This window comes from Micropepsis pineolensis, from assembly GCF_055392125.1.
In genome coordinates, this window is record NZ_AP042408.1 from 3,281,117 (window position 1) to 3,337,507 (window position 56,391).

Here is a 56,391-nt window from a genome sequence, read left to right on the forward strand (position 1 = left end):
CACAACCAAATGCGAAGACCAGAGCAAACCGCTTCATCGCGCCATCGCCATGCTTATTGTTTTGCATTTACGTTATCCTGCAAAATCTCGACCGCAGCCGTCCGGCCCAGAACCAGATCAATATCGGCGGGGCGTTCATCAATCGCGATACGCACCGGAATCCGCTGGGCCAATCGCACCCAGCTGAACGTCGGATTGACATCGGCCAGCAGATTGCCACCGGTACCGCGATCCCGATCCTCGATACCACCTGCAATGCTGGCGACATGCCCCTGCAAAATCCGGCTATCGCCCATCAATCGAATACGCACTTTATCACCAACATGAATGCGCTGCAGCTTGGTTTCCTCAAAATAGCCATCGACGTGAATGGAGCGCAGATCAATCAGGGCGAACACGGCTTTACCCGCAGTGGTATAAGCCCCCGGCACCAAATTCAAATTCGAAATTTTGCCATCAACCGTTGCCCGCACCGTCGAACGGTCGAGATTGAGTTTCGCAGTATCCACATCCGCTTCGGCCTGACGCAGCTCGGCACTCAGCACATCGGCAGTTTCCTGGCCCTTTTCCCGCTCCTCGGTAGGAACCAATGGCCCCAATGCGGTATTGCGGCGAACCACCCGCGTGGCCTGTGTCAGGGCAGCCTGTTTTTCGGCCAATAACGCCTGAGCATGTTTAAGCTCCAAGGCAAAGCGCAGTTTATCAATCTCGAACAGCACGTCGCCTGTTTTTACGCGCTGGTTATCATGGACGTAAACATGACTGACCAGCCCGGAAACATCCGGCGCAACCAGAACGATATCAGCCCGTACTTTACCATCAGGCGTACGGGGGTAGACCTCGTAATACCGCCATAGCGTGATAACAAAAAATATCGCAATCAACAGCGCACAGCTGGTGATGGCAACACTGCGTATTAGCGACCATTTCATGAGCCATCTCCTCGAGCGTGAATTACTGAAATAAACTGGTCAGCACATCCGGGACCAGCAGACATACCACCACGCCATATATGACAAGGAATAACGCAGTATCAAACAAACCGTAATGCCAGACCAGACGATACAGATTGAAACGATTAAGCAACAAAGCCACCGGCCTGATGACGGCAAAGCTTAGTATTAGAGCCAGCATGTAGGGGTGCAGATAGATACCCCAGAAATCATATTGTCTAATCATGCCAGTTGATCCCGTACATATATTCCCACGCGTCCGGAAACAGATTACAGCGTAACCCGGTCAGCGAATTGAGAATGGTTTCTTTAAGTTTGTTCGATGGCAGTCCTGATAACGTGGCAATCTGCGCATCTATTTTTTTCAGGATGACTTCAGAAGGCGGCATATAAGCCCCTTCTTTGACGAGATCGGCAAAATACACACCGATTAGGCGCAACAAGTCACGCACATCCGAAAACTGCTCTGGTGCCAACCGTTCTGCCGCACGGGACAGGCGAATAATATTCAGCCCTACCCGCAATTCCTGCATTGCGTTGACAGACTTATACTGTTTCGAGCCACGAATTGCCCCGACATACGGGGCCATCAGACCAATGCGATCGACCATCAGGCTGGTCCACACCGCAGTACTGACCCGCCTGGTACCCAATGCCAGTCGGCTGATATCCGTCCAGGTGGTCTGCAACGACTTGCCGATATAGCGTTGGGCATCGTAATGGTGCAAAATACTGGTCACGGCAATAACGGATGCGATACCAACGAACTGCGCGATACTGCGGTTGATATAACTTTGAATGTCAGGGGCGAAATGCTCGGTCAGTGTCAGGCTCACACAAAAATTGGCCAGAAACGCCATATACTGAATACCGACCACTGGCCGGGCCAGCAAAATTCCACCAACCAGCAGTACCGGACTGAACGCCAGAGCCAGCGTCGCAAAGCTGTGGGTTTGTGGTAAAATGGCAAAAAGATAAATTCCGGCCACAATACTGGCAAGCAATGCCTGATACAAAAAAGATTTCTGTGCCATAACCGGATTGGCCCGACTGACAAAAAAACAATACACAACCGCTGACATCATGACCGCGACGGAGCCATCTGGCCAGCCAGTCGCGATCCAGATCATGCAGCCCAAAAAAACAATTGCGACGGCACTGATCGCAGCACGCCAGGCGGCCCCATAATCGCGGTGCAGAACCCGATTGCGATTGACCGGCCTTAAAGGCCGCGACGTATTAGCGTTTTCCGTATACGTCGCAAACTCATGCACTTTGAGCCGACAGGACGCATACACATCAATCAGGTCAGACAGACGAACCATGATGTTGTACAAAATCAGATCATGCCAGGATGGCACCCCCTTTAGGTGCTTTAATTCAAGGCATTTTTTTTGCAATGCAATTTTTCCGCTGTGAACATCCACAACCGGCGCATCGAGCCAATCCGCAATATCCTTGAGTAACGTTTCCAGATGTTCGGGAATAGCCGATTTGTCTTCGAGCCGCTTAAAGCGGTCCGATACCCCAGTAATCAACGGAAAAAGCTGAATAAGTTTTTTTTGTATTGCAACAATGCTGTCCTGCACCTGCTGTGGTTCATGCACATCGAACGGAATATGGGTTGAAAGCAGATACAGATCGGTGATCCCGGCGGCCAGACGAATGCGACCGCGCCGGTGTACAGCATCTTTTTTGCGGTTCAGTGTGTCGGCAAGCCATATCCGCAGATCGGTCAGAATATCCTTAAACTGAAATGTCAGGGATTTGCGTAAACTGCGCGGGAAAAAAATCGTATGAATAAGCGTTGAACATAATACACCGACGCCAATTTCCTCAAACCGGGCAATCGCCACATCAAAGGATGTCAGCGGCGCACTGACTATCGGAAAGCCAATCACCGCAGTGGTAAATCCTGCCAGAACAAACAGATATGATCGTGGTGTACGATCCAGCATAGCAAAGAACAGACACAGCCCCACCCACAATGCGATGGCTAAGGACAGAATAATGGGGGAATTAGACAGTGGCGGAACAAGCAAAACCATCGCAGCGGCACCGGCCAGTGTACCAAAAAGCCGATATACCGCCCGCGAGCGTACAGCACCGCTAAATGGCTGACTGGTGACATATGCCGTCATCATCGCCCAATAGGGACGCTCGAGATCGCAGAAAAATGATATATAGAGCGCCAGCATGGCCGCTACGAAGCAGTTCAGCGAAAAAGTAATCTCGCTAAACCCGAAAGGCAGAGTGAATTTCAGTTTTCTCAGCATGCCCCCTCCGCATGCAGATTAAAACCGTCACACCGATCTATCGCGCAGGTAAATGCCACCCGACGCGCAGATGAGAAATTTTGCAGTGACGAATTACACCCCATGGCAGGCATGCACATTCTGGTCCCAAACAGGCAGATTCCACCGGCGAGGCTCTCACATCAAAGAAGAGTGAGAAAAATCGCATGGTGATGCTTAAATTCTTATTTCCTGGGGCTACCTCTTTAGGACTTGGTAAATGCCCACTTAAGATACGTCAAGTGGTCGCAGGCCGGTAACACTGACAACATTGTGACAGGACTGCATTCTTATTTTTCCTATACAATATGGCATCCCCTCCCCAGCGATCCGTTCTGACGCAGACGGAGCCTCACGCCCCGCGATTTCCACTCTATAGGGCAACATGCAGCACCTGCTATTATTGCACGAACACCCATACTAACTTTATATGGCAAGATGGATTTACGTCAGCTCAATACATTTCTGGCCGTTGCAGAACTGGGCAGCTTAAGCCGGGCCGCAGACCAGTTACGCATTGCGCAACCGGCGCTCAGCCGCCACATCCATCGGTTAGAGGAGGAACTTAAAACCGCACTGTTCCTCCGCCATGGCCGTGGCATGGTGCTGACAGAAAGCGGAAAAAAACTCCGTATACGGGCTTCCGGCATCTTACGACAGGTTGAGGAAACCAAAAAAGATCTACTCGACGAAGTCGGTATTGTGCGCGGTCAGGTCGCCATTGGCATCCCACCAACGGTCAGTTGCCTAATCGCCTCACGGCTTGTTGAACGCTATCTGTCGCAATATCCCGAAGTGACCTTGCGGGTGATTCAGGCATTTAGTGGTCATTTGCTCGAATGGCTGCAGCATGGCGAAATTGATATTGCGGTGGTCTATAGCGGTCACGAAAGCACCGGCATTCGCTTTACACCGCTGCTGATCGAGCAATTATACTTTGTCCCACCGGCATCCGGGGCCCGGCTGGGGCAGCAGAGCGTCACCCTTGCTGAAATTACCGATCAACCTCTGGTCTTACCCGGGCCGCAACAAGGCCTGCGCCAGCTGATCGAAACCGCAGCACATGATCAGAACGTCAGCCTGACCATCGCGGTGGAAGCCGATGATTTTCAGCTGACCAAGGATCTGGCGCTTAAGGGCTTATACGGAACAATTCTGCCCCTGGCCGCAATTCAGACCGAAGTTGCCGCCAAGCGCTTAACGGCCATACCAATCGGCACCCCGCCATTATCGCGCCAGCTTGCCATTGCCCGCCTACGCGGACGGCGTAGCAGCCACGCGGTGCGGCTATTCTGTGATCTGATGCATCGCGAGGTGCAAGACATGGTTGTAAGCGGTTTGTGGAATGGCGCCCGGCCAAGCTGAGCAGCACAAGCTATAACAATCTGCTATAGCTGCCATGACAACATTCTATTTCCCCCAGTCCCGTACAGATGACAGGTTGTGCCAGTATGTATCTTTGTTTGTAGTGTGGAGTTGTAAGCCCTTGGATCTGCTTTCCCAACACAGCCTATCGGGAAAGGTCGCGGCATACCCCACCCAATCGCCCCCCCAAATTGGCGTCCGCTTGGTTGATGAGGTGGAATGCGTACTGTCGGTACTGCTGGCCATTGTCATTGCCAGGGTTTCCGGGGCGCATAACATTTCCTGGGCAGCATTTTCCGGCTACATGGTGATGCGCGGACATGTGGCCGACAGCTTTCGTCGCGGCAGCCTGCGCGTACTGGGCACCGCCATCGGTGCCGGGCTTGCGCTGGCGCTGGTACCATTGGTGCGCGAAACCCTGTTGTTGTGTGCCTTGGCGGGGGGGCTGATCGGTGGCGTAACGCTGTATGGCGCACTAACCCGACGCCATTCCTATGCCTGGCTTTTCACCGGTTTCACCTTTGAAATGGTGATGCTGGATATATTACAACACCCGCATGATGCGCTGATGGCATTTGCCGTGACCCGGCTTATCGAAGTTGCTTCCGGTGTTGGCGCGTGTATCGTCATCAGTTGCATAAGCACCGCGACATTGCGGCAGCGCTGGCCTGGAACCCGCATGGCCTTACCTAATCCGGTGGGCTGGCACCCGAATGCCCTGCGCCATGCCGCACAGGGGGCGGTTGTCCTTAGCCTGCTGCCGCTATTGCAATCGCATTTTGGCATAGCCGATTTATCACAGGGTGCCATCAGCATACTGGCGGTCATGATGGTGCCGATCAGCAGTGTGGGCTTAAGCGGCCTGATCCCGGTAAGCCGAAAATTGTTCTGCCGCATTACCGGTTGCCTGGGTGGCACCGTGTTGGCATTTCTCGGGCTATTTCTGGCACATGGCAATCCGCATCTCTTAATGCTGGCCACTGTTATTGGCGTTATCATAGGCCGTCACATTGAAAATGGCGGCCACAGCTTTGCCTATGTCGGCACACAGTTTACGCTGGCGGTGCTGGTTGCGCTGGTCCCCGATAATTACACCTATGTCGCGGTAGAGCCCGCCGTCAGCCGCCTGTGCAGTATTCTGATCGGCATGCTGCTGCTTGAACCCGTACTGATCGCCTGGCACTTCATCACGCCATGGCTGCTTGCCTTCACCCATCAGGCGTCGATCAAGTCTGTCCGCATTCTTGATGCGCGGCTGAAACGGCAATCACGCCGCTAGTGGTTGCGCGCTCTCACCACGGCACTATCCGGACTGGGTATTGCAGGGGGGGGATATGGTGATGGCGGCTGCCACACCATCAGGTAATGGCTGACTTCCAGCTTGCTGTCGATAAAGCCATAGCGCAGATATAACAGGCGGGCGCGATTGTGCCTTTCAACATGTAGCGAGCAGCTTCGGCCCAACCCTACCGCAATTTTCTGCACCTGCATCAAAAAACGTGTGCCCAAACCATGGCCTGTGCAGTGCGGCAAAAAACTGATTTCAACAATGCGCACATCGTCCGGTACCTGATACGACAGATACAATCTGCCGATCCGCTCGCCTTTGGATTCGATAATCAGAAACTGCGCGTCAGCGTAATATTTGCTGTAATGCAACCATTGCAGCCGTGCCTGATCGCACAAAAAGGCACGGCGCATAGCATCGGTCCATCCGGGGGCAGCCGCCACCTCGGCCCAGCGATTGGCAACATAAAGATCGCGGATAAAATCCATGTCCGCTTCATTCTGCTGACGAACCGCAATGCCATCGCGGGCCAGTTCGTTGGGCAGAAGATCAGCCAGCGCCGCGCGGTGGCACGGTGCGGCCGTTGACGTCGCCATTATGTCCTGGTGGGAAATACGCCGTAAGGCGCAATGCAGTATAGGAAGGTCTGAAATGGCTGGCGGTTTTCATGCGCGGCCCCATCACCAGTGCTGCTGATCACATTCGGCATAGAGATGTCCGGGCTGGGCGTGGCGGTACCCGGCGAATAAAAATCACGCTGATTGAGCGTACGCGATAAATTGGTTACCGCACTGGGCGTGCAAACCAAGTCGGTGGCAGGGCCTGAGATGTAGGTTGTAACGCTGTGATTATGCGCGGGCATCTGGCTGGTGCCCAGCGTGGCGCTAACCGAACCATAGGCCGAGCCGATAATATAATCCACCCCTGACGGGGTACCACTGCCGGGCCCGATAGCGATTTTATTATCCGCATACTGATTTTGCACAGATCCGTTCAGATTGGGCACCTTAAAGGTCTGGACACCATCGCCCCCATAGATTGTACTGATAACAGAAAACAAGGCATTATATTGACTGATCTGATACGTCCCGCCATTGCAGGGCAGCCAAGTATAAGGGACATAATCAAAGGCAAAGGCACGCACCTCACCAATAAATGGTTCTGACATAATAAGAATCCTTCTATTTTAGAGCTATGACCTTTGCGGATAGAGACCATTGAGGCAAATAATGTAATTCATTCCCAGCGACGGCATGATGTTGCTATGCGCATCAGCGCCCCCTGAATTGGCGACAACCACATTGTTCATGACCTTGGCCGTGAGGTCTGCCACAGTGGCCCCAACATACAGGCCAACAACAGCCTGATTATTGGTCACAGATGCATAATAGGAATTGGCGCTGAGTGTTGTATCTGTTGCCGGCGATGTCGTTACCATCACGGCATGCGTATGGGTGGGCATGGTGCTGGCGCTAACAGCCACCATATCGGCCCCGCCACTTTGGCCAATGGTGTAATTGGGCTGGCCGGTTCCCTGACCGATACCAACAGGCACCCTGGCGCGCAAATCAGGCAGTGCAAAATCTGTTACGCCATCACCGCCATAGGTCGTACCAATTACAGCGAATAAAACCTGACGATCGTTTATTTTTAAATGGGTGCCATTGCACAGCGCCCAATCCACCGGAGCATAGTTTCCGGCAAACAGACGGATTTCACCGACAAAGGGTTCTGACATAACATGCTCTCCGAACTTAAGTACGGGGTGGATAAACACCCATGGTCGCGATGCAGTAATTCAAAGCCAGATAGGGCTGCATGTTGTTGTGCGCCCCACTGTCGCCAGCACTGCTGACGCTGTTCGCGGCAAGCGGAACAAGGTTCGCGCTATTGGTTTCGGTGCTGTAAATGGGAATGACGTACCCTGTCGCAGGCACCGTGCCTACCGAAGCTGGCAAACAACCCACCGCCGATGTGCCGGTACCAACATTCGCGTTGACAACATTGCCAGCGCCGCTGGTGCCGCAAAAAGCGTGGTTGTGGGGCGGCAGGTTGGCCACGGTCAGCGTGACCGACGCCAGCCCCCCTGTTGCCCCCATTGCCGTTCCCCGCCCCATAGCGGCTCGCCCGCGTAAATCAGGCAGTGCAAAGTTGACTTTACCATCACCGCCATATCTGGTGCCCAGCAAAGAAAACAGAGCCACATATGGCTGAACCGGCAGCAGCGTACCATCGCAAATGTGCCAGCCCACTGGCGCCCAGTCCCACGGCAAAAGCTTTATTTCACCAATAAACGGATCCATCTGCCACCTCCCGCCATCGCAATACGCTTGTATAAGTACGGCTTTTAATAACACAGGCCGCGACAGTTGTAACGTAAAAGTTGCTTCATATAAAACTCACGTTTTTAGAGTGCAACTAAACAGCACCACAAAAATCAAATCTCTGCCAGGTTGCTATTTGGCACGTAAGATGTCAGAATGCGGGATTATTAAAAGGCACATTTTGTGCCGCACTCATTGACCGTCAGGGGAACCGATTTTTATGCGTGAAGATCAACGTGACACAGACGAGCATAGCGCACGACCAGACCGCAAACCCTGGCATGCGCCGAAATTCGTCGATCTGATGGTCGACGAAACGGAGAATTCCACCCCTAATTCTACCGACGGCAGTGGATTTCCCCACTCATAATAACAATTTTCGCTCGCACCGCCGGGATGTACCATTAAAGGCATCAGATTGGTGAGCCGTTACCGCCGCTTGCTTTGTGGACGAAGTGGGCCACCGGGATACCTTTTAACAATTTATTGCGGTAACGCATTCGGTTTTCGGGTGTAGCCAGATCCTCCGGCAGTGGAGATTGAAGCAGGGAACGAAGAAATTTGGCATCGACAAGGTCAGCGACTACCGGTTCGGCCAGATAGTGTGTTGTTTCCTTGGCCAGCGTGTCGAAGCTACGCCGGAACCGTTCGGGCCAGTCGGCAGATTGTAGTCCGCTCCCCACTTGGTTCATCACCATTGCAGGGACGCGGCCGCTAAAGGTTTGGCGGTATATCCATTTGGTTGCCCCGTCGCGCAACCACATATGTTCCGGCAGCGACAGCGAAAATTCGATCAATCGACGATCCCCCGTCGGATCCCGGCGATCAATGCCATATCTGGCCAACCCTCCTTTATAAAAATTGCAGGAAATATCACTGCGACAGAGGAGGTACTGGTTAAAATCCCGGACTGTGGCATAGGTTTTAACGGTCAGATCGCCACCCAAACTTGCAAGGTGGCCGCGAAAGGTCCGGTCGGCAACGATGTCTGGGTTAAGCGCAGAAAGCAGCCAAAGTTCTGGGGGGGTATTACCCGTAAACCGTTTGAGGGCACGCAGCAGCCCCCCCGGCAGCCATGGTGCAAAACTGCTTTCCAGAATTTGCATTCGCCCCATCTGACGGCACCGATACAGCGCACGCACCTCACGCGCCCAACCTAGCCAAGCCCCCTTTCGCACCAACCCATGCAGCCTCTGCCTGCCAACGGCACTGATGGTCTGATTCCCCTTGGAAGCATTCAAAATCAGACTGTTACCTTTCGCCTGCCGGATAATTTCTTCCACCCAGACTTGGTTGGTGGGGCCAAATAGCGGAATTTCATAATAGTAAAATGCGGCATCCAAATCTGCGCCGATCATCCGCGCGCCGGAATCGACCAGCACATGATCAATGTTAGGAAACTGTGTGGTGGTTGCCACCGCCACCGGCCCCTCATCACAACGTTGTCCTTTTTTTTCGTCTTGCTGCCACCCCGGCGTCGGCACATGGGTGAAGGCAGTCAGACGTTTGCCCCTGGCCGCCAGCATCTGGGCGGCGGTTACGGTCACGGCGGTGGAATCAAAACCACTGCTCAATTGGCTCGCAATTGCCCCAGTGGTACGCAAGCGATCTGCCACCGCGCGGTCAAAGATGGCGCGGAACTCGGCAATGCACTTCGCATCGTCGGTCACTTCGCGTTCCGTGATCTTGGCCCAATCATACCAGTGCCCGGCATCCACCCGGCCATCGGCGTAGAGCACAACTTTGCCACCTTGCTCGACACGTGCCACATCTTTAAAGAATGATCCCGCCCCCCGCTGTGGGGCCAGCGCCATGTAATCACGCAAGGTGTCGAGATCGGGCGCAATGGGGACGTCAGCCAGGGCATGTAAACCTTTGGCCATGCTGGCAAAGGCGAAAAAGCCGTTGCCAGCATGATAGAACAGCGGTCGCATTCCCATCATATCGCGGGCCAGCGTGATGGTATGAGCTTGCCCATCCCACACCGCAATGGCCCAATCACCGATCAGTTTATCAAAACTGGCATCCTGCCATTTTTCCCACGCCGCCAGCACGTAATCGGCATCGGATGCCTCGCGTACCCGCTCGTTAGACCAGCCCAGTTCCGCCGCCAGTTCGGGCCGGTTGTCCAGCCGCACATCGGCCAGCAGCACAAAGCGCCCGCCCCCGCCGACCAGCGGCTGACGGTCGAAGCGATCCTCCGGCAGCATGCGGAACAGCTGGATGCCAAGCGCAATTTCGCCGCCATCCCACTGCCCGGCGCAATGCGGCCCGTAGATCTGCAAGGCGCGGCGCATACGGGCGCAACCTTCTGCTGCCGGGCGGCCATCGCGATACCACAACCCACAAATACCCGTCATATCTTATCCCCAATATCCGCAAGGGCGGTAAACCCCAGTGCGGCATCACCGCCCAGCACAGTCTGCCCGCCGACCATCAGCCAGGCATGGGCCGACAAGGCGCCATCGCCTTTCTTCACCCCCAGCCGGATGGTGGCGGCAATGCCGCGGCGCCGAAGCAGCAAACAACCGGCCACCGCCTGCACCAGACAGCTTGTTCGCCACGGCACGCGGGGCGCAAACCGCGCCACCCGGCGGCAAACAGAACGCGCGCGCAGCATTTGAGCAGGCGTGGCGGCGACAGCGATGGTTCCCGGTACACCCGCCCGCCCCAGCCACGCGGCGGTTCGGCGAAACGGTATGGCGAACACCAGCACCCAGGCCAATGCCAGTGCCAACAAGGTTTCCGCCGCCGCCAATGAGTGTCTAAGCCTCATGCCCCGGACACCAGATCATATCCCAGCTGCCGCATCATCGCGCCATGATCAGCCTCGATACGTGCCACCTGCGCGGTGGTCAGGGTATCGCGCCAGCCGCCCGCCACACCACGGCGAAAGAACCGCGTGGCGTGCGTAGAGCGTTCGCGAAAACCGTTTTTGTCTTCTTCAGCTTTAAGCCGGTCAAAGTGTGTCGCGGTGACGGCACGCGCCACCGCACCCGAATCCGCAGCGATACCGACGAAACCCGCCACACGGGTCAGCACCAGCGCCATATCGGCGATCATATCCTCGTACTGCACCAGAAGTTTGGGGATCGGCGCATCAAGCCAGCCAGCAACATGGCCGCCCCAGGTCGGCAAGCGCTGACGGAATTGGCCCGACAGACCATTTTTTTTACCGGCCAGCATACCATTGGGATCGACCATCTTGGCAATCGCCTGATCGATTGTAATGCCAGAATGATTGGCAAAAGAAATTGCCACATCCCGCGGGTCACGCACAATGACGACAGCGCCCTGCGTACCTGCGGGTGGAAACAGCGGTGTCCCCTCAGCCGAAAGATAGGCGTCGTGCGTTTTGACGATCGGTGCACGCACCCCCTCGGCCCAGGCGGTAATGGCAGCTGGGCGTAGCGCCTCAACCTCCGCCACCGTCAGATCCGAGCTTTCAACAGCCAGATAATTCTCAAAGAACGCCCGGGAAGAAACAATGCCGCCGACACGCCGGTCCGCCTCGCGTTGCCACCACGCATCATCGGCTTCGTCAAACCGCACCGGTGCACCGCCCAGTTCCAGACTGTGCAGGGCCAGCCGCATCCAAGTGTTACCCGATTTCGGGTAGGAGGCGAGCCAGTATATCCCGCTCATGATACAGGCTCGCACTTCCCGATTTCCGTGGTGATTTCGGTCACAATCTCCGCCGCCCGGGGCAGGGTTTTCAGCCGCGCCAGCCGTGCCGACGCCACCGCCCCGGCAATTTTGCCCGCCTGACGGAAAAGTTGTTCACGCCCCAGCAGACGGCCCCCCAAAGCCCGACGATAAACCGCACGTTCGAGCGACAAAAAAGCATCGACACCGGTAAGGGACCGCATCTCCTCATGCCGGGGATCATGCACCTCGACCAAATGATAGATTGCGGTCAACTGCAGCGGCGTGGAGGCAAAATCGTCAAGCGGAATATGATATTTTTCAAGCTGGCTGCGTGCCCGCTCCTTATCATCCGGCGTAATGCCAAGCCCGTCCATCATGTCACGCCAGAGCTTCAGCCGCGCCACCACCGGGCGCACCACCGGCGTGCCATTGACCCAATCCATTACCGCCACATCATCAGACAGAACAGAATAGCCCCGCTGATGAAAGCAGGCGGCCAGTGTCGATTTACCTGCCCCCGAAATGCCGGAAAATGCCACCGCTGTATCACCGATGCGCACCACCGCAGCATGCAGCGGCATAAGCCCGCGCCGGAAACACACAATGGCAAAGACCGTGCTGAACAGAAAAACCCGGATATCGGCCGCGTCCGCAGCCATATGCGGTTCAATAACGATCTCGCGCCCCGCCGGATCAATTCGATAGGATGCTGCCGCCTTGATCTCAAACCGGCAGGTGCCATCGGCAGCAATTTGCAACAAGGGTGTCTGATGCACCGGATTGTGTATCGGCGAGACTACGCCCAGACGGATGGTCAGATCGGGCACCGTGCCAACAGCACCATCCCGGGGGGGCGACAATTCAGGCAACATCAGTTCGCTCGCCACCCGCCAGCCGCACATCACATAGTCGGTCACGCTGCCACCGGATCCGACGCGAGCACAACCAACCCCTCCGCTGACAACCGCCCGAGCAGGTCGATAACGTCCTGCGAGATTTCATTGATCGGCGCATCATAGGCATCCGACAGCCCGGCGCATAACGCCGCAACCGAAATCGGCGACTGCATCCGCAGCCAGATATCCGCCCCGATGGGATCAAGCCCATAATATTTGCCGGTTTGCACACTCATCAGCACAATTTCATTGCCGATGGCCGAAAACAGAATATCTGGGTCCGAGGTCACCTGACATTCCGCCCGCACCAGTTCCGTCATAACTGAAACCATGACCACCCCATTAGCAATCTTAGCGTTAGCAGAACGAAGGTAGAGAGACCAAATACTGCAACCAAAAATATAGTGCAAGTGAATCTGCGGGCAGAAAACACTGCATTTTTTATCAAACTGGACTTATTGGAAGAACCATCATTACTCCCCCCCCTCCTTGATAGCCTGGCTGCCAGTTACGGCAGTGACAATTATGCCACCTTGTCCGGCTGGACCTGCACAATGTGGCGGGGCATAAAGCCCTGAGCAAACGCCTTGACGTTTTGGGGGACTTTATGTCGATGAAAATGTTCGCCGCGATCGGTTTCGCGGCCATGTCTGTCTTTGCCGGATTGAGCACGCCTGCGGCAGCCGAAGATAAGTTGTTTATGCTGACGATTTCGAATGCTCTGGCATCCCCCGATGCAGAGGGAAAACTCGACGGCAGCGTTCATTTTTATTTTGGTGATGCAAAACATCCGGCCGTGGCGCAGGATTTCGGGCAGTTTATCACCAACAAGAAGACCAACGGCGTCGGCAAGTCGGACGAGACATCCTGCACCCGTGCCTTTGTGTCGACCATGATCGAGTTGCAGGATCGCGCCCATCAGCTTGGCGCCAACGCCGTGATTAATATTCACAGCTATTACAAGAAAAAAGACGTTTCAAACCAAACCCAGGCCGAATGCTATACTGGCTTTCTAATGACTGGGGTGGCCCTGAAAGGTGATTTCGTTAAAGTACCCGGTAAATGAGGACCTGCATGGCCGCCAGTACAGCTTTAACATACGTAAATATGCCTAGCTTTGGCCGCCAGAACCGCCGCACAACGCGGCCATACGCCCGTGCCACCGGGTGTTTTTTCATGACAGTTCATGGTTCGTGGGATACAGTCATCATTATTGACGCGCGGACTTGGGAAGAATGCACGCTTATTTATTATGCAGCGTAACATTATCGACCTTGCCCTTGCGGCAACCACCAACCAAGACGGCCATAGCATATGATGCGTTTTTCCATTCCGGCCTGGGCAGGTTGGTCATGCGGCCCGGATACCGAAGGGGTCAAACGCTTACCCGCCCTGACGCGCCGTCGCCTGTCTCCATTGGGGCGCAATGCACTGGGGGCCGCCAGCACACTGCCAGCACTGGACACCGCACGCTATATTTTTTCATCACGCCACGGCGAGTTTAGCCGTACACAGACGATACTGCACACCATCGCGGCGGCAGAAGCACTTTCTCCAACAGATTTCTCTATGTCGGTCCACCATGCGCTGACAGGGATCCTGTCAATCATCCATCATAATCACGCCGGGCATACGGCGATTGCAGCGGGGGCGGAAAGCCTGTGCTTCGCCATGATCGAGGCAGCCGCCTGTATGGCCGAAAACCCAGCGCAGCCGGTATTACTGCTGCACTATGATGATGCACTGGCAGATGAATATGCCGCCTTCGACAGCGGGGCCCCAGCCGCCATACTCGCCCTGTTGCTGCAGGCCAATGGGGAAAACAGTCTGACCTTCATGATGGCGGAAAAGCCCGCTGCCCCGGCCAGCACCACGCCCGCCGCCCTGGCCCTCTGGCAATTTCTGGATGGCGATGCCGCACAAAGCGTTTTTAACGGGCCAACCCATAGCTGGCAGTGGTCGCGCCATGCGATGGCGTAAATACCCCTGGCTGGCCGGAAAACTTTTTGCCCTGGCTTTTATTTTCGTCGGCGGTGGCGCACTGGCCGTCGTAATGCGCCTGCTATTACCACTGGCACCCGGCGATCAGCAGGAACGCACCCAGCGCATCATCCGCACCATTTTCCGCGGCTACCTCTGGATGTTGCAATGCCTTGGCATGGTAACATTTTCTGTCAGCGGTGCAGAAAAACTGCGGACCTGTGCCGGCAAAATCGTTATCGCCAATCACCCCAGCCTGCTGGATGTTGTGGCGCTGATGGCGCTTATTCCGCGGGCGCAATGCATCGTCAAACATCAGTTGTGGGACCACTGGTTTCTTGGTCGACTGATGCGTACGGCGGGATATGTCAGCAACACGCTTGAACCCGAAGCCCTGATCGAAGCCTGCCGTAAGGCGCTGGACGATGGCCGCACGCTGATCATTTTTCCCGAAGGCACCCGCACCCCCGCTGGTGGCAAACCGCATTTTCACCGCGGCGTTGCCAATATTGCTATCCTGACCGGGGCCCACATCCAGACCGTTATCATTAACTGTACGCCTACCATTCTCTACAAAGGCGAACCCTGGTGGCAGGTGCCATCACAGCGCCCCCACCTGCAGCTTACGGTTGGTGAATGCCTCGATAAAAATTTCTATTCGCAGTTTGGCCACCGCAGTATTGCCACCCGTAAACTTATGGATTATCTGGGAAACTACTACCGCGCGCATTGTGAGAAATAGCAAATGGCTACCCTGGAATTAGAGCTGAAACAGCTCATCATCGAAACCCTGCACCTTGAAGATGTCACCCCCGACCAGATTGATGATGGTGAACCGCTGTTTGGCGACGGCGTCGGGCTCGATTCCATCGATGCACTGGAACTGGGCGTTGCACTCCGGAAAAAATACGACATCAAAATCGCTACCGTAACCGAGGATGTAAAGGCGCATTTTGCCTGCATCCGCAGCCTGGCCGACTTCATCCGTGCTGAGCGGGGCCCGGTGTAATGACACGTCAGGAAGCTTTAGAAAAACTCACCGACATTCTTGACGAGCTGTTCGAAACACCACGCGGCAAGGTCCGCCCCGAAGCGACCCTGTTCGAGGATCTCGACCTCGACAGTATCGATGCCATCGATCTGGTGCTGAAGATTCAGGCCCTGACCGGTCGGCCAATCGTGCCGCAGGATTTCAAGCATGTCCGCACGATAAACGACGTGCTCGACTGTATCGAGAAACTGCAGGCTGTCGATGCACCGGCCGCATAAAGGCCGCTACACGATCACTGCCGGGCGCCTTGTTTTGCAGGTGGCCGCGATTGCCTATCCGTTTGTGGTTTACGTCTGCATAGGCCGCCTTCCGCTCTGGTGCTTTCTGGCGCTTGGGCTGGCAATTGGCGGTGCGCAATGTTACCGCCAGCGCCACAACCCCGCCATCAAAGGCTGGCTGCCTGTAGCGGGCGGAGTTGCGGTGCTGTTTATCGCGCTCTATTTTGTTAACGCCCGTTGTGCGGTGCAGGCCTATCCCATCATCATCAGCTTAGGCTTTGCCGCGCTTTTCGGCCTGTCGTTATGCTTTCCGCCCACGGTGGCTGAACGTATCGCCCGGCTGTCACAACCCGATTTGCCACCCGAAGGGGTACGCTATACCCGGCACGTCACCTGGGTGTGGTTTGCCTTTCTGCTGATCAACGCCGCCACCGCGCTGGCCCTCACACTGTGGGGCACCCTGACGCAGTGGACCTTGTGGTGCGGCCTTCTATCCTATCTGGCGATGGGGCTGTTATTCGCCGGGGAATATGTCGTGCGCAGGATCGTGCAGCCATGAAATTGCGGATACTCTCGCGCTTACTGAGCGATGCCTATCCTGCTTCGGCGGCCATCTCCTGGCGCGGGGCGGTGCAAATACCGCTGGCCCGGTTTCGCGCCGATGTCGTCGCCGTGGCTGCGTACTTTACCGGAACATCCGCCGCCGCGCTGCTGTGTCAGGACAGTTACCATTTCGCTGTCGGCTTTTACGGGCTGCTCCACGCCAAAGCCCAGATCATTCTGCCGCCGTCGGGGCAACCCGGTGCGCTGGAAGGGCTGCGCGGCACATTTACGACACTGGCCGATGATGCAGCCATTACCGCCGCTATGGCTGCACCTGCCAGTATAACCGCGACACCACTTACCCCACTGGATCCCACTTGTGGGAACATCAACTTCTTCACCTCGGGATCAACTGGCGCACCAAAGCGCATTGTCAAAAGCCTTGGCATGTTCGAACAGGAAACTGCCATGTTCGAGCAGCGCTTTGGCCAGGGGCTTAAGCGTGATGCCCGCGTTTTTGCCACCGTACCGCATCAACACCTCTATGGCCTGTCGTTCAAACTGCTGTGGCCGCTGGCGTATGGCCGCCCGTTTTGCGCCGACACCCATAGCTTCTGGGAAACCCTGCTGGCAGAACTATCGCCCGATGCGGTTATCGTCAGCAGCCCGGCGCATTTAAGCCGCCTGAGCGGTATTACACCGCTTGCCCGGGCGTTACGCCCCGCCTGCGTGCTGTCATCCGGCGCCCCGCTTGCGCAGGCCGCCAGCGACGAGGCCGCCACGATACTGGGCTGCCGCCCGACCGAGATTTTCGGCAGCACCGAAACCGGTGCCATTGCCACCCGCTGCGACCGCCGTGACGAAAATGATCCCTGGCATCTGTTACCCGGTGTCGCCATGCGCGGGGCAGACGGACATCTGTCGATCCGGTCCCCCGCTGCCGGACCGGACTGGACCGAAATGTCCGATCTGATCACGCCGACTGCGGATGGTTTTATCTATCATGGGCGGGCCGACCGGATCGTCAAAATCGAAGGCAAACGGATCAATCTGATTGCGGTGGAAGAAGTCTTACTGCATCAACCGCTTATCGATGCGGTGGCGGTTATCACCCTGCCCGATCCGTTACGACTGGCGGCCGCGGTGGTGTTGACACCGGCAGGCAAAGGGCAGCTTGCAATCCAGGGGGCGTTTCGTTTTGCCCGAACCTTACGCAAAGCGCTGCAGGAAGCCATCGAACCGGCGGGGCTGCCGCGACAGTGGCGCTTTGTCGATGCCCTGCCCAGCCATCCGATGGGTAAACGACGGCAGGCGGACATTGCCGCGCTGTTCGGGGGACCAACATGAAACTGCCCGACGCACGCATAGAGGCCCGTAGTGTAAACACCGTTACCCTGACATTGACGGTTCCCGGTACACACGAAGCCTTTGCCGGCCATTTTCCCGGTCACCCGATATTGCCCGGTGTGGTTCAGCTTGATTGGGCGGCGCGTTTTGCCGCACACTATTTCACACTGCCCGACCGTAGCGCTCAGGACATACGGATCAAATTCCGCAGCATTATTACGCCAGACAAACTATTGGCATTGGATCTGCACTTTGACCCGGCCAAAAATCGCTTAAGCTTTTCCTATCGTGATGGCGCAGTGGAAATGTCTTCGGGCCAGATCAGGCTGGAGAAGCAGGCATGAAACTGTGCGCCGTTATCCCCAGCCGCAATCACTATACCGCCCTGCCCGCCATCATAGCCCGGCTGAAGGCGGAGCATCTGGCAGTCTACATCATCGATGACGGCAGCGACGCGGTAGCGCGCACGTCTATCGCGGCTCTCAATGATCCGCCCAATGGTATCCGGGTTCAGCGCTTTGAAACGGGCCGGGGCAAGGGCGCTGCGGTCGTCGCCGCCATGCAGGCCGCCATGGCCGATGGCTTTACCCACGCCTTACAAATTGATGCCGATGGTCAGCATGATCTGGCCGCCTTGCCACGCTTTATCGAACTGGCGAAACGCTATCCCAATGCACTGATCTGTGGCCGCCCGATTTATGACGACAGCGTACCGCTGGGCCGCCGCATCGGGCGCTGGATCACCCATTTCTGGGTCTGGATTGAAACGCTGTCGCTTCGCATTCCCGACAGTATGTGCGGGTTCCGGCTTTACCCCCTGCGCCCTTGCGCGGAACTGTTCGCCCACACCATGCCCCGCCCCGGGATGGAGTTTGATACCGACATCATCGTGCGGCTGTTCTGGCGCGGCGTTGCACCAGTGTGGTTGGGTGTGCGGGTACACTATCCGCCAGGCAACATATCAAACTTCGACATGTGGCATGACAATGTGCGCATCAGCCTGATGCACACAAGGCTGTTTCTGACCATGCTGGTCCGACTGCCCTGGATCCTCGCCCATCGCCCGCCACATCTGCGCAGAAATGGCCACTGGGCCAAACTGCCCGAACGTGGCATCTATCTCGGCCTCAAATTCTGCGCCACCGCCTGCCGGCTGCTCGGCCGCAGCGGACGGCGGCTGTTCATCACCCCGGTGGTGCTGTATTTTTTTGTCACCGGGCGGATTCAGCGTCAGGCATCGCGCGAGTTTCTCACCCGCGCCCTGGGCCGCGCCCCAACGTGGTGCGAACAGTGGCAGCATTTTATGAATTTCGCCCTACGTGCACTTGACGTGTTTCAGGGCTGGACCGGCAAACTGCCACACACCATTGTGCAGCCGATAGATCAGGCCGAGCTTGATCAGCTGGCCACTGAAAAACACGGTTGCCTGATGGTGGTGGCGCATCTGGGCAATGTCGAGGTGGTGCGCGCGCTGGTCGACCGCGCCACACGTGACAAGGTAACGGTGCTGGTCCACACCCGCAATGCAGTACATTTCAACCGTATCATCAGTGAAAACACTGGCGATTATACCAGCAACCTGTTTCAGGTCACCGAGATCGGACCCGAGACCGTAATCGCCCTCAAAGAACGCCTCGACGCGGGCGGTATCATCGTTATCGCTGGCGACCGCATCCCGGTCTTAAGCCGTGGCCGCAGCATAACCGCCCCCTTCTTCGGCACCGATGCCCCATTCCCTGAGGGCCCCTGGCTGCTGGCATCCTTATTTGAATGTCCGGTCTATCTGATGCACTGCCCACTGATCGATGGTCGCTATCAGCTCAGCATCGAGCCCTTTGCCAATCGTATTGTGCTGCCACGATCCCGGCGCGAAGAAGCGTTACGTGAAACCGTAGCACGCTATGCCGCCCGGCTCGAAAAACAGGCGGCAGCAACGCCGCTACAGTGGTATAATTTCTTTGATTTCTGGAGCGAGGCATGATTTCCGCCACCATCACGCTTGAGGCGCAGTTCTACGACCTCGACCCCATGGCCGTAGTCTGGCATGGCAATTATGTCCGCTTTCTGGAGCAGGCCCGCTCTGCGCTGTTCCAGCAAATCGGCTATAACTACATGGAAATGGCCGTAACCGGTCTGGCCTGGCCGATTGTCGATATGCGGATCAAATATGTCGCCTCGCTACGGCTGCTGCAGCGTTTCACTGTCACCGCAACGCTGGTCGAATATGAAAACCGGATCCGCATCGACTATGTCCTTCGGGATGAAGCCGGCAAAGTGCTGACCAAGGCGAGCACCACACAGGTGGCCGTTACCATCGCCACCGGCGAGATGCAGTTTGTGTCACCGCCGCAACTGATCGAAAAGGTACAGCAATGTCTGTCACGACAAGACTGACCATACTGGCCGCGATATTCAGCGGCTTTATCACGGCAGTCGCCCCGTTGGTCGCCGTTGCGGCGCCCAGTGGGGCATCGGCGGTAACGGTGCATGCAGGTGAAGTGCTGCGTGGTCATTTTGTCCAGACCCGCCATATGAGCGGCTTTGCCAAACCGCTGATATCTGAAGGCAGTTTCACCATCGCCCCGCAATACGGTTTGATCTGGACGGTGACCAAACCCTTACGCAGTGCCACAGTAATTACAGAGGGTGGGCTGGTACAAAGCAATAACGGGGTTGAAACCTTAAACCTTTCCGCCCGTAAAATGCCCTTCATTGCACAGCTGCACGATATGATCGCCGGTATGCTGACCGGCGATGTCGCCGCCATGCAGCAGAAATTCACCCTGACACAACAAGGCACCTCGCAAAGCTGGCGTATTCGTCTGGTCCCGCGTAAGGCCAACGATGCCATGATGCCATTCAAGGAAATTCGCGCCCGCGGTGACCGTTTTGTTGAAGAAGTCACCATGGTACGCAGCGATGGCGACAGTGATGTGCTGAACTTTGATGCCGTCACGCTGTCCACCACCACCCTGACGGCGGCAGAGCGGGCCAGCTTTCATCTTTCGGCGCCATGACAAAACCGGGGCGCCATAAGGTAAGGCGACTATTGGCCGTGTGCTGGCTGGCGCTGGTTATGGTGGCACTGGCCCATCTTGGCTGGCGTGCGCTGGAAGGAATAACCTTTCGCGCCGATCTGATGGCCCTGGTGCCGCGGGAGGAAAGCGATCCCGCTGCCGCCCGCGCCAGCAACACCGCAATCACGTTTCTGTCCCGCCGTGTTGTGCTGCTGGTCGGGTACAGCGACCGCGTACAGGCCCGTCGGGCTGCCACGGCCCTGACCGATGCTCTGGAAAAATCCGGTCAGTTTTATGCCGCCACCGGTGGGCTTGACAGCACCAGGATAAAAGCCATCGGCACGGCTTATTATCCCTATCGCGCCGGACTTTTAAGCCGAAATGACCGCAGCCTGTTACAAGCGAACAAGGGGCAGGTGCTGGCCGAACAGACGTTGGCACAAGTCTATGGTGTCGGCGGCATGGCCAGTGCGGCCCTGTTAAAGAACGATCCGTTTTTGCTGCTGCCGCATTTTCTCACCAATTTACCGGTGCCGCAATCTCAGCTCACGCTCGATAACGGGCTGCTCAGCGTCCATAATAATGGCAAGAACTGGGTCCTGATCTCAGGCGTGATGGTGGGCGAGCCCTATGCCATCGACACGCAAAAACGCTTCACCAGTCTGGTCGATCAGACCGTGATGAAGGCGCGACAGGCGGTGCCCGGCCTTAGTGTATTGCGCACCGGTGCGGTATTCTACGCCAAGGCCGGGGCGGCAACCGCCATGACGGAAACCTCCGCTATCGGTGTTTTCTCGATCGTGCTGACCATCCTTCTGCTTATCGCAGCGTTCCGCAGCGCGACCCCCTTACTGCTCAGTCTGGCGGTCATCGCGGTGGGATTGCTGACGGCATTTTCCTTCAGCCTGTGGCTTTGGGGTCAAATCCATGTGCTGGCTTTGCTGTTCGGCGTCAGCCTGATCGGGGTGACGGTCGATTACAGTCTGCAATATTTCAGCGAGATCTACGCCCCCGATGCAGGCGACGCTTTCAACCGCATGAAAAATGTACTGCCCGGCATTACGTTGGGCGGCATCACAACAGCGGCGGGCTATCTGTTGCTGCTGCTGGCACCGTTTCCCGGCCTGCGCCAGATTGCGGTTTTCTCGGTGGTCGGGTTGGTCGCCGCTTGGCTGACGGTGGCGCTGTGGCTGCCATTCCTGGATCATTCGCAACCCGCGCACCGCGCTATGCCGCTGCAGCGTCCACTTACTGCCCTGCGGGACTTCTGGCACAAACCGGCACTGCGCCCTAAACGGATTGCTGCACTATCCTTGCTTGCACTGACGTGCCTGATCGGGCTGTGGCGTTTTCACGCCGACGATGACGTGCACAATATGCAAAGCCTGTCGCCACCGCTGGTCGCCGAGCAAAAAGCCATCCAGCAGCATATCGGCATCCGGGACGAAAGCCGCTTTTTCGTTGTTTATACCAACCGGGAAGAAGACGCGCTGCAACGCGAAGAAGCGCTCGGCGTACGGCTTGACCGGCTTGTCATCAGCAAGGAGTTAAGCAGCTATCAAAGCGTTGCGGGGTATGTACCTTCGCTCAAAACCCAGACCGAAAACCGCCATCTTGTCCGCGAGCGACTGTACAAGCCTTATCTTTCTGGCATACTGGCAACCCTGGGCCTTAGCGCCGCCCCGCCCTGGCCTGCAGAAAAAGCCCCGGGCCTGACAGTGGACAAACTGGCAGGCAGCATGGACTTTCTCGACGTTCTGCGCCCCAGTGCGGCTTCTGATGGGGTTGTTCATATCGTCACCTTGCAGGGTGTCAAAGCCCCCACCGCACTGACGATGGCCACACAGGGGATCGCGGGCGTCAAGCTGATTGATCCGGGCAATGACTATTCTGCGCTGTTCGCCAAATATCGGGTGCGGGCGTTGGCGTTGCTGGCATTGTCGGTACTGGTGATGGCGCTGATCCTGATGCCGCGCTATGGTATAAAACGAGCCCTGCACATTCTGCTGGCGCCGCTGGCTGCTGTAGCGGCAACACCATTTTTATGCGCCCTGACGGGGGCCAGCTTCACCTTTTTCGATGTTATCGCGCTGGTGCTGGTTCTGTCGATGGCGATGGACTATGCGGTATTCTTTGCCGAGAGCAACGAACGGCGCGGCCCTGCGACGCACTTTGCCGTCACCCTGTCGGCCTGCACCACCATCATATCGTTCGGATTTCTTGCGTTCAGCAGCGTGCACGCGGTGCACAATTTCGGCCTGACCATGCTGGTCGGGGTAATACTGGCACTTTTGCTTACCCCGATGGGAAAGAGACCTACCGCATGAAACACCGTTTTGCCGCCATCGCCGGTATGTTTGCCGCATTCTGGATCTTTAGCCCTGGTGGTGCGGCGGAAAAAACCGAACACGTCATCACCGCCATTAGTACCCCCATTGTCCTGGCACCGGGAATAGAAATGCAACTGCCGGATTTGAGCAGTCTGGATCACCATATCGAGGTGGTGCAAAGCGTGGTGGCCAGCTATGGCGGCCAGAGCATAGCGATTGAGGGTCGTATTGATGCAGGCCCTGATCATTTCACTATGGTGTGCAGCGATGGCTTGGGGCGGCGCGCCGTTACGGTGCAGTGGACCCGCAGCGGCGTCAGCTATGAAACCGCCCCCTGGGTGCCCAGACAGTTGCGCCCGCAGAACATGCTGGCGGATCTGGTGATGATCTATTGGCCGCAGGACGCACTGACCAAAGCCATGCCGGATGCGATCATTACCACCACCCCAACCAGCCGCAGCATCGTGATCGGTGGCAAAGACATTGCAAACGTAGACTATGCGCCGCAGGCGGACGACGTCTGGCTCGGCAAAACGCGCTATCATGACCGGTTATGGGATTATACCCTATCCATTGAATCAGCGGCGCTGGAGCCGTAAGCGGGGCATCTGCACATGCGTCTTTACCTACAGGATTGCGGGCTTGCCACACCCATCGGCACGGGGAAAGCCGCGGTTGCCACGGCATTGTTCAATGCCAAAAGCGATGGCCTGACCGACAGCCGTACACTGATTTCCGGCCGCAAAGTGCGCGTCGGTGCGGTCAGTGCCCCACTGCCACATATTCCCGAACCATTGCAGGACCTCCATTCGCGCAACAACCAGCTGATGCTGCTGGCGCTGGAGGAAATAGCCCCCGCGGTCAAAACCGCCCGTGACCGTTATGGCCGCGACCGCATCGCGGTTGTGCTGGGCTCCAGCACCTCTGGCATTGCGGCGGGCGAGGATGCACTGGAATGTTTCATCAAAACGGGGGCATGGCCGGATGGATTTGATTACCGTCAGCAGGAACTGACCGCGCTTTGCGACTTTACCGCACGGTTGTTCGATCTCGGCGGCCCGGCCTACACCATTGCCACGGCCTGTTCGTCCAGCACCAAAGTCTTCGCATCGGCCCGGCGGCTAATAAAGGCCGGGCTTGCCGATGCGGTTATCGTCGGGGGGGCCGACACGCTGTGCCGCATGACCTTGAACGGCTTTGCCGCGCTGGAGCTGCTCGCCGAAGATCGCTGCAATCCGTTCAGCCGCAACCGTGATGGCATCAATATCGGCGAAGGCGCGTCGGCCTTTCTGATCGGACGCGACAAGGCCGAGATCGAACTTTTGGGCACGGGGGAATCCGCCGATGCCCATCACATGACAGCCCCCGAACCCAGCGGCCAATGGGCGGCCGCCGCCATGCATCAGGCGCTGGATCAGGCCGCGCTGACGGCGGACGCAATTGCCTATGTCAATCTGCATGGCACTGGCACTCGGCTCAATGACGCGATGGAGGCGGCAGCTGTATCACGTGTGTTCGGTGATCGCGTCCCCTGCAGCTCGACCAAAGGCATGACCGGCCATATGCTGGGTGCCACCGGCGGGTGCGAGGCCGGGTTCCTGTGGCTGACCCTGCATCCGGCTTATAATCCAGAGCGCCGCCTGCCTGTGCATCGCTGGGATGGCCAGAGTGATTCAAACCTACCGCCATTGTGTTATGTCACAGCGGATATGCGCCTGCCGAAGAATATACCGCTCGCCATGCTGAGCAATTCCTTTGGCTTTGGTGGCAGTAATGCCGCCGTCATTCTGGGGCAGGCCCACCATGGCTAATTGTCCGTATACGGTTGCAGAATTGCTGCCTCATGCCCCACCGATGATCCTGGTCGATGACATTGTCGGCTTCAGTGATACGGGCTGCACCACGACACTCGTCATCACGGCCCAAAGCCGTTTTTTCGAACCCGGCAAGGGGGTTCCGGCGTATGTCGGTCTGGAATATATGGCACAGACCTGCGGCCTGTTCGCCGGCTTACGCGCGCGCTGCCACGCCCTGCCGGTACGGATTGGTTATTTGTTGGGGACGCGCGATTTTCACAGTGAAGAGGGCTGGTTCACGCCAGACATGCGCCTTCACGTCGAGGTAACCGAAATTCTTCATAGCGATCCGATGGGCGTGTTTGATTGCCGCATTTCCAGCGCCGGGCGCAGCATCGTAACGGCCCGGATCAATGTGTATCAACCGCCTGAGCAACCAGACGACATCTCAAGGGGCGAACCATGACGGACAGAACCATACTGGTCACCGGTGCCAGCAAAGGCATTGGCCGCGCTATTGCGGTCAGGCTGGCCAAAGACGGTTTTCGGATTGTCGTCCATTATGGCAGTGATACGACCGGGGCGGAAGAAACCCTGCACGCTGTGCGCGCCGCCGGATCGGATGGCCGCACCATCGGTTTTGACATTGCCGACCGTGCCGCCTGCCGCGCCGCACTGGAGGGTGAGCTGGCGCAGTTCGGTGCCTATTACGGCGTGGTTTTGAACGCCGGGGTTGCGCGCGACAATCCGTTTCCCGCACTCGAAGACGATGACTGGGATATCGTGCTGAAGACTGATCTGGATGGCTTCTACAATGTTTTAAAGCCACTGGTGATGCCGATGGTTTCAGCCCGCAAGGGCGGGCGCATTGTGGCACTGTCATCGGTTTCCGGTCTGGTCGGTAATCGCGGTCAGGTCAATTACAGTGCGGCCAAGGCGGGCATCATCGGCGCGGTCAAGGCCTTAGCGGTGGAAATGGCCAAACGTGCCATCACGGTCAACAGCGTAGTGCCCGGCATTATTGAAACCCAGATGACGACAGATATCACTGCGGACGATCTTAGCCATATTGTGCCGATGCGCCGGATGGGAAAACCCGAAGACGTCGCCGCGCTGGTGGCCTTTCTTTGCTCGGACGAAGCAGGCTACATCACGCGGCAGGCAATTTCCGTAAACGGGGGTATGGCTTAAGTGAGACGCGTTGTGGTTACCGGCATGGGCGGCGTTACGGCCCTTGGCGAAGATTGGCCCACCATCCGGGCCAATCTGGCGGCAGGCAAAACCGCCATCCGCCGCATGACGGATTGGGATAAGTTCACCAGCGTGCGCACCCGTCTGGCGGCACCGATTGCTGACTTTCATGCGGAACACCGCTATCCGCGTAAAATGCTGCGAGCCATGGGCCGGGTATCGCAACTGGCCGTTTACGCCAGCGAAAAGGCGCTGGCCGATGCCGGACTTGTCGGCGACCCGATCGTGCAATCGGGGCGGTTGGGGGTGGCCTATGGCTCGTCCTATGGTAGCCCGGATGCTGTTGTTGGTATTTATGAATTACGCACCCACGGCTTCTCGCGCGAGCTGACCGCGACGACCTATATCCGCACCATGGCCCACACCACCGCGGTGAACATCAGTGTTTTCTTTGGCACCACCGGACGGCTTATTCCAACCTCAAGCGCCTGTGTCTCGGGCAGTATGGGCATTGGGTATGCCGCAGAAGCCATTCGCCTGAACAAGGCTGATGTGATGATTGCCGGTGGCGCAGAAGAATTTGATATCGCCGATGTCGGCATCTTCGACACGCTGTTTGCCACCAGTACACAGAACGACACCCCGGCGCTAACGCCGCGCCCCTTTGACCGCGACCGCGATGGTCTGGTGATCGGCGAAGGGGCCTGTACCCTGATCCTGGAAGAGTATGAACACGCCAGGGCGCGGGGAGCCAAAATCTTTGCCGAGATCGTCGGCTTTGGCACCAGCACCGATGGCCGTCACATCACCCACCCCCAGGCCGACATGATGGGCCGAGCCCTTGATCTGGCGCTGGAAGATGCCGCGCTGCCGCCCGAAGCCATCGGCGTGGTCAGTCTGCACGGTACCGCCACCGATGGCGGCGACACCGCCGAATCCATCGCCACCCATGGCGTGCTGGGCACCAAGGTTCCGGCGCAGGCACTGAAAAGTTATTTCGGCCACACGCTGGGGGCCTGCGGTTCGATGGAAGCCTGGCTTGGAATCGAGATGATGCGGGAGGGCTGGTTCTGCCCGACAGCGAATCTGGTCCATCCCGATCCGAATTGCGCCGAGCTGGATCACATCATGGGTACGGCCCGCAGGCTAAACCCCGAATATCTGATGACGAACAATTTTGCTTTTGGCGGCGTCAACACTTCGATCATCCTCAGACAGCTGTAAGGTGTGCGCCTTGAGGGGCGGGCGAATGGTATCGGCCGCCCGTGTGGCAGATACCACCACCGCCTCGATCCCGGCACCGGCTTCGGTGCCGCCGCCGACCAGAAACAGCCCCGGCAACGGTGAACGTAAAGAGGGCCGCCAGCGGCCGCGGGCCGCGCCATAAATGTTACCGCCCAGCGCACCGGTATAGGCCGCAAAACTCGCCGGTGTCGCCGCCTCGCGATACACAATATGGCGGCGCAAATCCGGCATCACTGCGGTTGCCGCAGCATCAATCAGACGATCGGCAAAGGCGCGCTTGTCAGCATCATAGCTGGGGCCACGCGCCAGCCATGTCTGCGAGGCCCCTTCAGATAACAGGCACAAAAGCGTAACCGCCGAACAGCCCGGCGATGCCAGCGTAGCATCGCGCACACCGGGATTACCGATGCCAAATTCGAGCCCGTTCTGCCTGACGAAAATACGTTCCGGCACATCCATCACCGTCGTCAGACCAAGGCTGAGCAGAAAAGCCGAAGGCCCGCGCCCCATCGCCATCAGATTGGCCCGATAGCGCTCTGGCAGCAGCACCGGATCGGCAAGCTGCGTCAGCGTGGCCACCGCATCGGCATTGGAAATGATAACCGGGGCATGAAAGATCTGGCCGTCCTGCGTTTCAACACCGGCAGCCTGACCATCAATCGCCAAGATGCGCGCCACCGGCTGGCGGCACTTCAGCGTTCCACCGCGGGCCTGAAACAGATCCGCCAGCACATTGGCCAGTTGCTGCGCCCCACCAGAAGGGTAAAATCCGCCATCAAAATAATAACCGAACAGCGGCGCCATATCCTTGACCAGCAAAAGATGAGGATCGTCGGTGATATATTCCGACACGGTACGCAACATCTGCTTCAGTGGTTCCGAGGTAAAATAGGCCGCCAGCATGTCGTCAAAGGGCTGCTTCAGCCAGCGAAACGCGTGCGGATGACGTGCCGCCCAGGCCATGCCCTCGGCAGCGGCGGGGGGAACCGGAACCCCGCCGGTCTGGTCAACCTCGGCATACATGTCGTGATAAATCGCTGCCATCTCGGCAAAAAATGCACGCAGGTTCGCGGCTTGATCGGAAAACAGGCGGCAATAATTTTCGATGAAACGCCGAACGCCCTGCGCCCCATCCAGGCGCATGCCCTCGTTGCAGTAGGCGTGGCGCACCGGGTGCCAGACCAATCTGTCCTGCGCCTTCAGCTGGCGGAGCAGATTGCGCAACGGCCCGCGCGGCCCCAAACCGCTGATATCCTGCACACCGGAATCAAACACAAAACGCAGCTTGCGCCCGGCCACCGTAACCGCCCGCTGCCAGGAAACGCAGTTGCCCCCCACCGTGCGATGGGCTTCCAGCACCAGAACCCGACAGCCGCGGGCCGCAAGCAGCGCCGCAGCAGACAGCCCGCCGATACCAGCACCGATAACGATAACCTGATACTGGTCAGGGCGCGGGGGCACACCATCCAGCGGTGGTACCGGCCATGGCGCAGGACGCCGCCCGGCGAGTGACACAGAAAAATCAGTCATTGCCCCCACGCAATACAACCTCAACCAGGCAATGTACCAGCCCAGGACATCCGATATGATTGTGATTTTGAGGGAACCGTCAGGGCCGACACGCGACCGGTTTAAATTCCACTTATCTATCAATCAGATAAGTGGTGGGCGCGACAGGGATTGAACCTGTGACCCCTACCATGTCAAGGTAGTGCTCTCCCGCTGAGCTACGCGCCCGTCCGTTGACGGTGGGCGGTTCTATAACGTCCGCTCCCGGCGCTGGCAAGACGCTGTCGACGTCTTTTTCACCAAACTGCCATTTTTTTTAAAAGACCATTTTGAAACGGCCGATTTCCAACCTCACGGCGACTGCAAACAATAGGCTGGTAGTTCAGGCCGCCATCATACGTTCAACCTCGGCGACCAGATCGCGTAAGTGGAATGGTTTGGACAGCACCTTGGCAGTTTTAGGCGTGCCGGCGGCAGGGTTGAGCGCAACCGCCGCAAAGCCGGTGATAAACATGATTTTCATGGCCGGATCGAGCGTATTGGCGCGTTTTGCCAGCTCGATACCATCCATTCCCGGCATAACGATATCGGTCAGCAACAGGTCAAACTGGCCGGAAATCGCGCGGGTATAGGCGATTGCGCCATCACCGAAATCGCACACCGTATGACCGGCGCGCTGCAAAGCCTGCGTCAGGAAATGGCGCAGGGTCTCATCATCTTCCACTAATAAAATACGTGCCATAGAACGCTCCCGGGGAGGGGAATTTAGTGCGCCAACACCGAGGCTGTGAAGCGCTATTTGCGCCCCATCGCCAAAACTGGGAACCAATCTTTAAATTGTGACACTTTATCGTAAATTTGGATCAGGCTAGCGGAACATAGCATGAAGCGCATCACAACACCCTCGGATTGCGATACCCCTCCAAAGAACACAGACACCCCAACGCTCGCCACGGCCCTCGACACCCCAACCCGCAGCCTTTCGGCCCAAAGCGTGGCGCCGCAAAGCGTCCCACTGGCCGATTTGTACCGCACCCCCTACCGGCTTTCGTTACCACGGGGAGAATCAGCCCCGCTTATTTTCGCCCTGCCCCATTCCGGGCGCGCCTATCCCGACAGCTTTATCGCCAGCACCACGCTGCCCCTGACCGAACTGCGCCGTTCGGAAGACGCCTATATCGATCTTCTGTTCGATGCCGCCCGCATGGCGGCCCCCATGATTATGGCCCGCTTTCCACGCGCCTTTGTCGATGTGAATCGGTCGGTTGGCGAATTGGACCCGACCATGTTCGATGGCGTGCTCGAGCAGCCAGCGCTGCACACCCCCCACACCGCAGCCGGACTGGGGGTAATTCCCCGCATCATCCGTGAAGGGGTCGAGATCTATCACCATAAATTACTGCCGCTGGAGGCCCATGAGCGGTTGGAGCGGCTTTATCACCCCTATCATGTCGCCCTGGCGGCGCTGGTGGCCCGCGCCCGCAGCCTGTTCCCCCATGTTGTGGTGATCGACTGCCACAGCATGCCTTCGGGGCCGCATCTGGCCGATATTGTCATCGGCGATCGCCATGGCCATGCCGCACCGGAACGTCTGGTGCGCCTGTTTGAAACCTGCTTTGCCACAGAAGGTTTTACCGTGGCCCGGAACCAGCCCTATGCTGGCGGCTATACCACCGCCTTCTATGGGCAACATGACGAAGGTTCCTTCGCGATTCAGATCGAGGTTAACCGCGCACTTTATATGAAAGAAGAAAGCGTCGAGCCGAATAGCGCCTTTGAACAGGTGCAATGCCGCATCACAAATGCACTGCAGCAAATCCTGCGCCGCGATATCGCCGCGCTATGCGAAAATGACGGAAAGAACCGCTTAGCCGCCGAGTAACCGGGCTTAACGGCGGAGTTCCGCCACGCCAGCACCCTGACAGCGCTAGACATTCTGGTGGACCAAAAAAAAGGCCGCTCCAGAGGAGCGGCCAAGTTCAGGGAGGAAACGCCCAGGAAGGGCCGCGGCGTCGCAAACCAGAGCTCGCAATGCCGCGCTGCAACAATATGCTCTTTCGCAACCGCGTAATCAAGTCATAATATGGTACTGGAGATATTTTTTTCGCCCCGAACCCCATACTTTCCTTGGGAAATGCTGGATGCTTAGTTTTTTTGCAGCATCGCCAATTATTTGTGCGGCGCAAGATGTCACCGGTGTCTAACGTTAAGGTTTAGAAAAAACCTTCGCATTCACAGCACTGTCTTCGCACTGCAAAAAAAGTTTCGCGCCCACGCGTTAGGTAATTCCCAGCGAAACACCCGGTGATTCCATAGGCGGAAGGGAGCTTGGGGTATGAACGACAGCGCCGAAATTGCAATAAACGGCCCGTTTCACCACCTGTACCGCGACGGCCTGACCGAGATCGGGCCACTTGTGGCGGCATTCACCGCCCCCCCCGCCTATCCACCGACACAGCCGCCAGCCCGTCGCCCCACCCGACACCACCGCACCATCTTTATTTCGGATGTTCATCTTGGCACACGCGGCTGCAAGGCCGAGATGCTGACCGACTTCCTGCAGCGGAACATATGCGACACACTTTATATAATTGGTGATCTCATCGATGGCTGGCAGCTCAAACGCCGCTGGTACTGGGATGCGCCGCAAACCGCCCTGGTGCAGGCCCTGCTCAGCTTGGCCGATACCGGCACCCGGATCATCTATATCCCCGGTAACCATGACGAATTCCTGCGCCCCTATTGCGGGCGCACGTTCTGCGGCATCGAGATTCGCGACGAAACCATTCACGAAACCGCCGCAGGCAAGCGCCTGCTGGTGCTGCATGGCGACAAGTTCGACGGCATTATCGCCTGTGCCAAATGGCTCGCCCATGTCGGTGATGCGGCCTATGCGCTGGCGCTGGCACTGAACGACCGGCTGCATGCCTTGCGCCGCAAAATGGGCCTGCCCTACTGGTCGCTGTCGGCCTTTCTCAAAGGGCGGGTCAAGAAAGCCGTCGAGTATGTTTCGCGTTACGAGGAAACCGTAGCCGCCGCCGCTGCAACCCTAGATGTGGATGGCATTATCTGCGGTCACATTCATCAGGCCGAAATCCGCCATATTGGCAAAATTCAATATCTTAACGATGGGGATTGGGTTGAAAGCTGCACTGCCCTTGTCGAAGATGCCCGGGGAAACATGGAGATTCTTCACTGGGCACCTCACCTCACTGCGTGCGATCATGCCGGCGCCGGTAAGCAGCCGTCCGAAAAGGCGGCGCTTATACCAGCTTAGGTGGAGAGCAAAACGGTCTATGCCGCCCGGTATCGGGCAAACCGGCATGGTCCCGGAAACGCAGAGGCTTAAAGTTCTGATCGTCACCGACGCCTGGGCCCCCCAGGTGAACGGGGTAGTGCGCACACTCGAAACACTGGGCAATGATCTGGCCGCCCTGGGGCACGAGGTACGCTATGTCACCCCGGAAGGGCGCATCACCTTTCCGCTGCCGACCTATCCCGAGATTCGGGTGGCCTTGTTCACCCAGTGGTCGCTGGAGCAGGAAATCGCCGAATTCGCCCCCGACGCGGTGCATATTGCCACCGAAGGCTCGCTTGGGCTGGCGGTGCGGGCAATCTGCATCCGCTACCAGATTCCCTTCACCACCTCGTTCCACACCCGTTTCCCCGAATATATCCATAAGCGATTCCCGCTGATCGGCGAGACCAAGGTCTATCGCCTGCTACGCTGGTTCCACGCCCCAGCCACCGCCGTGATGGTGGCCACCGGATCACTCAAAGACGAACTGGAAGCCCAGGGCTTTAAAAACCTGCGGATCTGGTCGCGCGGTGTGGATACCGATTATTTCCACCCGGTTGCGGGGGCATCGCTGCCTTACCCCAAGCCGATCTGGCTCTATGTCGGGCGGATTGCAGTGGAAAAGAATATCGAAGCCTTTCTCAGCCTCGATTTGCCCGGCAGCAAAGTGCTGGTAGGTGATGGCCCGGCCCATGCCGAGCTGGCCGAGAAGTATCCCGAGGCGCAGTTCCTGGGCCCAATGACCGGCGAGGATCTGGTAAAGGCCTATGCTGCCGCCGACGTTTTTGTCTTTCCCAGCAAGACCGACACCTTTGGTCTGGTGGTGCTGGAGGCGCTGGCCTCTGGCCTGCCGGTGGCGGCGTATCCGGTACAAGGCCCGAAGGATGTCGTGGGCGATGCCCCGGTGGCAGCCTTTGACGACGACCTGCAAGCCGCCTGTCTGCGGGCGCTTGCCCTGTCGCGTCAGGCTGCGCGGGACTTTGCGCTGACACGGTCGTGGCGGTCCTGCACCTTGCAGTTCCTTGCTAATCTGGCCGTCGAAGGCGAAGCAGACACCCCGAACGAAATAAAACAGCACGATAGTAAAGACGTGGATGCGGACGAAACCGCCCCGCACTAGTTTAGAGTAATTACAGAAAACTGTTGGGCTGCCGCGTTAGATAGCGCATGGCAGCCCTTTTATCTCTGGGCCGGGCTATGGCATTATTAAGGGCGATTTTCTTCGCTGACGTTTCGCTGTAGAAAGACGTTCTGGATTCAACGCTTTAACCCAGCCGGATAATGATGACTGTTGCCCCCACTGCCACACACGGCTTGCGCATAAGCGCACGCGAACTGGCATTTCTTACACTTTCGATCCTGATTTGGACCGGCTATGTCGTTCTGCTGGGTAAAGACACCTCCTGGGACTTCCGTAATTATCACTGGTACATCCCCTATGCCCTGCTGAACGGGCGCATGCATATCGACATGCTGGTCGCCCATCAGGCCAGCTATTACAACCCGTTCCTGGATGTACCATTCTATGTGCTGGCCCAGCACACCAATTCCTTCGTTGCGATTGCGATTCTGGGGCTGTTTCAGGCCGCCAATATCGTGCCGATCTATCTGATTGCCCGCGAAGCCCTGCGCCTGCCGCAAAAAAAGCTCTGGGCGGCTGGGATTGCCTTTTTCAGCTTGACCGGCGGCATGACGCTGAGCCTGTTCGGCACACACTATTATGACAATGTGATGAGCTTCTTCATCATGTCCGCATTGTGCATTCTGGTGCTGGGGCGCGAACAGCTGGCGGGGGGCAGCCTGAAGGCGGGCTTCTGGTGGTGCGCGCTGGGCGGACTGCTGGTCGGTGGTTCCGCGGGCCTGAAGCTGCCAACCGCACCGTTTGCCGTGGGCTATGTGGCGGCGGTGCTGGTGGTGGGCGGCGATCGCAAGCACATCATCGCCCGGCTGCTGGGGACCGGGGTTGGCGGACTGGCAGGCTTCCTGCTGTGCGAGGGGCCCTGGATGCTCAAGATGTATGAGCTGACCGGGAACCCGCTGTTTCCCTATTTTAACCAGTATTTCCATTCACCGCTGGCGCTGGCCTCGCCCTACCGCGACATGCGCTTTTTGCCAACCAGCAATTACAAGACGCTGCTCTATCCGATTCTGTTCGCCATCGACTATCGCGTGGCCGATGATCTGCCCCACAATGACATCCGGATTGCCATTGCCTATGTGCTGATCATCATCACGTCGCTGTTCTGGCTGGTCGGGCGCCGTTCCAAACAGCCGCTGGCGATACCCGCATCGGTGCGCGTTACCTTTGTTTTCGTCGCGGTCAGCTATTTTTGCTGGATCAAGCTGTTCGCCATTCACCGCTATATCCTGACGCTGGAGATGATGGCACCTCTGCTGATTGCCATGGCGGTCAGCCTGTTGCCGCTGCCGCCCCGCACGCGCCAGCTTGGTATTGGTGTCTTGTTCTTTGTCGCGCTACTCTTCACCCGCAGCGCGGTGATGGAGCGGGCGCCGCTCGGCGAACCCTATATCGAGGCGGATCTGCCCAAAATCACCGAGCCGGCCCGCACCATGGTGCTGATGACCGGTGATGCCCCGCTCGGCTTTATCGCACCGGAGCTGCCTGCGCAGGTCCCGGTGGTCCGCATTGATGGCTGGATGGTGCAACCTGACGACGGCACCATTCTGACCAGGCAAATGATGGCCCGCGTTCGGGGCCACAAGGGCCCCCTGGTGTTGATTGCCGACGCCTATGATATGACCCGGGCCAAAGACGCGCTGGATCAATATGGCCTGCAAATTGACTGGCATCAGTGCCGTCTGTTCGAGACCAATCTGGTGGGTGCCTATCAGTGGTGCCCGCTCTATCGACAGGATTAAACATGACTGAGAAAAAGCCACAGATCGCCGTGGTCATTCCTTGCTACAACGAGGAAGCCACCATTGCCAAAGTGGTGCGGGATTTCAAAGCCAGCCTGCCGGACGCGACGATCTATGTCTATGACAACAACTCGTCTGACCGCACCATTGCCGAGGCAAAGAGCGTCGGTGCCGTGGTGCGCAGCGAGCCGCGTCAGGGCAAAGGCAATGTGGTGCGGCGCATGTTCGCCGATGTTGAAGCCGACATCTATATCCTGACCGATGGCGACGACACCTATGACGCCGAAATAGCCCCCCAGATGGTGCGTCAGATGATTGACGAAGGCTATGACATCGTGGCCGGCAAACGCATTGCTGATAACGAAGCTGCCGCCTATCGCCGTGGCCATGTGCTGGGCAACCGGCTGCTCACCGGGCTGACCGCGATGATGTTCAGTGTCAAGCTTGATGACATGCTGACCGGTTACCGCGTGATGTCACGCCGTTTCGTGAAGTCGTTCCCCTTCACTACCGAAGGCTTTGCCATCGAGACCGAGTTGACGGTCCATGCCGTGCGCATGCTGGTACCGATGATCGAAGTGACCACCCGCTATAAGGAACGTCCCGAAGGTTCGGTTAGCAAGCTCAGCACCTATCGCGATGGCTGGCGTATTCTGATGACGATTGCGCTGTTACTGCGTAAAGAACGGCCGCTGTTCTTCTATGGCTTCTTCGCGCTTTTCCTGGCGCTGTTCTCGTTTGTTATCGGCATTCCGGTGGTGGTCGAGTATTTTGAAACCGGACTGGTGCCACGGCTGCCTTCGGCCGTGCTGGTTACCGGCACGATGATGCTGGCCTTCCTGTGCATGGTCTGTGGCATCATTCTCGACACGGTGACACGCGGGCGCTGGGAACTGAAGCGCGTCGCCTATCTGAAATTCACCGGGCCGCAAAATCTCGATCAGCGGGATCGGGCCTGAGCATCATGGCGGACGGGTTGGTTGGTACGCTGTGCGCCTCGCGCTTCATCCGCTTTGGCGTGGTGGGCGGGGCAGGATTTTTCGTCAACGAAGCCGCGCTGATGGTCGCCCACGGGCTGCTGCATGCCGGGCCGGATCTGAGCTGGTTCATTGCCTTCATCCCCTCGGTGACGTTCACCTGGTGGGGCAACCGCAAGCTTACCTTTGCAGATAAGGCAAGTCGGGGGCTGACCGCGATGGGCAAGGAATGGGGCCGTTTTGTGGCCGCCAACAGCCTTGGCGCCCTGGCCAATTACCTGGCCTATACCGGGCTGATCCACTGGGCACCGGCACCGCTGTCGATCGCCTATGTTGCACTGGCAATCGGCGTGCTGTTTGGCATGGTATTCAATTTCGTGCTGTCGAAGAAACTGGTTTTCCGCCACAGCGCCTGAAGGTTTCGTATTCATACAGGCATAAAAAAACGGCCCGGTTTCCCGGGCCGTTTTCGTATATATTCCGTCAGGCCTTAGTGGCTCTTGACGTAGAGGCTCCACAGCTTCGCCACCAACTTGGCATTGGCGTTGCCATTGACCTTAGCGAAAGCCGCCAGAGCCTGGGCCTTTTCACCAGCCGCAAAATAAGCCTGGCCAAGACGAACCTGCGCGTTGTCAGGATCGGACACGCCCTTGGCGATACCGGCCTTGACCGCATCGACAGCGTCCTTGCCCTTGTTCATGCCGCAGTAATCTTCACCCAGCTTGACCAGCAGGTCGCCATTCTTTGCCGAATTGGCTTCCTTGATGGTCTTGGGCAGATTGCGCTGATTGCTGGCAATCGCGTCGTTGGCCATCTTCACCAGACGCTGGGTACGGGCATCGCCAAGGATCTTCTTAGCAATACCGGCATCGATCACGCTTTTGGCTTCGCTGGCAAAACCAAACTGCAGAGCATACTGCGCGGTGATGAAATAATCGTCGGCAGTGGTGACGGCACTGGTGCGGAACTTGATACGATAGATATCAAGCGACTGATGGTCCGACAGAGCCTTGGAACCTTCAGCGTATTTAATCAGACGCTGCCAATATTCAGGCTTGTTGCTCGAAGAAACCAGCTGTTCCAACGCCGCGCTGTAGGTGACGTCGTCATGGGCTTCATAGGCGCAACGCATCAACAGTTCGGTCGCCCCGCCAACAGTCTTGGCATAGCGGACGCAACCAGCAAAATCACGCTGCAGATAATAGGCCTGAGCAATGACCTCCATGTTCTTGGCATTGAGGACATTGTATTTGCGCAGGATATCGGCGTCAGCAATGACGTCCTTATATTTGCGCGCACGATAATCGGCAGTAAACTTGGCCTGAGCCGTCACCGCATTGGTAACTGGGCCGGCTGAACCACCCGACTTAACCGCGACGAAATCGCGGGTCTGGGTTACATATTTCTGCTCTTCGGCGGTCAGACCGCCAACCGCTTCGGCTTCCTTAAGGTGAGCCATAGCGGCGCTGTAGTTCCCGGAGTTCGCGGCAGCAACTGCAGCCTGCAGAGGCTTACCGACGGACGCACGGACGCCAGCAACAGCCGGGACAGTCGTGAGAACAGTAGCAGCGGCGACGGATGCCGTACCTAACAAAAACGCCGTAGCAACGGCACGCAAATTCTTCGGGATCATCGAAAGACCTCTTTCTGACACGAGACGCAATACTCCGGGCACGCATATTGGCGCACCCGGAGAATTGGTTTCAAGTACTTACTGCCTGTATTGATCCAGACCGGCAAAACCGATCTTTTTCACATTCAAGCGCTGTGCATCCGCCAGAACCTTGGCGACAACACTATAGGTTGCCAGACGGTTCGGGTTCAGGTGGATTTCAGGTTGCGGATCTTGCTCCGCAGCCTGAACGAAGTAGGCTTTCAGGGTATCGCGGTCCACCGGCTGCTTGTTCCAGGTGATGGTACCATCGAAATCCACGCCCAGATCGACAACCACCGGCTTCATCTGAGGCGGGGTGGCATTTGGCTGGGGCATATCCAACTTCACAGCATGCGTTTGGATAGGCAGAGTGATGATAAGCAAAGTCAGGAGAACGAGCATCACGTCGATAAGCGGCGTGGTGTTCATTTCTACCATCACCTCACTATCGCCACTCGCATTTCCGACACTCATAGACATGGGTTAATACCTTCCTATTAGGCCGTTACTCGTTGCGAGGTTCGGTGATGAACCCAACTTTCGGCACGCCGGCTTCCTGGCAAGCCAGAACAACCCGGCCAACAGCCTGGAAACGCACAGCCTCGTCACCGCGGATGTGCACTTCCGGCAGCGCCGTCGGTACTTTTGCGTGTTTCAACGCATCGACGAAACGTGTCCGAAGCTCATTGTAGTCGACAGGAGCGTTATTCCAGTAAACGTTCTCGTTCCTGTCGACCGAGATCACGATATTTTCCGGCTTTGTTACGGTAGCGATGTTACGTGCGTTAGGCAGTGTCATCGGTACTGACTTCACGATCACCGGAATAGTAACGAGGAAGATGATGAGCAGGACCAGCATCACGTCCACCAACGGCGTGGTGTTGATGCTAGTATTCAGGCCTGCTTCATCGTGGCTTTCGCCAGACTGAACGCTTAATGCAGCCATTATTTTCTACTCCGCGTGACCTGCATAATCCGAAATGGACTTATTTGCCCTTCGTGATCAGATAGGTCTGCAGGTCGCCGGCGAACGCACGGACCTTTTCCATGATGATCTTATTACGGCGAATGATCATGTTGTAGATCATAACGGCAGGAACGGCGACGAACAGACCAAGGGCGGTCATGATCAGGGCCTCACCAACCGGGCCGGCAACCTTATCGATCGAAGCCTGACCGGCAACACCGATGGCGATCAGGGCTTGCAGAATACCCCACACCGTGCCGAACAGACCAACGAACGGGGCGACCGAACCGACGGTGCCGAGGAAGGTCACGCCACCCTGAAGGCTGCCATTGGCATCTTCAATCTGACGGCTCAGCGACATGGCGATCCAGTCGTTCAGACCGACCAGCGAGGTACCGCCTTCAGACGCCTTAACACCTGCTTCCGCCATACCGCGGAAAATCGAGGCCTTCGGCAGCTTTTCAATGCCTTCGTTCAGCGAACCAGCGGTCCAGAACTTGCGTTCCAGCGACTTGGCCTGACCGAGGACCTTGCCCTGCTCGAAATAGCGGGTGAAGAAGAAGAACCACGTACCGGCCGACATGATCAGCAGCACGAACAGAACGCTCATCGAGACGGGGTTCTTCTTGTGGATGATGTCCGCCAGACCATAGGGATTCTCAGTCGGTGCGGCAGCCTTAGCTACTGCAGCGGCAGACGGTGCGGCCGGGGCGGCGGCGCTGTCCTGAGCCATCGCGGGAACGGCGGCAAAGCCGGTCAGGATTGCGAAGGCAGCGGCAATCTTCAGATGCTTCGATATCATTTGAGTACAACTCCGTAGCTGTCGAAAGAAAACTTAACGTTGCGTTGTTTGAATTTAGTGGATGTGGGGCTTAACGATTCTTCAAGTCCCAAACCACTTGAGATTTCCAAGGCACTTCAATCGGAGTGCCACCCTCGCCTGTAGCGGGTTTGTAACGCCATCTGGAAGCGCATTTGATTGCAGCTTCGTCAAGACGTTCCGAACCGCTTGATGTGGCGACCGCGAGATCTTTGGTCGTACCATCAACAGCGATGTGGAAAGCAATCACCGTGGTGCCCTGTTCACCCAACCGCAGAGAAAGCGCCGGGTATTCCTGACCACACGAATGTGGACGACCGATCGAAGCCGGTGACGACAGCTGCTTGACAGCAGGCTGAGACACCTTGTTCTGAACGGTGATCGTGGTGGCCGGAGGGGGCGCATCCGAAACGATCTGGAAGTCTGGCGGCGGCACAAAGGGCGGTGGCGGTTCAGCCAGATCCGGCGGCGGTGGCGGCGGTGCCTTATCGGGGATTTTCTCCTCGACGACATCTACCTTAACCGCTTCCGGAAGCTTTTCGACCAATGTGCGGACCAGACCGGCGTTAAGCGCCACTCCGAATGCTACGTTAAGACCGACGGCAATCACCAAAGCGATTGTACGGCGGGTCTTGTTTGCAGAAGACAAACTTCTGATAGCGTGTGTTGGCTGTTCCATGGACCTTACCGATACTGGATAAAGCTAAGCCCTGCGCACATGCGCCGGGCCATTTCTTCGCGAAACATGCTTACGCGTTCCCCCTCATGCACCCGTTGTTCCGGGTGCGTCCTAACCATTTATGTAACCTAATCGTAAACATGGTTTTTGACGAGGTCTAGAGGTTCCGATGTGAGGCTATAACGCGAAATGCCGCATTCCTGGTGGTCTAGGTTAACCGGAACCGCAACCATCAAGTAACGATCGACAAAGATGACGTTCTCATAACATTGTGGTGAAAAAACAATAGAGGACGACTTTTTTTGCCGAACGCTTGATATGCTTACATGATGGACTACCGCCTGGCAATAAAACCGATGTGCAAAAATATGCTAATTAGTATAACTATTTAGGTAAAGGTCGGATCAATTGTCGCGTGAGGCAAAAAGAATTCAACGCGGATCCCCCTTCAATAAAAATGGCAAAATTGTGCCAAACTGCGGAACTAAAAGAGGCCAAAAAAATGCGCTACCTGCACACAATGATCCGTGTGACGAATCTCGAAACGTCGCTCGACTTTTTTTGTAGCAAGCTCGGGATGACAGAAATCAAGCGGATCGAAAGTGCCGCAGGCCGTTTCACGCTGGTCTATCTGGCCGCCGCCAAGGACGTGCCGATGGCCGGGCCGACGCAAGCCCCGCTGGTCGAACTGACCTATAACTGGGACCCGGAAGAATACACCGGCGGGCGGAATTTCGGCCATCTGGCGTATGAAGTTGACGATATCTATGCCACCTGCGCCGGTTTACAGGCTGCGGGCGTTGTCATTAACCGTCCGCCCCGCGATGGCCATATGGCCTTCATCCGCACGCCGGACGGCATTTCGATCGAGTTTCTGCAAAAGGGTGAGTCGTTGCCCCCGCAGGAGCCATGGGCTTCAATGGCCAATACCGGCAGCTGGTAAACCAGCCCCAAGATAGCAAAACGCCTGCGGACGAGGATCGTCCGCAGGCGGAAATGGTGCCGGGCTGGCAGGATGCGCCGCCCCGTTCGGTAAGTGGAATTAAATCCGCCCAATCAGATTGAAGGTGGCAACCTGCTCAAGGTTGCCGCCGCTGCCACGAATATAATCGTAGCTGAGGCCAAGCGACCAGGCACCCGACGTGGTGCTGACCGATGTACCGAGCACGAAGTTACCCTGTGACGGATCCGGGCCCTGAATCGAGAAATAAGAACTGCTCTGGTTGCCCGCGGTATCCGGCTCAAGATCCTTAAACGCCGCCTTCAGCTTGGCCGGATCGTTCAGGAAGTCATAGCGATAGCCCGCGCGCATCTCCGGCTGCAGGAACACCCCGAGCAGATCAAGATCATACCGCACCGAGGAGCCCAGGAAGGCCCGCAGGGATTTGGCATAATGCGACTTGACCGTCAGGCTGAAACCGTCCGCATCCGGGGTTTTATCGACCGGATTGAATTCGGTGTAGCCATTTTCACGCAAGAACATGCCATCAACACTAAGCTGCGGCTGGAACGTAAACGCGCTGTAGGTGAAAGTGGCCCCCGTAGTGAAGCCTGTCGACGCCATAGCGGCAGAGTGCGCGTTCTGTGCATAGCGCACGAAACTGGTCTGCGAACTGCCGGTGCCTTCTTCAAGATGCAGATAGCGCAGACCCTTGATATGGGCATAGCCGAGATCGACCTTACCATCAAAGAACAGGCCCTTACCGCGCCACGTGCCGTAGCCCGAAGCGACGAACCACATCTGATTTTCGTGCGAAGTCCGCTGAATTTCGCTGACGTCACCGTTATAGAAAGTCAGTGCGCCGCCGTACCAGCCATTTTCGGGGCTGCCGGCATCCATACCGACCACCACGCCGAAGCCGTGGTCGCGGAAACCGGTTTTCTCGCGGCTGCCATCTTCCTGCACCGCCCCCTGGCCGGGGTTCTTGATTGACTGAACAAATTCCTGCGTCCACAGCGTCAGCTCGCCCTCTTCCTTGGCGAACATGCGCAAAGAACGCTGACGGGCCGCAACGACGCCGGTTGCCTGATCGGTAATCGCCAGCGCGATGGCGCGCGTACCACCGGAAGCATTTGGCGCATAGGCGTCATAGGCTTTCTGCGCTTCATAGGAGGCACCGGTCGCGGTCGTATCATCGACATTGGCATGAATGCCATTGACCATCGCCGCACCCAGTTCGTCATCGGTGCTGATCGCGGCATTAATCTGCGTGAACATCTGCGCGCCATAACCGGTCAGTCCCAACTGGCTGGCCGTCTTGGTCACAACCGTCAGCACCAGTTCGTTCGTAGTCGCCCCCGAACTGTTTTTGCCTGTTGTTTCGGTCAGCGTCTGCGAGGCGAACAGGAACGGCATGTCACCGCAGGTATTGCCGGTGCCATCGCAGCTTGCCGTCATCGGGGTTGAAATATCGTGGGCGTAGGTCGCCAGATCCTCGATATTCAACGAACCGGTGGTGGTCATCAGCACATAGGACGAACCCGATTCACTGCCGATATAGCTGTTATAGGCCACGCCAAGATTCGCGCCGCTATAGATATTGATATCGCCAGAGGCCTGTATATAGCCGGAGCTGTTGAGGCCGGAATCTTCCTTGATACCAAGGCTGAGGTAACCACCGTCATAAACCGTCACCGTACCGGCGGTCAGCGCCGTACCGTTGAGCGTTTCCGAGCTGTCCTTGTCATAGCTGTTTTGCAGATACAGCAGGCCATTGTTGTAAATGATAACGTCGATATCACTGCCGTAACTGTAAACCGAACCGGAAACCTCGCCAAAGGCACCAATCGACAGCACATCGCCGCAACTGCTCGAACCGTCACTGCAGGCACCGTAATAAATATTGCCGACGATGGCCGACAGATAGGACGAGCTGGCGCCGGTCAGATAAATCTGCTGATTGGTGCCGGTGTCAAAGCGGATGTTACCGGTAATCGTCGCCGAGGCATCCGATGTCGCCGCATTGATGATGGTTACGCCGCTGGCCGCGTTGGTCGTCGTGTTATCCGAGATCAGGTTGATGGCATCGGCGATCTGCAAATCACTGTCGAGCGATGTTGCCGCAGCCGAAATCGTCCCGGCATTATAAATGTAGGTCAGCGAGCCAGACAGATCGTGAATGGCATAAGCCGCCAGCGTGCTGGTGATGCCCGTTTTGGTGGTGCTGGCAGTGGCCGAAATCGTCCCCGAATTATAGATCGAAGACAGATAGGAATCGGCCGAAATCAGCAGCGCGGTGGCCGTGCCGCCGCCCTTACCCGAAACCGTCGCAGAAATCTTACCCGAACCGGTATCACCACTGTTGACGAAAGCGGCCTGATCGTAGCCGGTATCATCATTGGCATCCGAAATACGGCCATTGGCGAGAACCTTACTGCCGGCAGCCTGCATTTCCGCGATTACGCTGGCCGGAATACCACTCTCATAGGTGCAGCTACTGCCGGTGCAAGAGATGTCGTCGGAAGACCACGTTTCATCGTAATACCCGCCGACAGTGACATTACCTTCAAGGCTTACCGCGGTGGCGGTGACCGAATAATATTTCTCGTCCGTCGTTGCCGCAGCCGAGATCGAGCCGGAATTAAAAATACCACCATTGATATAGGTCGGCAGAGCACTGGTGCCTTCGATCCGGAGCGCCGCGCCAACCGAGTAGTTGACGTTGGTCGGCGTCAGCGAAACCGTACCGCGGTTATACAGACCAAACCCCGGGTCATAGGCTTCGTAGGAATAGGTTTTATAGGTCGTGCTGTAGGACTGATACAGACCAACCACGACGCTGGAACTGGCGGTATAGGTGGTACCGTTGGTCACAACCACCGGCGAGATCAGGATCGTCGCCTCGGTACCAACGGTCGAAACCGTGCCCGTGGTCGAATCGCTGTCATCGTCATAGTTCAGACCGGTGATCTCGATACCCTTGCCAACGCTGGAATTGACCGTCAGCGCCGGGCCGGCATCGGGGTAAATCTTCTTCGAATTGGTGGTGTAATAGGTCGAGGAAACCGAGGAGGAATCGATCCCCTCGGTTGCCAGCGTGCCTTCGATCGTGATGTTGCCCGAAACACCACTGCCGGAAATAAAGAAGCCATTGGCCCCGGTACCGGCCACCAGCACGGTGCCGCCATCATAGATGCCGACATTGCCATTGACATACCCGTCCATGTACAGGCCGAACAGGTTCGACGCCGTCATAGATTTGGCCGTATGCTGATAGATATCCATCGTGCCGCTGAGCTGGATATTGCCGTCCAGCGTCGCGCCTTCATCCATCAGAATGCCGACAGAATCGTCACCTTTGATCGAAATCACCGAACCGTAATAGGTGATGATGTCGCCAGTCAGCGTGCCGGTGCCGGTTGCCGAATCGCTGGGGTCAAGCCAGATGGCGACCTTGCTCGAGCCCTTGCCGGTCAGATACAGCGTCGAGGAGGCGTCAAGATAAATCGCCGCCCCGGTGATGGTGTCGAGTTCGTAGTTTTCAAAAGTCCAGGTCGTGGTGACGGGGTTAGCCGATAAATCCACCCGAATGCCCTGAGCACCAGAGGATTCGGTGTTGGACAAAACACCGTTACTATAGACGTAATTGCTCGAATCAATTGTGACGAGCGCGGTATTTTCTTTCTTCATGACAATGCGGCCATAGCCGTTATCACTGTCATAGAACATATAGATGTTGCTCGGCCCCGCAGCACTATCAACCCCGGTAGCGGTCGAGGTGCTCAGCGCGCTCGTCGTCTTACTGGTGATGCAGTGGATATCCGCCGAAGCAATGCAGATATCATCCGAATCGAGCGAAACCGTCGTTGAGGAGGAGGCCGAAGCCGGCGTCGCAAGAATTGCGATCGTGGCTGCCGAAAGCATCAGATTACGCTTGTTCAATTTCGATTTCCTACCCTTACAACGGCCCGGCATGCCGGACGCCACCGAAATCTCTGTCTTCGTCATCTTGCGCATATTTGTCTTTTCTAGAGCCGAACCACGAAATTGAGGGTGCCGATCTTCTGGGTCATGCCGTTATTACCATGGATCCAGTCGAAGTTGACGTTGAGCGACCAGCTGTCGACCTTGAAGCCGAAGGAGCCGCCACCAACCAGATTGCTCCGCGCCGGATCAAGCCCGGTGAGGGTGAAGCGGTCACCGGCCTGATCCCCGGTGAGCTCGGTATCGACATCTTTGAACGAGACCTTGGATTTGTTCAGATCATGCATGAAGTCATAGCGGTAACCGCCATGCAGCTCCGGCTGCCAGGTCAGACCCAACAGATCGAAATCATAGCCCAGCGACGTGCCAACATAGCCGCGTAACGAACGGTAATACCCCGGATAAACGTGAAGCAGGAAGCCCTGCTCGGTCGACAGCGTGCTGTCGGGGTTGGATTCTTTATAGCCTTCGGTCCGCATCAGTAAGCCGTCGAGGCTGATCTGCGGCGTAATCTTCAAACCGGCGTAATCAAAAGCCGCGCCAGTGGTCACACCACCAGACAGGGTTTCGACCGCATGCTTGCTGTCGGCTTCACGCGTATAGGTATTGCCATCAGTGTCACTCAAAGAGATGTAGCGCTTACCACGGATGCGGGCGTAACCAACATCAACCTTGCTGTCGAAGAACAGATGATGACCACGCCAGGCCGAATACCCGCTGAGCAAGACCCACAATTCATTATCATGGGAATCGCGGCCGGTTTCCTTGACACTGGAATTGTAGAAGGTGATCGCGCCACCATACCAGCCAAAGCGCGGGCTACCCTCGTCAAGACCCAGGGCAAAACCATAACCGTTTTCTTTATAGCCGTTCTTGGCATAGCTGCCGTCAGCACCAACTTCGCCCTGACCATCGGCATGGATATTACTGCCAAAGGCCTGGCCCCACATCGTCATATCGCCGTCGCCATCATTGCCATAATCACGCAGCATGCGCTGGCGGGCCGCCACCACACCGGTGGCCTGATCGGTCAGCGAAATGGCAATCTGGCGGGTCGCACCCGTCATGTTTGGGGCATAGGCATTGAACGCTTTTTGCGCCTGAGAATAAGCCTCGGCGATAGTGATCGAGCCGGTGCAGGCACCGTCGGTAATCGTGCCGCAACCATCACCAATATCATTGACCATCGCCGCGCCCAGATCCGGGTCAACGTCAAGGGCCGCATTGATATAGCTGAACATCTGCTTGGCATAACCAGTCAGACCCAGTTCGGTCGAGGTTTTCGACGTCACATTGAGCACCACTTCGTCATAGGCAATACAGGTCGACGATTTGGTCGTACACGTCGAAGAGCCCGACGTCGTCGTCGTCGCTGTGGTGACCGACAGACTGGCCGAACTGAACAGGAAGGGCAGATTATCGGCAATCGTCGTGTTGTAGTCGGCCAAATCCGCTGTGGTCAGCGCGGTGCCCGTGCTCGTCGTGGTATCGTAAGACGAATACAGATTGCCCGCGGTGGTGCGGATGAGCAGGAAGCTGCTGCTACCGGTGGGAACATAACTGTTATAGGTCACGCCCAAGGTGGCACCGGAACTGATCACGGCATAATCGGAAACGTCAATCGTACCGGTCTTTTCCATATCCTTTGACACGCCGATGCTCAGTGTACCACCACTGGCAACCGTGAGCCGGGACGCATTCAGCGTGGTGGTGTCGTTGAGCAGGTTCAGCGTGCCGTAATCAGCGATGGAGACTTCCACATCGTTGGTCGCCGTCACCCGGCCCGTCACCACCGAATAAGCCCCAACCGAAAGCAGATCGCCATTGGAGATGCCCGGCTCGGTGCTGGCACCGAAGGAAATATCGCCAATCAGATAGGAGTAATAGGAAGAATTACCCGAGACATAGATCTGCTGGTTGTCACCATCACCAAATTTAATATCACCAACAATGTATGCCGACGAGCTTGTGGTCGACTTGCTGATGATGGTCACGCCCGTGCCGGATTCCGACAGCGAGTCACCTGACAGATAGACGGCATAATTGACCTGGGCATCGTTATCGAGGCTGGTGGCCACCGCTTCGATGATGCCGGTGTTGTAGATATAGGTCAGCGTGCCGGAATAATCGGTAATGGCATAGGCCGACAGGGATGTGACCGTATCGGTATAGTCAGAACGCACCGTAGACGATGCCAGAATAGTTCCCGAATTGACGATCGAAGTCAGGTGCGAATTGGACGCGATGAAGATCGCCCGTGTAGACGCCGCCCCTGTACCGATTTTGACCGATCCGCTTGATCCGGAAGAAGCCACCGCTTCAATCGTGCCGGTGTTGGTCAGCGAGCCGCGCGTGGTGGCGTCATAAAGCGTATTACTGGAACCATCGTAGTAGCAATAACTGTATGTACAAGTATCACTTGTTAGTGCAGCGTTTTGAGAGCCATTAGCAACAATTTCGTCGGCAACATATTTCTTCGTCGTCGTATTGTAGTAACCGCCGATATTAAAATAACCACTGGTAAGAATGGCGGTCGCCGAAACCGTGGTCGGGCTATCGGTGCTGTTACGCACCGTGGCCGAAATGGTGCCCGAGTTGTAGATGCCGCCATCAATGACCGAGGCGTATTGCGAACCGCCACCCACCAGATAAATCGCCGCCGTTGCACTGGCATTAGCGTTAATCGGCGCAATAGAAACCGTTCCGGTATTGTAGAAGCCATACCCAGTCGTGCCATTCAGCCCGATGACCTGGCTGGCCACGGTATCATAGGAGGCTGAACCATAGGTTAGACTTGGTGAAATCAGAATGGCTTCACCGGTACCCAGCGTTTCAACAGTGCCGGAAATATTGATGCCACCACCGATGCTGGCGCCAATTGATACCGCCGTCGCCGCTTCCGGATAGGTGACATCGCCATTATCGGCTTTTTTCTGTGTAAAATCAGATGAGCTGGTGTCAATACCTTCAGTGATAACCTTACCTTCGATGGTCAGCGCGCCAGTAACACCGCTGCCCGACAGATAGATGCCATAAGCCGAGGCCCCATCCGACAGAATCTCACCATCGCTGGTGATGGTCACGTTGCCGTCGATCTTGCCCAGCATATACATGCCATAAAGGCCGGAGCTGGACGTCGAAGTCGCCGTCAACTGCTGCAATTCGATCAGGCCGCCGATGGTGATGTCACCATCAATTCCGGTACCGTATTCTTCGTAGATGCCGCGGCCGGTGGTGCCCTTGATGTAGATTTCCGAGCCCTTCACCATGGTGATATCGCCGGTCATCACGCAGCTGGCGCCGGTATCCAGACAGGACGAACTGGCACCGTTAATCCAGATACCGTATTTGGTCGAACCGGTATCACCGGCCAGTTTGATGACCGAGCTGGAATCCAGATAGATCGCTGCGCCGGAAATAGACGAACCTGCCGCGTTGGTATAGGTGCCGCCACTCATATTGCGGTCGACCACATCGGTCATATCGACCTCGATGCCATAGGCATCACTGTGGTCGTTATCCTGAATCAGGCCGTTACTGTAGACGTAACTGTCGGAATTCACCGTGATGGCCGACCAGTCGGCTTTATTATGCGCGACGGTACCGGCCGAGGTGATGATGATATTGCCGACGCCGGTGGTGTAATAATCGGTGTCGAAGCTGCTGCTGCTATCAACCGCGGTCACCTGCCCCTTGTCGACAGATGTTGAAATCGTCGTGTCCGCGATCGCCGGAAAAGACAGAAGCGCGCCAGCGGCAACGGAAAGCAATAACTTTTGCTTGCTCAAAATCGACCTCGTTAATTCCTGTGCAATCCACCCGCGCGCGTCACGAGAAATTCCCCCCGTGACGGGTACGACATTAACCACACCCAACCCACGCATTCGTGATAGAGGGGCAAATCGGGCCCGACCATAGCTGCTTTTCGCCAAGACACCTAGCGTCGAGAAACGCTTAACGCAAATTTCTGCTTTTTAATAGGCGATTAGCCCGCTATTAGGAAGATAGACCATGGGTTGTCCGCCGAAGTTTTTTGACCCTCGTAAGGGGCCAGATTTCAGGCGAAACGTGCAGCAGACCACATTCCTGACGATGGCATTATGACTGGCGGGGTTTCCTCTCTACCATGAGTGGTTACAACAAATACACCAAACTGACACAAAAAGAAGCCAGGGCTGCCGCAGCCCGGCACGAGATGCTGTTTTCCGGCTGGGCCGGTGGCGCACGGGCCGACTTTGCCGCCACCGATCTCAGCGGGCTCGAACTGGTCGGCTATAATCTGGCGGATGCGAATTTCTCCGGTGCCCGCATGGCCGAAACCAATCTGGCGGGCGGCACATTGGATGCGGCGCGTTTTGTCGGGGCCGATTTGCGGCGGGCCAATCTGGCCGGGGCCCGTCTGCGCCGGGCGGATTTGCGCGGGGTAAATCTGGCCGGGGCCAATCTGATTGGGGCCGACCTGACCGATGCCGATCTGGGCCCGATGCCAGTGTCGGATGATCCGCAATCCGTGGCGCAGGAAACCCGCACGGTAGCTGCCGATCTGAGCGGTGCCCTTATCTCCTCGGCCAGGCTGACCCATGCCAGGCTGGATCAGGCCATCGCGCGTGACGCCGATTTTTCCGACGCCGTGCTGTCCAATTGCCAAATGCAATGCGCCAATCTGGAAAGGGCCAAATTCCAGGGTAGCCTGCTCAGCGGCAGCGATTTTAGCGCCAGCAATCTGACCGGGGTCGATTTCACCGATGCGGTGCTGGTGGGCTGCCGCTTTGAACAAGCCATCGCCATCGACACCATTTTGACCGGCGCTTTAACCGACCAGCCGGTCGGTACCACAGCAAATCTTAATGACGAGACCCTGCAGCAGTTGCTGTCCGATCACATGCTGTGGATTGAAAGCAACGGTCAGCAAGGACGCCCGGCGGATTTTTCCGGTATGGACCTGCGCCAGTTACACGCCGGGCGATTCGCACAGCTCAAATCCCTCATCGCCCCACGGGCAACGTTCTATGGGCTCGACCTGACCGGTGCCATTCTGGCCGGGGCGGATCTGGAAGGGGCGGATTTGCGGGCCATCTGCCTGGCCGACGCAGATTTACGCGGTGCCAACCTGATGGGAACAAGGCTCAGCTTCGCCGATCTGCACAACGCACTGATGGGGCCCCTGATTCTCGCCGATGGCCGGCTACTGCCGACCCGGCTGGAAGGGGCGATTGCCCACCACATTGATTTGCGCGGGGCCGATTTGCGCCGGGCGGCACTGACGGGCAGCGATCTGGCCTATGCCGATCTGTCGGGGGCCATCTTGCGCGGCACCGAACTGGCCGATGCCGATCTGACCGGTGCCAAACTCACCACCATGGTCAGCGCCCCGGCCCCGCCAGCGCCATAACCACAACGCCAGATTCAGATTTAGCGCGCAGCGCGGCGCATATCCGGAATCGATTTACACCAGATATCGAGCAGATCGGCCAAGCCTTCATAGGTTACGCCGGGGGACAGATCGACATCGAAATCGAAAATCAGATCCTTGTCGCCGTCGATATAGGCCCGCACCCAGCGGAAATTGCGATTCCAATCATTGGCGGCCGGCGGGCTTTTACCGCTTCCGGCAAAACTGGTGACAAACTGCATCGAGGTACAGCGCGCCTTGGCGCAGCCATAGAGGAAAATGCCGAAATTCAGCCCCTCGGCAGCACTTTTGACATACTGCGTGCCATCCTCGGTGCTGCCGACCTGTGCCTGATAGCCCGACTTCTGCAGCCAGTCGGCCAATTTGGCACTGGTAAGCCCACCCGCAGGCAGATCCCTGGCCGCCGCCCCGGTCAGAACCAGCAGGCTCATCATCAAACCGGTCAACAGCGCGGCACAAAAATGCTTCATCACGGGCTCCCTGCCGCCATGACGGCGGTCTGAATGCGGCTGCGGATAAACTGCCCCAAACGTTGCAGGCTTACCTTGGCTTCGGGCGCATAGGTACTGGCCTGAAATAAATGTGGCATGCCGTCATAGATCTCAATACTGACCGGTACACCGGCCTCAGCGGCTTTATCGCCGATCCGCGCGGCATCGTCACGCAGGATTTCCTGACTGCCGGCATGGATCATCAGCGGTGGAAAGTCCTTGAAGCTGGCAAACAGCGGCGAGGCGTACGAATCAGCCGGATTATTTTTTTTCAGATAGGTCCGGGCGCTGACAAACAGCATGTTCCAGGATAACAGGGCGTCGTTCCCGGCATTTTTCAGGATCGACCAGCTCGACAAGGTCATGTCGGCCCAGGGCGACATCGCAACCAGCGCCGCCGGCATCGGCAGCCCGGCATTGCGAATGGCCACCAGAACGGCCAGCGCCAGCCCGCCGCCGGAACCACTGCCCGCCAGCGCAATGGTGGCAGGACTGATGCCATGGTCCAGACAATGGCGATAAAGGTCGAGCCCGTCGCGCACCGCTGCCGGGAAAACATGCTCGGGCGCCAGCCGATAGGCCGGGGAAAAAATTGGTGCCTCGACCGCCTGGGCCAGACGGGCCACCAGCGGGCGATTACTTTCCGGCGAACCGGCAACATAGCCGCCGCCATGGAAATACAGCACCAGACGGCCAGAGGAGGCATTGCCCCACCGCGTCCACTCCCCCTTGATCGGCCCGAAACGCCCCGGTTCAAAGGCGCACCCTGCCGGGGCCGGCCCGAAGCGCGCGGTCAGATAATCATACTGACGGCGGATTTCAGCCAGGCCGATCACCGCCTCGTCGCATTGCGGCTTGGACAGGCGGGAAAAATGCTCGAACAGCGAACTTTGCCAGCTGGGCATGGTGTATGCGCCAAAAACTCTACCGGAAAATAGCAGGATGTACGAAAAGGAAAAGCCGGAAACGCTTTGTGTTTCCGGCTTTTCCCGAATTTATCGCAACAAACCCTACGCTATCAGGCGTGAGCGGCCTCAAGCACTTTGGCCCCGTCTTGCGACGCATTGATCAGAATCTGACGCGGCTTCTTTTCTTCAGGAATCACGCGCTCCAGATCGATATGCAGAAGACCGTTTTCAAGCGCGGCATTGCGCACCTCGACATACTCGGCAAGCTGGAAGCGGCGTTCGAAACTGCGCCCGGCGATGCCCTGATAGAGGAATTTGGCCTCCTCACTGGGCTCGCGCTTACCGATCACGGTCAGCACACCATCGCGCACTTCAGCCTGTAAATCCTTTTCGGCGAAACCGGCCACTGCCAGCGTGATGCAGTAATGGGTCTCGTCGACACGTTCGATATTATAGGGTGGATAGCTTTGCGCCTGATCTGGGACCGAATCCATCAAATCAAACAGACGGTCAAAACCAACGGTCGAGCGGAAAAGCGGAGAGAAATCAAATGTACGCATAGTCAAACCTCCTTCAAGAGCGTTTGTGTGTCGTCCCGCCACTTAAGGCCGGAACCTTCATCATTTGTCGAAACCCACCAGGGCATTCCGACAGAGTTTGATTTGGGTACGCCTAAAGCGGCTTTCAAGAGCCGTGTCTTGTTTTGGGAAATATTTTTACTCCAACAATCCGCGTAACCGGCTTAGGACACAGATTGGATTAATCGATACCACCGCCGCGGTCCCCGCTGACGGGGGCGGCGCTGCCGGGGTGGCAAGGGTACGCGGCGGCCCATCACCGCCCGTACCGGTACACGGCAGCTGCACCGGACGGTCACGGGCGACCTTTTCAGCCTGCCACAAAGAATCCTGCGCACTTTGCCGGGCCTGCGCCATTGAACCGGCCGCTTTTGTCCAGCCCAGCCGTTTGATGCAAGCGGCCCGATCTTCGGCAGACAGGCGACTGAGCCGCTCCGGCAGGCAGCCAAACACGCTGCCCCCTAACGCCCCAGCGTGATTTTCTGTGGTTATGGGTGATGCAATCGCTTGCTGCCTTAGCCAGCCATAGGCATCCGGGGCACGCCCCACCGACGCAGGCCGCATCAAAACAATCATCGGAATAGCCACAACGCGAAGGGCCGCTGATGGCGGCGGTGCGGCGCGAAGCATTGGTGGCGTGTAGCAGAGAAATGCCGCAATAAAACCAATATGTACGCCAACGACAAGCACCGCGCTGCGCAGCCGCGGCGCCGTATTGCAGACGGTTAGTCTGAAGCCAGGACCCGACACGCGCGCCTGCCCCATAACATACCCAATCCGATCAGCAGGCCCAGCACCAGACGCGCCAAACTCATGGGTGCCCCGGCAATGCCGTGCAGCGTTTCACCATGGGGACCAAGCGGGCTGGACAAGGACACAAATCCACCCTGCATGCCCCCCACAGGAAGGCTCATCGACACAGTCAGTGCGGCCCCACACAAGGCCGCCAGTGACAGTCCCAATGCAGCCCAATAACCACTGCAATGCTGACGGCGCGCCATCCAGCCAAAAAGCGCAACAACCGACAGCCCGCCAACCGTATTGACCAGCCAGACATAGCCCGCCACCGCGGTGGCGACCCAGCCCGGAACCTGCATGGCGGGCAGATGGCTTACCGTAAAGCCAAGCATACACGGCAGGATAAGAATAATAATCAGTACACAGATAACGGGCAGAATACCAAGGATCGCCCAAGGCCAACGCACCATATAAGAACGCAGTGCGGGCTGCACCAGCATGGCAGCGGTTAATGCATCATCACTGCCAAGCTGGATACGCGCGATGTTTTGCGCCTGAGACAGGGAATGCCCGGCTTGCTGTGCAGCCGATACCCCATCAGCCAGATGATCTTGCAGTTCTCGAACATAGCGGCGGACATGACGTGGCGCGATCCCCGCCACCAACAAGCGCTGGGACATTGCTTCAAACCGATGGGGCATAGCGCACCCCCAAAACCGTACTAATAGCCCCGGCAAGCGACAACCAGTTTTGCCGCAAAGCGCTCAGGCGTTTCTCACCCCTGGCAGTCAGGCGGTAATATACCCGACTGCGGCCCCCAACTGTGCGGCGGTGGGCACTTAAGGCGCCATCCTGCTCAAGCGCATGTAATACAGGATAGACTACCCCCTCGCCGACCGACACCACTTCGCCGCTGCGGCTGTGAATGGCCTGTACAATTTCATAGCCATACATCTCATGCCCCTGCAGCAGCTGCAGGATCAGCAGTTCTGGTACCCCGGCCATGAAATGGGGATTTGGCGTTTTCACCATCGCCGCATACCTATAACTTCAAGGTATAATACCTCGAAGTTATAGGTATAGCAAGCCTTACGCCTCGCCGAGCAGGCGGCCATAAAGCCGGTTCCACTGCCGTTTGGAAAACAGACGGAAGCGGTCGAGATAGAGATACATCACCGGCGTGGTGTAGAGGGTCAGCACCTGACTGACGATCAGGCCGCCGACAATGGCGATACCCAGGGGTTTGCGGATCTCCGAACCGGAGCCGAAACCAACCGCCAGCGGCAGCGCGCCCAGAATGGCGGCAAAAGTCGTCATCATGATCGGGCGGAAGCGCAGCATACAGGCTTTGAAGATGGCATCGTGCGAGGACAGATTCTCCTCGCGCTCGGCAATCAAGGCAAAGTCGATCATCATGATGGCGTTTTTCTTGACGATACCAATCAGCAGAATAACGCCAATGATGCCCATCAGATCGAACTGGGTGCCGGTGATCAGCAGCGCGATGAACGCGCCGACGCCCGCCGACGGAATGGTCGACAGGATGGTGATCGGGTGGACCAGACTTTCATAAAGAATCCCCAGCACGATGTAGACCGTGGCAATTGCCGCCAGGATCAGCATCGGCGTGTTGCTGTTATTATCCTGGAACATGCGGGCGGTACCGGCAAACTCACCATGAATGGTGATCGGCGCGTGGACCTTGGCCATGGCGCGATCAATCGCCTTGACCGCATCGCTGAGCGATTTGCCCTGTGGCAGATTGAACGAGAAGGTGGTGGCAACAAACGGCCCCTGATGGGCGACGGCCAGCGGTGCCGTGCCATATTCAAATTTGGTGAAGGCCGACAGCGGCACCATAGTTTCGACCGAGGTGCTGACCGAGGCACCGCTGGAAGCATTGCCCGAGCTGGAAACCAGTGCGTTTTGACGCTGATTGCGCACCACATCCGTGCTGCTGTCAGAACTATCCGACGATGTGCTACTCGATGTCGTTGACGTGGTTGACGAACTTGTTGTCGACGTACTCACCGTACCGGACGCCATGCCAGAGGACGACGTCCCCGACGCCGTGCCACCAGAGGTGCTGACATACAACTCTTTGAGGGTTTCCGGGCTTTGCCAGAATTCCTGCATCACCCCCATCACCACGGAATACTGATTGGTGTCGTTATAGATGGTGGAAACCGAACGCTGACCAAAGGCGTCGTACAGTGTCGAGTCGATTTGTGTGGAATCAATGCCCAGTCGCTTGGCGGTGTCACGGTCGACCGTCATTTTGAGCTCAAGCCCTGCGGCCTCGCGATCAGAATTGACGTCCTCCAGTTCGGGCACGTCCTGCAACGCGTTGGTGATCTTGGGCACCCACTGATTGAGCTCGCTCAATGTATCGCCCAGAATGGTGTACTGATAGGTGGCATTACCGGAACGCGCGCCGGACTTCATGTCACCCGGGCTGAACAGATGCACCCGCACACCTTCAATCGAAGCCATGCGCTTGGTCAGTCTGCGGGCAACATCATCGGTGCTGGCCGGGCCGGGGCCCCGCTGCGATAACGGCTTTAGCTGAATAAACAAATCGCCGGAATTGGAACCGCCACCGCGCATTCCGCCGCCGCTGCTCATCGAGCCCACCGCCGTCATTACCGCCGGATCGGATGAGACGATGGCCGCAAAGGTTTTATATTTGGCCTGCATGGCCTGGAAGGAAATCGTCTGGTCGCCCCGGATATTGCCCATGATCTGGCCAGTATCTTCGGCCGGGAACATGCCCTTGGGGATAATCACAAACATGACGATGATCATGATAAAGGCGATCAGTGGTATAAAGGCAATCACCAGCGGGTGGCGCAGCACCGCTTCCAGTGTGCGGCGATAAAAACCCAGTGACCAGTCAAAAGCCCGTTCCGACCAGATCAGCAGCTTGCTCTGCTTGCCATCACCAGCACTATGCAACTTAAGATGCGCGCACATCATCGGCGTGGTGGTCAGCGAAATCACCAGTGAAATCGCAATGGCCGCCGCCATCGTGATCGAAAATTCCTTAAAGAAGCGACCGACCACCCCGCC

The 56,391-nt window shown here is 57.2% G+C and carries 57 protein-coding genes and 1 tRNA gene (2 of these 58 only partly in view); 28 read left to right on the forward strand and 30 right to left on the reverse strand.

From position 1 onward, the window contains the following. The 4 genes in view from ACZ5RI_RS14530 to ACZ5RI_RS14545 are tightly spaced (at most 22 nt apart) and all read right to left on the reverse strand, a layout consistent with a single transcriptional unit that may run on beyond the window. Positions 1-67 carry the 5' end (the start) of an efflux transporter outer membrane subunit gene (locus tag ACZ5RI_RS14530; protein WP_464513919.1) on the reverse strand. Its footprint begins 1,373 nt before the window's first position, so the window shows 67 of its 1,440 coding nt (coding positions 1-67); its start codon is at positions 65-67; the stop codon falls past the left edge of the window. Beyond that, on the reverse strand, positions 54-932 hold the full coding sequence (locus ACZ5RI_RS14535) for an efflux RND transporter periplasmic adaptor subunit (protein WP_464513920.1): 879 nt from the start codon (positions 930-932) through the stop codon (positions 54-56). The genes ACZ5RI_RS14530 and ACZ5RI_RS14535 overlap by 14 nt, the downstream gene beginning before the upstream one ends. 22 nt (positions 933-954) lie before the next feature. Further along, positions 955-1,179: a DUF1656 domain-containing protein gene (locus tag ACZ5RI_RS14540; protein WP_464513921.1), complete on the reverse strand. Its 225-nt coding sequence runs from the start codon at positions 1,177-1,179 to the stop codon at positions 955-957. After that, positions 1,172-3,229, reverse strand: coding sequence for an FUSC family protein (locus ACZ5RI_RS14545; RefSeq protein ID WP_464513922.1), 2,058 nt, complete (start codon positions 3,227-3,229; stop codon positions 1,172-1,174). The genes ACZ5RI_RS14540 and ACZ5RI_RS14545 overlap by 8 nt, the downstream gene beginning before the upstream one ends. Before the next feature lie 456 nt (positions 3,230-3,685). Here ACZ5RI_RS14545 and ACZ5RI_RS14550 point away from each other — a divergent pair, with 456 nt between their 5' ends. Next, positions 3,686-4,612 carry a LysR family transcriptional regulator gene (locus ACZ5RI_RS14550; protein WP_464513923.1) on the forward strand — a complete coding sequence of 309 codons (927 nt, stop codon included), beginning with the start codon at positions 3,686-3,688 and terminating at the stop codon, positions 4,610-4,612. Between the two features lie 202 nt (positions 4,613-4,814). After that, a complete protein-coding gene (locus ACZ5RI_RS14555; RefSeq protein WP_464513924.1) occupies positions 4,815-5,891 on the forward strand; it encodes an FUSC family protein in 1,077 nt (358 codons plus the stop codon). Here the strand turns inward: ACZ5RI_RS14555 and ACZ5RI_RS14560 are convergent. The 4 genes from ACZ5RI_RS14560 to ACZ5RI_RS14575 are packed head-to-tail and all read right to left on the reverse strand — an operon-like array spanning position 5,888 to position 8,203. After that, complete coding sequence (locus tag ACZ5RI_RS14560; protein WP_464513925.1) at positions 5,888-6,496, reverse strand: GNAT family N-acetyltransferase; 609 nt, start codon at positions 6,494-6,496, stop codon at positions 5,888-5,890. The genes ACZ5RI_RS14555 and ACZ5RI_RS14560 overlap by 4 nt on opposite strands. After that, on the reverse strand, positions 6,496-7,068 hold the full coding sequence (locus ACZ5RI_RS14565; protein ID WP_464513926.1) for a phage tail protein: 573 nt from the start codon (positions 7,066-7,068) through the stop codon (positions 6,496-6,498). The genes ACZ5RI_RS14560 and ACZ5RI_RS14565 overlap by 1 nt, the downstream gene beginning before the upstream one ends. Before the next feature lie 24 nt (positions 7,069-7,092). Continuing rightward, complete coding sequence (locus tag ACZ5RI_RS14570) at positions 7,093-7,638, reverse strand: phage tail protein (protein WP_464513928.1); 546 nt, start codon at positions 7,636-7,638, stop codon at positions 7,093-7,095. 16 nt (positions 7,639-7,654) lie between these two features. Continuing rightward, positions 7,655-8,203: a phage tail protein gene (locus ACZ5RI_RS14575; RefSeq protein ID WP_464513929.1), complete on the reverse strand. Its 549-nt coding sequence runs from the start codon at positions 8,201-8,203 to the stop codon at positions 7,655-7,657. 241 nt (positions 8,204-8,444) lie between these two features. Between ACZ5RI_RS14575 and ACZ5RI_RS14580 the strand changes: the two genes are divergently transcribed. Next, on the forward strand, positions 8,445-8,594 hold the full coding sequence (locus tag ACZ5RI_RS14580) for a hypothetical protein (RefSeq protein WP_464513930.1): 150 nt from the start codon (positions 8,445-8,447) through the stop codon (positions 8,592-8,594). 43 nt (positions 8,595-8,637) lie between these two features. Here ACZ5RI_RS14580 and ACZ5RI_RS14585 read toward each other — a convergent pair whose 3' ends face one another. Genes ACZ5RI_RS14585 through ACZ5RI_RS14605 form a run of 5 tightly spaced genes read right to left on the reverse strand, consistent with a single transcriptional unit; the run spans position 8,638 to position 13,100 of the window. Further along, a complete protein-coding gene (locus ACZ5RI_RS14585) occupies positions 8,638-10,584 on the reverse strand; it encodes an asparagine synthetase B family protein (protein WP_464513931.1) in 1,947 nt (648 codons plus the stop codon). Continuing rightward, the gene (locus ACZ5RI_RS14590; protein WP_464513932.1) at positions 10,581-11,000 is read right to left on the reverse strand and encodes a lasso peptide biosynthesis B2 protein; all 420 of its coding nucleotides are present in this window, start codon (positions 10,998-11,000) and stop codon (positions 10,581-10,583) included. The genes ACZ5RI_RS14585 and ACZ5RI_RS14590 overlap by 4 nt, the downstream gene beginning before the upstream one ends. After that, positions 10,997-11,869, reverse strand: coding sequence for a sulfotransferase domain-containing protein (locus ACZ5RI_RS14595; protein WP_464513933.1), 873 nt, complete (start codon positions 11,867-11,869; stop codon positions 10,997-10,999). The genes ACZ5RI_RS14590 and ACZ5RI_RS14595 overlap by 4 nt, the downstream gene beginning before the upstream one ends. Next, complete coding sequence (locus tag ACZ5RI_RS14600) at positions 11,866-12,789, reverse strand: hypothetical protein (RefSeq protein ID WP_464513934.1); 924 nt, start codon at positions 12,787-12,789, stop codon at positions 11,866-11,868. Before ACZ5RI_RS14600 ends, ACZ5RI_RS14595 begins: the two co-directional genes overlap by 4 nt. Next, positions 12,786-13,100 (reverse strand): PqqD family peptide modification chaperone, encoded by a 315-nt coding sequence (locus tag ACZ5RI_RS14605; protein WP_464513935.1) that lies wholly within the window; start codon positions 13,098-13,100, stop codon positions 12,786-12,788. The genes ACZ5RI_RS14600 and ACZ5RI_RS14605 overlap by 4 nt, the downstream gene beginning before the upstream one ends. A 275-nt stretch (positions 13,101-13,375) precedes the next feature. On the opposite strand from ACZ5RI_RS14605, the gene ACZ5RI_RS14610 reads away from it, so the two are divergent. The 17 genes from ACZ5RI_RS14610 to ACZ5RI_RS14690 all read left to right on the forward strand — a co-directional run bounded on the left by ACZ5RI_RS14610 (position 13,376) and on the right by ACZ5RI_RS14690 (position 27,465). Continuing rightward, a complete protein-coding gene (locus ACZ5RI_RS14610) occupies positions 13,376-13,834 on the forward strand; it encodes an excinuclease ATPase subunit (RefSeq protein WP_464513936.1) in 459 nt (152 codons plus the stop codon). Between the two features lie 248 nt (positions 13,835-14,082). Beyond that, entirely contained in the window at positions 14,083-14,748 is a 666-nt protein-coding gene (locus ACZ5RI_RS14615; protein ID WP_464513937.1) for a beta-ketoacyl synthase chain length factor, read from the forward strand. After that, a complete protein-coding gene (locus ACZ5RI_RS14620) occupies positions 14,735-15,490 on the forward strand; it encodes a lysophospholipid acyltransferase family protein (RefSeq protein WP_464513938.1) in 756 nt (251 codons plus the stop codon). Before ACZ5RI_RS14615 ends, ACZ5RI_RS14620 begins: the two co-directional genes overlap by 14 nt. A 3-nt stretch (positions 15,491-15,493) precedes the next feature. Continuing rightward, positions 15,494-15,757 (forward strand): phosphopantetheine-binding protein, encoded by a 264-nt coding sequence (locus ACZ5RI_RS14625; protein WP_464513939.1) that lies wholly within the window; start codon positions 15,494-15,496, stop codon positions 15,755-15,757. Beyond that, on the forward strand, positions 15,757-16,017 hold the full coding sequence (locus tag ACZ5RI_RS14630) for an acyl carrier protein (protein WP_464513940.1): 261 nt from the start codon (positions 15,757-15,759) through the stop codon (positions 16,015-16,017). The genes ACZ5RI_RS14625 and ACZ5RI_RS14630 overlap by 1 nt, the downstream gene beginning before the upstream one ends. Continuing rightward, a complete protein-coding gene (locus ACZ5RI_RS14635; RefSeq protein ID WP_464513941.1) occupies positions 16,001-16,576 on the forward strand; it encodes a COG4648 family protein in 576 nt (191 codons plus the stop codon). The genes ACZ5RI_RS14630 and ACZ5RI_RS14635 overlap by 17 nt, the downstream gene beginning before the upstream one ends. Then, positions 16,573-17,907, forward strand: a complete 1,335-nt coding sequence (locus tag ACZ5RI_RS14640) for an AMP-binding protein (RefSeq protein ID WP_464513943.1) — start codon at positions 16,573-16,575, stop codon at positions 17,905-17,907. Before ACZ5RI_RS14635 ends, ACZ5RI_RS14640 begins: the two co-directional genes overlap by 4 nt. Continuing rightward, positions 17,904-18,251, forward strand: coding sequence for an ApeI family dehydratase (locus tag ACZ5RI_RS14645; protein ID WP_464513944.1), 348 nt, complete (start codon positions 17,904-17,906; stop codon positions 18,249-18,251). Before ACZ5RI_RS14640 ends, ACZ5RI_RS14645 begins: the two co-directional genes overlap by 4 nt. Continuing rightward, positions 18,248-19,888, forward strand: coding sequence for a glycosyltransferase family 2 protein (locus ACZ5RI_RS14650; RefSeq protein WP_464513945.1), 1,641 nt, complete (start codon positions 18,248-18,250; stop codon positions 19,886-19,888). The genes ACZ5RI_RS14645 and ACZ5RI_RS14650 overlap by 4 nt, the downstream gene beginning before the upstream one ends. Further along, positions 19,885-20,301 (forward strand): acyl-CoA thioesterase, encoded by a 417-nt coding sequence (locus ACZ5RI_RS14655; protein ID WP_464513946.1) that lies wholly within the window; start codon positions 19,885-19,887, stop codon positions 20,299-20,301. The genes ACZ5RI_RS14650 and ACZ5RI_RS14655 overlap by 4 nt, the downstream gene beginning before the upstream one ends. After that, positions 20,280-20,924 carry a LolA family protein gene (locus ACZ5RI_RS14660; RefSeq protein WP_464513947.1) on the forward strand — a complete coding sequence of 215 codons (645 nt, stop codon included), beginning with the start codon at positions 20,280-20,282 and terminating at the stop codon, positions 20,922-20,924. The genes ACZ5RI_RS14655 and ACZ5RI_RS14660 overlap by 22 nt, the downstream gene beginning before the upstream one ends. Further along, a complete protein-coding gene (locus tag ACZ5RI_RS14665; protein ID WP_464513948.1) occupies positions 20,921-23,251 on the forward strand; it encodes an MMPL family transporter in 2,331 nt (776 codons plus the stop codon). Before ACZ5RI_RS14660 ends, ACZ5RI_RS14665 begins: the two co-directional genes overlap by 4 nt. Continuing rightward, positions 23,248-23,853: a DUF3261 domain-containing protein gene (locus tag ACZ5RI_RS14670; protein ID WP_464513949.1), complete on the forward strand. Its 606-nt coding sequence runs from the start codon at positions 23,248-23,250 to the stop codon at positions 23,851-23,853. Before ACZ5RI_RS14665 ends, ACZ5RI_RS14670 begins: the two co-directional genes overlap by 4 nt. 15 nt (positions 23,854-23,868) lie before the next feature. After that, a complete protein-coding gene (locus ACZ5RI_RS14675; RefSeq protein ID WP_464513951.1) occupies positions 23,869-25,065 on the forward strand; it encodes a beta-ketoacyl-[acyl-carrier-protein] synthase family protein in 1,197 nt (398 codons plus the stop codon). Further along, entirely contained in the window at positions 25,058-25,516 is a 459-nt protein-coding gene (locus ACZ5RI_RS14680) for a hotdog family protein (protein ID WP_464513952.1), read from the forward strand. Before ACZ5RI_RS14675 ends, ACZ5RI_RS14680 begins: the two co-directional genes overlap by 8 nt. Further along, positions 25,513-26,241 (forward strand): 3-ketoacyl-ACP reductase FabG2, encoded by a 729-nt coding sequence (locus tag ACZ5RI_RS14685; protein ID WP_464513953.1) that lies wholly within the window; start codon positions 25,513-25,515, stop codon positions 26,239-26,241. The genes ACZ5RI_RS14680 and ACZ5RI_RS14685 overlap by 4 nt, the downstream gene beginning before the upstream one ends. A gap of 24 nt (positions 26,242-26,265) precedes the next feature. Continuing rightward, positions 26,266-27,465 carry a beta-ketoacyl-ACP synthase gene (locus tag ACZ5RI_RS14690; RefSeq protein ID WP_464515613.1) on the forward strand — a complete coding sequence of 400 codons (1,200 nt, stop codon included), beginning with the start codon at positions 26,266-26,268 and terminating at the stop codon, positions 27,463-27,465. Here ACZ5RI_RS14690 and ACZ5RI_RS14695 read toward each other — a convergent pair. The 3 genes from ACZ5RI_RS14695 to cpdR all read right to left on the reverse strand — a co-directional run bounded on the left by ACZ5RI_RS14695 (position 27,388) and on the right by cpdR (position 29,737). Further along, complete coding sequence (locus tag ACZ5RI_RS14695) at positions 27,388-29,016, reverse strand: phytoene desaturase family protein (protein ID WP_464513954.1); 1,629 nt, start codon at positions 29,014-29,016, stop codon at positions 27,388-27,390. The two genes, ACZ5RI_RS14690 and ACZ5RI_RS14695, sit on opposite strands and share 78 nt — an antisense overlap. A gap of 132 nt (positions 29,017-29,148) precedes the next feature. Then, a tRNA-Val gene (locus ACZ5RI_RS14700) sits at positions 29,149-29,223 on the reverse strand. Between the two features lie 154 nt (positions 29,224-29,377). Next, on the reverse strand, positions 29,378-29,737 hold the full coding sequence (gene cpdR, locus ACZ5RI_RS14705; protein ID WP_464513955.1) for a cell cycle two-component system response regulator CpdR: 360 nt from the start codon (positions 29,735-29,737) through the stop codon (positions 29,378-29,380). Positions 29,738-29,878: 141 nt separating this feature from the next. Here cpdR and ACZ5RI_RS14710 point away from each other — a divergent pair, with 141 nt between their 5' ends. From ACZ5RI_RS14710 to ACZ5RI_RS14735, 6 genes are all read left to right on the forward strand, one after another. Further along, entirely contained in the window at positions 29,879-30,877 is a 999-nt protein-coding gene (locus tag ACZ5RI_RS14710; RefSeq protein ID WP_464513956.1) for an N-formylglutamate amidohydrolase, read from the forward strand. Positions 30,878-31,330: 453 nt separating this feature from the next. Further along, a complete protein-coding gene (locus ACZ5RI_RS14715) occupies positions 31,331-32,272 on the forward strand; it encodes a UDP-2,3-diacylglucosamine diphosphatase (RefSeq protein ID WP_464513957.1) in 942 nt (313 codons plus the stop codon). Positions 32,273-32,291: 19 nt separating this feature from the next. Then, the gene (locus ACZ5RI_RS14720) at positions 32,292-33,413 is read left to right on the forward strand and encodes a glycosyltransferase family 4 protein (RefSeq protein WP_464513958.1); all 1,122 of its coding nucleotides are present in this window, start codon (positions 32,292-32,294) and stop codon (positions 33,411-33,413) included. A 161-nt stretch (positions 33,414-33,574) separates the two neighbouring features. Next, on the forward strand, positions 33,575-35,173 hold the full coding sequence (locus ACZ5RI_RS14725) for a hypothetical protein (RefSeq protein ID WP_464513959.1): 1,599 nt from the start codon (positions 33,575-33,577) through the stop codon (positions 35,171-35,173). Between the two features lie 2 nt (positions 35,174-35,175). Continuing rightward, complete coding sequence (locus ACZ5RI_RS14730) at positions 35,176-36,132, forward strand: glycosyltransferase family 2 protein (protein ID WP_464513960.1); 957 nt, start codon at positions 35,176-35,178, stop codon at positions 36,130-36,132. A 5-nt stretch (positions 36,133-36,137) separates the two neighbouring features. Continuing rightward, on the forward strand, positions 36,138-36,566 hold the full coding sequence (locus ACZ5RI_RS14735; protein ID WP_464513961.1) for a GtrA family protein: 429 nt from the start codon (positions 36,138-36,140) through the stop codon (positions 36,564-36,566). 74 nt (positions 36,567-36,640) lie between these two features. On the opposite strand, the gene ACZ5RI_RS14740 is transcribed toward ACZ5RI_RS14735, so the two are convergent. The 5 genes from ACZ5RI_RS14740 to ACZ5RI_RS14760 all read right to left on the reverse strand — a co-directional run bounded on the left by ACZ5RI_RS14740 (position 36,641) and on the right by ACZ5RI_RS14760 (position 40,168). After that, entirely contained in the window at positions 36,641-37,783 is a 1,143-nt protein-coding gene (locus ACZ5RI_RS14740; RefSeq protein WP_464513962.1) for a hypothetical protein, read from the reverse strand. Positions 37,784-37,861: 78 nt separating this feature from the next. After that, positions 37,862-38,284, reverse strand: a complete 423-nt coding sequence (locus tag ACZ5RI_RS14745; protein WP_464513963.1) for an ExbD/TolR family protein — start codon at positions 38,282-38,284, stop codon at positions 37,862-37,864. Positions 38,285-38,309: 25 nt separating this feature from the next. Next, complete coding sequence (locus tag ACZ5RI_RS14750; protein WP_464513964.1) at positions 38,310-38,750, reverse strand: ExbD/TolR family protein; 441 nt, start codon at positions 38,748-38,750, stop codon at positions 38,310-38,312. Between the two features lie 40 nt (positions 38,751-38,790). Continuing rightward, the gene (locus ACZ5RI_RS14755) at positions 38,791-39,573 is read right to left on the reverse strand and encodes a MotA/TolQ/ExbB proton channel family protein (RefSeq protein WP_464513965.1); all 783 of its coding nucleotides are present in this window, start codon (positions 39,571-39,573) and stop codon (positions 38,791-38,793) included. A gap of 70 nt (positions 39,574-39,643) precedes the next feature. Beyond that, a complete protein-coding gene (locus ACZ5RI_RS14760; RefSeq protein ID WP_464513966.1) occupies positions 39,644-40,168 on the reverse strand; it encodes an energy transducer TonB in 525 nt (174 codons plus the stop codon). Between the two features lie 604 nt (positions 40,169-40,772). On the opposite strand from ACZ5RI_RS14760, the gene ACZ5RI_RS14765 reads away from it, so the two are divergent. Beyond that, positions 40,773-41,213, forward strand: coding sequence for a VOC family protein (locus tag ACZ5RI_RS14765; RefSeq protein WP_464513967.1), 441 nt, complete (start codon positions 40,773-40,775; stop codon positions 41,211-41,213). 99 nt (positions 41,214-41,312) lie between these two features. On the opposite strand, the gene ACZ5RI_RS14770 is transcribed toward ACZ5RI_RS14765, so the two are convergent. Together ACZ5RI_RS14770 and ACZ5RI_RS14775 are read right to left on the reverse strand one after the other, a co-directional pair. Then, the gene (locus ACZ5RI_RS14770; protein WP_464513968.1) at positions 41,313-45,152 is read right to left on the reverse strand and encodes an autotransporter family protein; all 3,840 of its coding nucleotides are present in this window, start codon (positions 45,150-45,152) and stop codon (positions 41,313-41,315) included. A gap of 86 nt (positions 45,153-45,238) precedes the next feature. After that, positions 45,239-48,982: an autotransporter domain-containing protein gene (locus ACZ5RI_RS14775; RefSeq protein WP_464513969.1), complete on the reverse strand. Its 3,744-nt coding sequence runs from the start codon at positions 48,980-48,982 to the stop codon at positions 45,239-45,241. Positions 48,983-49,320: 338 nt separating this feature from the next. On the opposite strand from ACZ5RI_RS14775, the gene ACZ5RI_RS14780 reads away from it, so the two are divergent. After that, complete coding sequence (locus ACZ5RI_RS14780) at positions 49,321-50,586, forward strand: pentapeptide repeat-containing protein (RefSeq protein ID WP_464513970.1); 1,266 nt, start codon at positions 49,321-49,323, stop codon at positions 50,584-50,586. Positions 50,587-50,606: 20 nt separating this feature from the next. Here ACZ5RI_RS14780 and ACZ5RI_RS14785 read toward each other — a convergent pair whose 3' ends face one another. From ACZ5RI_RS14785 to ACZ5RI_RS14815, 7 genes are all read right to left on the reverse strand, one after another. Beyond that, the gene (locus ACZ5RI_RS14785) at positions 50,607-51,077 is read right to left on the reverse strand and encodes a YbjN domain-containing protein (RefSeq protein ID WP_464513971.1); all 471 of its coding nucleotides are present in this window, start codon (positions 51,075-51,077) and stop codon (positions 50,607-50,609) included. Beyond that, the gene (locus ACZ5RI_RS14790) at positions 51,077-52,003 is read right to left on the reverse strand and encodes an alpha/beta hydrolase (protein WP_464513972.1); all 927 of its coding nucleotides are present in this window, start codon (positions 52,001-52,003) and stop codon (positions 51,077-51,079) included. Before ACZ5RI_RS14790 ends, ACZ5RI_RS14785 begins: the two co-directional genes overlap by 1 nt. Positions 52,004-52,116: 113 nt before the next feature. After that, positions 52,117-52,566: an Hsp20 family protein gene (locus ACZ5RI_RS14795; RefSeq protein ID WP_464513973.1), complete on the reverse strand. Its 450-nt coding sequence runs from the start codon at positions 52,564-52,566 to the stop codon at positions 52,117-52,119. Between the two features lie 156 nt (positions 52,567-52,722). Next, the gene (locus tag ACZ5RI_RS14800; protein WP_464513974.1) at positions 52,723-53,160 is read right to left on the reverse strand and encodes a hypothetical protein; all 438 of its coding nucleotides are present in this window, start codon (positions 53,158-53,160) and stop codon (positions 52,723-52,725) included. A gap of 149 nt (positions 53,161-53,309) precedes the next feature. Then, positions 53,310-54,023 (reverse strand): hypothetical protein, encoded by a 714-nt coding sequence (locus tag ACZ5RI_RS14805; protein ID WP_464513975.1) that lies wholly within the window; start codon positions 54,021-54,023, stop codon positions 53,310-53,312. Continuing rightward, the gene (locus ACZ5RI_RS14810; protein WP_464513976.1) at positions 54,007-54,354 is read right to left on the reverse strand and encodes a PadR family transcriptional regulator; all 348 of its coding nucleotides are present in this window, start codon (positions 54,352-54,354) and stop codon (positions 54,007-54,009) included. Before ACZ5RI_RS14810 ends, ACZ5RI_RS14805 begins: the two co-directional genes overlap by 17 nt. Before the next feature lie 57 nt (positions 54,355-54,411). Next, positions 54,412-56,391 carry the 3' portion of an efflux RND transporter permease subunit gene (locus ACZ5RI_RS14815; RefSeq protein ID WP_464513977.1) on the reverse strand. The gene runs 1,356 nt beyond the window's last position, so only the last 1,980 of its 3,336 coding nucleotides appear in the window; its start codon lies beyond the right edge, outside the window; it ends in the stop codon at positions 54,412-54,414.

Excerpts from the sequence above, each read along its gene's own strand:
- ACZ5RI_RS14545 (WP_464513922.1), bottom strand. The coding sequence starts at position 3,229 with ATGCTGAGAAAACTGAAATTCACTCTGCCTTTCGGGTTTAGCGAGATT.
- ACZ5RI_RS14795 (WP_464513973.1), bottom strand. The coding sequence starts at position 52,566 with ATGCGTACATTTGATTTCTCTCCGCTTTTCCGCTCGACCGTTGGTTTT.
- ACZ5RI_RS14765 (WP_464513967.1), top strand. The coding sequence starts at position 40,773 with ATGCGCTACCTGCACACAATGATCCGTGTGACGAATCTCGAAACGTCG.
- ACZ5RI_RS14650 (WP_464513945.1), top strand. The coding sequence starts at position 18,248 with ATGAAACTGTGCGCCGTTATCCCCAGCCGCAATCACTATACCGCCCTG.
- ACZ5RI_RS14755 (WP_464513965.1), bottom strand. The coding sequence starts at position 39,573 with ATGATATCGAAGCATCTGAAGATTGCCGCTGCCTTCGCAATCCTGACC.
- ACZ5RI_RS14750 (WP_464513964.1), bottom strand. The coding sequence starts at position 38,750 with ATGGCTGCATTAAGCGTTCAGTCTGGCGAAAGCCACGATGAAGCAGGC.
- ACZ5RI_RS14730 (WP_464513960.1), top strand. The coding sequence starts at position 35,176 with ATGACTGAGAAAAAGCCACAGATCGCCGTGGTCATTCCTTGCTACAAC.
- ACZ5RI_RS14805 (WP_464513975.1), bottom strand. The coding sequence starts at position 54,023 with ATGCCCCATCGGTTTGAAGCAATGTCCCAGCGCTTGTTGGTGGCGGGG.
- ACZ5RI_RS14585 (WP_464513931.1), bottom strand. The coding sequence starts at position 10,584 with ATGACGGGTATTTGTGGGTTGTGGTATCGCGATGGCCGCCCGGCAGCA.
- ACZ5RI_RS14590 (WP_464513932.1), bottom strand. The coding sequence starts at position 11,000 with ATGAGGCTTAGACACTCATTGGCGGCGGCGGAAACCTTGTTGGCACTG.
- ACZ5RI_RS14580 (WP_464513930.1), top strand. The coding sequence starts at position 8,445 with ATGCGTGAAGATCAACGTGACACAGACGAGCATAGCGCACGACCAGAC.
- cpdR (WP_464513955.1), bottom strand. The coding sequence starts at position 29,737 with ATGGCACGTATTTTATTAGTGGAAGATGATGAGACCCTGCGCCATTTC.
- ACZ5RI_RS14790 (WP_464513972.1), bottom strand. The coding sequence starts at position 52,003 with ATGCCCAGCTGGCAAAGTTCGCTGTTCGAGCATTTTTCCCGCCTGTCC.
- ACZ5RI_RS14725 (WP_464513959.1), top strand. The coding sequence starts at position 33,575 with ATGATGACTGTTGCCCCCACTGCCACACACGGCTTGCGCATAAGCGCA.
- ACZ5RI_RS14710 (WP_464513956.1), top strand. The coding sequence starts at position 29,879 with ATGAAGCGCATCACAACACCCTCGGATTGCGATACCCCTCCAAAGAAC.
- ACZ5RI_RS14780 (WP_464513970.1), top strand. The coding sequence starts at position 49,321 with ATGAGTGGTTACAACAAATACACCAAACTGACACAAAAAGAAGCCAGG.
- ACZ5RI_RS14675 (WP_464513951.1), top strand. The coding sequence starts at position 23,869 with ATGCGTCTTTACCTACAGGATTGCGGGCTTGCCACACCCATCGGCACG.
- ACZ5RI_RS14605 (WP_464513935.1), bottom strand. The coding sequence starts at position 13,100 with ATGGTTTCAGTTATGACGGAACTGGTGCGGGCGGAATGTCAGGTGACC.
- ACZ5RI_RS14810 (WP_464513976.1), bottom strand. The coding sequence starts at position 54,354 with ATGGTGAAAACGCCAAATCCCCATTTCATGGCCGGGGTACCAGAACTG.
- ACZ5RI_RS14670 (WP_464513949.1), top strand. The coding sequence starts at position 23,248 with ATGAAACACCGTTTTGCCGCCATCGCCGGTATGTTTGCCGCATTCTGG.
- ACZ5RI_RS14620 (WP_464513938.1), top strand. The coding sequence starts at position 14,735 with ATGCGATGGCGTAAATACCCCTGGCTGGCCGGAAAACTTTTTGCCCTG.
- ACZ5RI_RS14565 (WP_464513926.1), bottom strand. The coding sequence starts at position 7,068 with ATGTCAGAACCATTTATTGGTGAGGTGCGTGCCTTTGCCTTTGATTAT.
- ACZ5RI_RS14630 (WP_464513940.1), top strand. The coding sequence starts at position 15,757 with ATGACACGTCAGGAAGCTTTAGAAAAACTCACCGACATTCTTGACGAG.
- ACZ5RI_RS14740 (WP_464513962.1), bottom strand. The coding sequence starts at position 37,783 with ATGATCCCGAAGAATTTGCGTGCCGTTGCTACGGCGTTTTTGTTAGGT.
- ACZ5RI_RS14540 (WP_464513921.1), bottom strand. The coding sequence starts at position 1,179 with ATGATTAGACAATATGATTTCTGGGGTATCTATCTGCACCCCTACATG.
- ACZ5RI_RS14660 (WP_464513947.1), top strand. The coding sequence starts at position 20,280 with ATGTCTGTCACGACAAGACTGACCATACTGGCCGCGATATTCAGCGGC.
- ACZ5RI_RS14615 (WP_464513937.1), top strand. The coding sequence starts at position 14,083 with ATGATGCGTTTTTCCATTCCGGCCTGGGCAGGTTGGTCATGCGGCCCG.
- ACZ5RI_RS14800 (WP_464513974.1), bottom strand. The coding sequence starts at position 53,160 with ATGATTGTTTTGATGCGGCCTGCGTCGGTGGGGCGTGCCCCGGATGCC.
- ACZ5RI_RS14575 (WP_464513929.1), bottom strand. The coding sequence starts at position 8,203 with ATGGATCCGTTTATTGGTGAAATAAAGCTTTTGCCGTGGGACTGGGCG.
- ACZ5RI_RS14690 (WP_464515613.1), top strand. The coding sequence starts at position 26,266 with ATGGGCGGCGTTACGGCCCTTGGCGAAGATTGGCCCACCATCCGGGCC.
- ACZ5RI_RS14715 (WP_464513957.1), top strand. The coding sequence starts at position 31,331 with ATGAACGACAGCGCCGAAATTGCAATAAACGGCCCGTTTCACCACCTG.
- ACZ5RI_RS14535 (WP_464513920.1), bottom strand. The coding sequence starts at position 932 with ATGAAATGGTCGCTAATACGCAGTGTTGCCATCACCAGCTGTGCGCTG.
- ACZ5RI_RS14680 (WP_464513952.1), top strand. The coding sequence starts at position 25,058 with ATGGCTAATTGTCCGTATACGGTTGCAGAATTGCTGCCTCATGCCCCA.
- ACZ5RI_RS14785 (WP_464513971.1), bottom strand. The coding sequence starts at position 51,077 with ATGAAGCATTTTTGTGCCGCGCTGTTGACCGGTTTGATGATGAGCCTG.
- ACZ5RI_RS14645 (WP_464513944.1), top strand. The coding sequence starts at position 17,904 with ATGAAACTGCCCGACGCACGCATAGAGGCCCGTAGTGTAAACACCGTT.
- ACZ5RI_RS14570 (WP_464513928.1), bottom strand. The coding sequence starts at position 7,638 with ATGTCAGAACCCTTTGTCGGTGAAATCCGTCTGTTTGCCGGAAACTAT.
- ACZ5RI_RS14745 (WP_464513963.1), bottom strand. The coding sequence starts at position 38,284 with ATGTCTATGAGTGTCGGAAATGCGAGTGGCGATAGTGAGGTGATGGTA.
- ACZ5RI_RS14665 (WP_464513948.1), top strand. The coding sequence starts at position 20,921 with ATGACAAAACCGGGGCGCCATAAGGTAAGGCGACTATTGGCCGTGTGC.
- ACZ5RI_RS14610 (WP_464513936.1), top strand. The coding sequence starts at position 13,376 with ATGTCGATGAAAATGTTCGCCGCGATCGGTTTCGCGGCCATGTCTGTC.
- ACZ5RI_RS14625 (WP_464513939.1), top strand. The coding sequence starts at position 15,494 with ATGGCTACCCTGGAATTAGAGCTGAAACAGCTCATCATCGAAACCCTG.
- ACZ5RI_RS14560 (WP_464513925.1), bottom strand. The coding sequence starts at position 6,496 with ATGGCGACGTCAACGGCCGCACCGTGCCACCGCGCGGCGCTGGCTGAT.
- ACZ5RI_RS14735 (WP_464513961.1), top strand. The coding sequence starts at position 36,138 with ATGGCGGACGGGTTGGTTGGTACGCTGTGCGCCTCGCGCTTCATCCGC.
- ACZ5RI_RS14635 (WP_464513941.1), top strand. The coding sequence starts at position 16,001 with ATGCACCGGCCGCATAAAGGCCGCTACACGATCACTGCCGGGCGCCTT.
- ACZ5RI_RS14695 (WP_464513954.1), bottom strand. The coding sequence starts at position 29,016 with ATGACTGATTTTTCTGTGTCACTCGCCGGGCGGCGTCCTGCGCCATGG.
- ACZ5RI_RS14640 (WP_464513943.1), top strand. The coding sequence starts at position 16,573 with ATGAAATTGCGGATACTCTCGCGCTTACTGAGCGATGCCTATCCTGCT.
- ACZ5RI_RS14655 (WP_464513946.1), top strand. The coding sequence starts at position 19,885 with ATGATTTCCGCCACCATCACGCTTGAGGCGCAGTTCTACGACCTCGAC.
- ACZ5RI_RS14595 (WP_464513933.1), bottom strand. The coding sequence starts at position 11,869 with ATGAGCGGGATATACTGGCTCGCCTCCTACCCGAAATCGGGTAACACT.
- ACZ5RI_RS14550 (WP_464513923.1), top strand. The coding sequence starts at position 3,686 with ATGGATTTACGTCAGCTCAATACATTTCTGGCCGTTGCAGAACTGGGC.
- ACZ5RI_RS14685 (WP_464513953.1), top strand. The coding sequence starts at position 25,513 with ATGACGGACAGAACCATACTGGTCACCGGTGCCAGCAAAGGCATTGGC.
- ACZ5RI_RS14720 (WP_464513958.1), top strand. The coding sequence starts at position 32,292 with ATGCCGCCCGGTATCGGGCAAACCGGCATGGTCCCGGAAACGCAGAGG.